Here is a 57,671-nt window from a genome sequence, read left to right on the forward strand (position 1 = left end):
CGGCCAGTAGCGACAGTGCCGCGGCCAGTAATCGTGAACACGTCTTCGATCGGCATGAGGAACGGCTTGTCGGTATCGCGCTGCGGGAGCGGGATGTAGGTGTCGCAAGCGTCCATGAGTTCCATGATCTTGTCCTGGTATTCCGGATCGCCTTCGAGAGCCTTGAGTGCGGAACCACGGATGATCGGGGTGTTGTCACCGTCATAGTCATACTTGGAGAGGAGTTCGCGAACTTCCATTTCGACGAGGTCGAGAATTTCAGCATCGTCAACCATGTCGCACTTGTTCATGAACACGACGATCTTCGGCACGCCAACCTGGTGAGCGAGAAGAATGTGTTCGCGAGTCTGCGGCATCGGACCATCAGTAGCGGCAACAACGAGGATAGCGCCGTCCATCTGAGCAGCACCAGTCACCATGTTCTTCACATAGTCAGCATGCCCCGGGCAGTCAACGTGTGCGTAGTGACGGTTAGCGGTGGTGTATTCGACGTGAGAAGTATTGATCGTGATACCACGAGCCTTTTCTTCCGGAGCGTTGTCGATTTCATCGAAACGCTTTGCAGCGGCGAGACCCTTAGCAGCGAGAGTCGTGCAGATTGCTGCAGTAAGAGTGGTTTTACCGTGGTCAACGTGACCGATGGTGCCGATGTTGCAATGCGGCTTACTTCTGTCAAAATGTTCTTTTGCCATTATTCTATCTCCATTTTAGTGAGAGCCCAGATCGGGAGTCGGACCCGAGACCTCTTCCTTACCAAGGAAGTGCTCTACCACTGAGCTACCTGGGCATAAGCCCTACGATGCCTTAGACACCGTAGGGCTGATTGTCGTGGGCCGTCGTGGTTTCGAACCACGGTAGGCGTAAGCCAACGGATTTACAGTCCGTCCCCTTTAACCACTCGGGCAACGACCCATTATGTAAAGCCAAAGATAGGAATCGAACCTACGACCGGCTGATTACAAATCAGCTGCTCTACCAGCTGAGCTACTTTGGCGCTTCTCGCCTCAGTTCACTTGAGGAACTAAAGCGTGGCAAATTTAATAAGATTTACCTGGTCTTGTCAACAAGAATTGCGTTTTTTCTTGAAAAAAATTGAAATTTTTCAAAATACACGTAAACAAACTAGCGTAAAGAGTGTTAGTTGAGTGTTGATAGATTTTTAAGTGAAAAAATGAGCACTATTTTTAGTAGTTTTTAGTCATTAGTTATTGGCCATTAGCTATATTTTGTTTAGTTATTAGTAGTAAGTCTTTAGTTATTAGAAGAGTTTATATCAAAATGCTTTAGCAACCATCGACCAACGACCATTGACTACTGACTACTGACTATTGACCAATGACCAAATTCTAATTAACTACTTTATACAACCGAACTTATACCCACCCTCTATATAATTACACATGGAAAATAATTTTTCTTTCAAAACCCGCATTCAAGTCCGCTACGCAGAAACTGACGCCATGGGCGTCGTACACCACGCCACCTACCCCATCTGGTTTGAACAGGCCCGTGTTGACTTTTTCCGCGCTGTAGGCGCCCCCTACGACGAAGTGGAACGCGAAGGGTTTGCAAGCCCAGTCCTCGAATTGAACGTGCAGTACAAGCGCCCGTGCCGTTTTGGCGATTTTGTCGATGTCGAAACAAAGCTCGTGCACGACGGACGCTGCAAATACAAGTTCCTTTATCAAGTCACCTTGAACGGCGAACTTTGCACCACAGGCTACTCCGTACACGTATTCACGAAAGGCGGAGTCCCGACACGCGACAAGCCCGAATGTATCAAGAAAGTCGAAGACAAAATCTTTAGCGACTAATTTTTATATAGTATAATCATGGACGCCCCCTTAGCAGAACGCCTCCGCCCGCAAAACTTGGACGAGTTTCTTGGCCAGAACAAGATTCTCGGCCAGCAGAGCTTGTTACGCAAGAGTCTCGAAAACGACTCGATCCCCAGCATGATTTTCTGGGGCCCTCCGGGTTGCGGAAAGACTAGCCTCGCACACGTCATCAAGCAACACACCAAGAAGCGTTTTGTTGCGCTTTCGGCAGTTGCAAGCGGAGTGAAAGAGGTCAAGGAAGTTCTCGCAGATGCTCGCCAGATGAAGCACGCGTTCATGGACACGATTCTCTTCATCGACGAAATCCACCGCTTCAACAAGGGGCAGCAAGACGCATTGCTCGGAGCTGTGGAAGATGGCACGGTGACGCTCATCGGTGCGACCACGGAAAACCCGGGTTTCGAAGTGAACGGAGCTTTGCTCAGCCGCTGCCAGCTGATTTTGTTCGCACCGCTCAGCAAAGAAGACTTGCGCACTTTAATTTTTAGCGCATTGCGGGACCATCCTCGCGGCCTCCAGCTCAAAGATGTAGAAGTCGAAGACGCCGTTGTCGACAAGCTCATTGCACAGTCCGAAGGCGATGCAAGATTTTTGCTGAACCAATTGGAATGGATTGGCAAGAACCTCGGTGACAACAAGAAAATCGACGAAAAGTTGCTCGAGGAATTCCAGTACAAGAAGCCGTTGCGCTACGACAAAAGCGGCGAAGAGCATTACAACCTGATTTCGGCATTGCACAAGTCCGTGCGCGGTTCCGACCCGGATGCGGCACTTTACTGGATGCACCGTATGCTGCAAGGCGGCGAAGACCCGCGATTCATTTTGCGCCGCCTGATGCGCATGAGCATGGAAGATGTGGGACTTGCAGACCCGAACGCGCTCTTGCTTGCAACAAGCGCCCGCGAAGCGTACGATTTTATGGGGATTCCGGAAGGCTTGATAGCACTCGACGAGCTCGCCGTTTATTTGGCGCTTGCACCCAAGAGCAACAGCCTCGAACTTGCCGGCATGAAGGCCGACGCCATCGTGAAGCAAACGGGAACGCTCCCCGTGCCACGCGCGTACCGCAATTCCGTGACCCGCGTCGGGAAGCAACTCGGCTACGGGAACGGCTACGAATACGACCACGACAGTCCGGGCGGCTACTCCGCGCAGGAACACCTGCCCACGCAACTTGTCGGTACAACGATTTACGAACCCAAGCCCTACGGGCGCGAAAAGGCACTCGGCGAACGCCTCGCGCAGTTGAAGCAACTTAAAAAGGAACGCAACGAGCGCGAAGGGAAGTAGTTCGCGGGAATCGCGGGCATGACAAAGAACTTGGAGGGATAAAATGGACTTAACAGCAATCAAGAAATACCCGAGCCAAATCTCGACGGCATTCAAGCGGTTTCCGCTCGCAGCGGCGTTTGCCATTTTCGCGACAATCGCATTCATCTACGTTTATGAAAGCGGTCACTCACCAACGGAATATAAATTTTCTCACTGGCTAATGATCTACCCGATTGCAGCTTCAATGATAGCACTTTCGGTTTCGCTCGTCCAGGAATCCCGAAAAAAATTCAGCTTCCTCCCCCATATCATCGCCGGAGCCCTTTGGCTTGCCATTTCCATCGCTCTCGTTCTTTACTTTCCGAAAAACTCTAACGATATCGGACGGACGTATGTCGGAATGACATATTCGTTTATCTACACAACCGCGTTCTTGAGCATTTTCGTAGCACCATTCTTCAAACAAAAAGACGAAAACGGATTCTGGGTATTCTTAATGAAGAATGCCAAAGCCGCTGTCGTCGCTACCGCCATTTCCGTAGTTCTGCTCATCGCTATTGACGGCCTCCTATTCGGATTCTTCAACCTATTCGACATTAAAGTGTCTGCAAGACCTTTCGTTTATTCGGCGATTATCAGTTCATGCACCATATTCCCCATCTTGTTCTTCTCCGGCATCCCTTCCATTGACGAGAGCCTGCAAGAAACACCCGCTTTGAACAAATTCCAGACTAGCACGAACAAGTTTATCTTTTTACCTGTCGTCTCACTCTATATTTTACTTCTTTACGCCTACATTGCAAAAATCATCATCCAATGGGAAATGCCCAAAGGAATGGTCTCCTATCTCGTTTCGGCATCCATGTTGCTCATGCTTCTGCGAGTCACTCTGATGCTCCCCGAACGCATCAATCCCAAGCAATCCTTTGAGAGCAAGCTCCTGAAAATTCTCCCCGCCGCCTGCATCCCCCTCGTCATCTTGATGTCCGTCGGCATTATACGCAGAATCTCCGATTACGGGATTTCAGAAGACCGCTATTACATTGCTGCCATCAACATCTTCTACTATGCCATTATCGCCATTTTGCTCATTGACAAAATCAAGTGCAAATCGAGATTCATCGTCATCGTCTTCTGCAGCATGTTCCTCATCGCCACAAACGGCCCGCTGAGCGCTATCAATGTCACGCACCGCATTTGGATGGGAAGCATCAAGGACGCTCTCGCCGAAGAAGGCTATAACAAGTTTCCGCTAAGCAAGGAAGAAACTGTAGAATTCGCAAGACGCGTCCAGGACAAGAGTGACCACAAAACAAACATCGCCACTTCACGATTGGAAATTCTCAATTCCAGACACGACAAAGAACTCGCACAGAACATTCCCAATGGAGAGCCTCTCATCCTGATTTCCAGAAAATCTTCAACAACAGAAGAAGTCAACGAGTTCCTTATCAGCGCCTATATAAACAATTCCAAAAACAGCTACTTTGAGATTCCTAAAAACGCAACCCAAGTAAACCACTTTTACAAGACCTTCAATAAAGAAGATTACAAATTCCAGAGCGACACGCTATTTTTCCAATTCAAACCTAAAAAGCTAGACAAGACCTTCCACTTCTTTGTCACGAAGCTGGCACTGGAGCAAAAAAGCGTGCGATTCCTCGAAACCGAAGGTGCCAAAATCGGCGTCGAAAATTTGGACTTGACTTTATACAAGAAAGAAGAAAAAGTCAAGCACAATTACTTTAGTATCCGTGGTATCCTTTTCCTGGAGTAAATCATGGTCTTAGCCGCAATCAAGAAATACCCGAGCCAAATCACGAGCGCGTTCAAACGTTTTCCAACCGCATCGGCGTTTACGTTTCTCATATTCATCACGCTCGTCATCGAAACGAACTTGTTTTCGCTATTTGACAAGGTCTTTGGCGATAACGCCATCAAGTTCTTTACATGGCTTGCCATCTACCCCATCGCCGCTTTAATCATCTCCCTCACGACATCGCTCGTGCAGGAATCCCGGAAAAGCACGGACTGGCGGCCCCAAGCCATCGCGAGCGGCTCATGGTTCGTACTTTCCTTAACGCTAGTATTTGCACTATTCGACAAAAGCGGCGATTACCTCATCTATTTCGGAAGCGCAATCACCCTCGTCTATATAATTGCATCCTTGGGATTTTTCTTTGCGCCATTCTGGAAGGAACGTAATGAAAACGGAGTTTGGAACTTTCTACAGAAGAGCTTCAAGGCGGCTGTCGTCGCCATACTCGTCTCGGCCATTTTGCTCGGCGCTATCGAAGGTTTTGTCTTTGGTTTCGAACAACTGTTCGATGCCGACTTTGACAGCGACTTCACCTATCTCAACATATTCTATTTCTGCGCAAGCGTAGTCGCTCCCATACTTTTCTTCACCAAAATCCCCTCCATCGAAGAATGTCTTGACGAATCCCCCACCTTGAGCAAGTTCGCATCGAGTACCATCCGCTTCTTGTTCATCCCGGTCATCACCATCGGCACACTCCTCTTCTACGCTTACATTCTCAAGTTTATCGCCTTATGGAACATGCCAGGCGAAACACCCTCTTACTTTGTCATTAGTTTCATGATTTACATGCTCGTGCTCGTGACCGTCATGTACCCAGTCCGTCTCACCGCCGAACAGACCTTTGAAAAACGCTTCATCAAAATAATCCCTGCCGCTTGCCTCCCCCTTGTCATCTTGATGTCCATCGACATCGACAACTCCATAAGCGCATTCGGCATCGACACAGAATATATCTACGCCATCGCACTCAACATTTATTTTTACGCCATCATCGCCATATTGCTCATCGAAAAAATCAGCCGCAAGATGCGATACATCGCCATCGTTTTCTGCGCCATGTTCTTTATCCTCACGCAACCACCGTTTAGCGCATCCAACATAAATGACCTCATCTGGGAAAGCCGTATCGAGAACGCGCTTGCCGCACAAGGCTACAGCAAGTTCCCGCTGAGCGAAGAAGACACCAAGAATTTTATTTTCAAGCTCAAGGAAAGCAAAGACCCCGAATCGCAAAGGACGCTTGCACGATTGATTTCGCTCGAAGAATCGAACAACATATTTGTCATCACGCATTTTTCCACAAGCAAAATGTCCCTGAGCGACCTCAAACGTTTGCACCGTGAAGCATTCGAAAAGAGCAATTGCTGCGACAAAGACTCCACAAAAAAATTTGAATCTTTCGAAGCCGACATAAGACACCCCAAGAACGAAGGCGTCGATATTCCCAAGGGAGCAAAGGAAGCCATCAACCTCGACCTCGATTTCAATAGGGACGATTTCAAGTTCGAAGGCGACACCCTCGTCTTCTGGCTATCGCTATTCGATAACGACTCCACCAAAACAGGGAAAGGCAACACAGCAAACAAAACAAGCAAGGCGGATTCCACAAAATCCGATAAAGATGCCAACGAGAAAGATTCAAAGTACAAGACTTACACTTTCAGAATCACTAAGCAAGAACTGATGCAGGACACGCTAAAAACCATCGTAAACGACAGGGTCACGCTCAGCATCAACAAACTGCACGCTGAACAATGGTCCGAAAAAGGGCGTTCGCTCCGCATCGAAGGGATACTGTTTATAAAGTAGAGCAAAAATGCAGAAAATACTAAAAGAATACCCAAGCCTCATTCTGAACGCATTCAAGCGGTTCCCGGTTGCGTCAGCATTTGCGATTGTCACATCCTTCGCACTTATCTTTAGCCTTGACTTCATCAATGGCAAGAATCCTTGGCTTCAGTTCTGGTTCATGGTTTATCCCGTCGTGGCGATGTTCATCTCGCTCACGACATCGCTCATCCAGGAATACAAGAAAAATAATAGTGATAAACCCCAGAGAATTACAGGCATCGCATGGCTAGTTATTTCAGTTGCACTATTGCCTATTATAAGCATATTTGCTAGCGACGGTTTCGCTCATGGGAAAAGTTTCATAGCATCAGCCCTTGCCCTATACATTACCGCATTCATGGGTCCATTCGTTATTCCATTTTTTAAACAAAAGAACGACAACGCTTTCTGGATATTCCTACACAAGAACATGGTGGCGTTATGTACCGCCGTGGTTGTCACCATTTTCTTGACTATCGCTATAGAAATCCTAATTGTCTTTTTTGTCATGCTACTCGGCATCAATACCTATGACCTAAATGTTTATGCATTCATCTTCTGCATAGCCACCGTATTGCCCATACTGTATTTTACCAATATTCCCACAATTGACGAATGCATAGAAAAGACACCCTTGGAAAGCGAATTTGCAACAAGCAAATTCAGATTCCTGTTCACACCGATTTTCACACTTTCCATCCTCCTCTTTTACATCTACATCGTCAAGTTCATCGTCCAATGGGAATTGCCCCACGGAATGATATCATACCTAGTTTCAGTATCCATGTTTTTCATGATCGCGACCATCACAGAAATGTACCCGGCGCATTTAAAAACAACCGCAACAATCGAAAAAAAGCTATTAAAAATATTCCCCATATTCTGCATACCCCTTGTGGTACTAATGTCCATCAGCATTCTCCGCAGAATCTCCGACTATGGGATTTCAGAAAACCGCATTTATGTGATCGTTCTCAATATTTACTTTTATATTGTTATCGCAATTCTTCTCATAGATAAGATAAAGTGCAAGTCCAGGTATCTCGCTTGCATTCTTGGCATCGGTTTCCTGATTCTCACTATAGGACCGCTAAGCGCATCGAATATTACATACCACGTCTGGTCCAACGGTATAAAAACCGCCATTGAAAAAGAAGGTTTCAGCAATCTGCCGTTGAGCAAAGAGGAAACAAAGATATTTCTCACGGCACTCCAGAAAAAAGACGACCACAAGTCCGCACTCACTCTATCACGCATTTCATTCTTCGAACAATATTCAACCAAAAATCTAGGGAAGTTTTTCTTTACAGATGATGTATTGGATTTCGACAAAATACGTGACGAAGCCAAAGGCAAGGTAAGACCAAAATCCCCGACTACACTACATAGCGTAAACATCTACGGACATGTTGACGACATTTTCGAAATACCGAAGAATACAAGCAAGGTTATCCCGCTAAACATGCATTTTGACAAAGATGATTTCAAGGTGCAAAACGATTCTCTCTTTTTCCAAGTAAAGGTAAAAAGACTCGACAAAACTTTTCAATTCGCCGAACCAATCACGGACAATCCCACATCCTTCAGCACCAATGGCGCGATACTCATTATTAAACAATTTTTTCTGCTCGTACGGGATACCAATGGTGAAATCTCCTCAGATTTTACGCTCAAAGGTTTCCTATTCATGGAATAGGAGCAATTCACAGCCTTCTCTGTCACCCCGCACTTGTTGCGGGGTCGCCTATATATCTGAGATTATAAAAGACTTTTCAGCACTTTCAGCGACATAATCGGCTTGACTTATTCTATGCATATAACTATATTTACGCATAAATAAGGGTGCGCGGATTCTCATCGCCATCTAAACGGCCGCAAAACCGCGCCAAAAGGAATAAACTATGGAATACAAAATTAAAGATATCAACCTTGCTATTGAAGGCCGCAAGGAACTCGATTTGGCCGAAACTGAAATGCCGGGCCTGATGGCTCTCCGCAAGGAATATGCTGGCAAGAAACCGCTCGCTGGCGCCCGCATCATGGGAAGCCTCCACATGACCGTGCAGACCGCTATCCTCATCGAAACGCTCGTGGATCTCGGCGCCGACGTGCGCTGGGTGAGCTGCAACATCTTCAGTACGCAGGACAACGCCGCCGCCGCCGTGGTGGTGGGCAAGAAGGGTACTGTGGAAAATCCGCAGGGCGTGCCTGTGTTCGCCTGGAAGGGTGAATCCTTGGAAGACTACTGGGAAAACACCGCCCGCGCCCTCGTGTGGCCCGACGGCAAGACCCCTGATCTGATCGTGGACGACGGTGGCGACGCTACCATGCTCGTGACCTGCGGTGCCGAATTCGAAGACGCGGGCAAGGTGCCTGAATTCAACCCGGCCACCGACAGCGAAGAATGGGGCGTGTTCCTCGCCACCTGCAAGAAGATTTTCGAAAAGGATCCGAAGCAGTGGACCCGCGCTCGCGAAGCTTTGAAGGGCGTTTCCGAAGAAACTACGACCGGCGTGCATCGCCTTTACCAGATGGCCCAGGCTGGCCGCCTGAAGTTCCCGGCCATCAACGTGAACGATTCCGTGACCAAGTCCAAGTTCGACAACCTCTACGGCTGCCGCCACTCCCTCATCGATGGTATCAACCGCGCCACTGACGTGATGATGGCTGGTAAGATCGCAGTCGTCTGCGGCTACGGCGACGTGGGTAAGGGCTGCGCCCAGTCCCTCCGCGGTCAGGGCGCCCGCGTGATCATCACCGAAATCGACCCGATTTGCGCTCTGCAGGCCGCTATGGAAGGCTACGAAGTCAAGACCCTCGACGAAGTCGTTAGCTACGCCGACATCTTCGTGACCACCACCGGTAACACCGGCATCATCAGCGCCGCTCAGATGGAAAAGATGAAGAACCGCGCTATCGTGGGTAACATCGGTCACTTCGACAACGAAATCGATATGGCCGGTCTCAAAAAGATTCCGGGCATCAAGCGCAACGAAATCAAGCCGCAGTACGACGAATGGATTTTCGCCGATGGTCACAGCATCCTTATCCTCGCTGAAGGCCGCCTGCTGAACCTCGGCTGCGCTACTGGTCACCCGAGCTTCGTGATGAGCGCAAGCTTCACGAACCAGACCATCGCTCAGATCGACCTCTGGCTCAACGCTCAGGGCAAGCAGACAGTCGCTGGTATCAAGTACGAAAGCGGCGTCGTGTACACGCTCCCGAAGATTCTCGACGAAAAGGTCGCACGCCTCCACCTCGAAAAACTCGGCGTTCACCTCACCCGCCTCACGCAGGCTCAGGCCGACTATATCGGCGTGCCGGTCGAAGGCCCGTACAAGGCTGATCACTACAGATACTAGACGAGAGAACGGCGCTAACGCGCCTACAGACGAAAGAAAATATCCCCGTGCAATTTAAAATGCGCGGGGATTTTTTTCCTATAGAATGGAAAATCCGAACGTAAGCGGAATCGTCACCTTCGCGTTCCCGGACTCCACCTCGCCAAACGTCATCTGGCCAACATAGTCCCTGATCGCATTATCGAATTCCTCGTAGCCGGTCGAGGAATAAGCGACGGTTGGACGGGCAACTTCACCGCTCGGGGCAATCTCAAATCTCAAGACAACGCGGCCTTTGAATCTGGGTTTCTTCTTCAAGAACTTGTTGTAAATGTGTTCCAATCCTGGCGACCGCTGGCGCATGGTTTCCGCAACATCTTCGGCGGAACGTGAACCGCGCACCTTAACATCTTTTGTCCACAGAAACTCGACCCAGCCGAAAGCCTTAGCTTTATAGTCCTTCATCCTGCCAGCCGACTCCGTAAAAAACTTATCGCTAAATTTTTTCGAAATTTTCTTCCTGACAGTCTCCTCCATTATACTCGGGCGTGTCTCAACAAGCCTTAAATCACCGCTAGGATTAATCTTTGGACGCTCTAAACCGGACAACCGGTAAATTTCTTGATGGGCCCATTCCATTGCACTAATGCGAAAAGCTTCATCCAGTTCATAAACATCGACCCAGACGTACTTGAATCCTATTTCCTTCAACGCAGTTATCAAGGGGGTCAATTCATGGAACCTATTCTGCCTAAAGAAACTGCCATCGATGCATAAAGTAATCCTGTCAGCGTCCCACCTGTCAGCATACGCCTCGCGAACACGAATCAATGTGCTGACAATAACATCAAACGCAGAAAGCGGAGCGATAGCGGCATCTCCCCGCCATATCCTTCGCATAGAATTCGGGGAAAGCGTAGCAAGCGAATCCCCTTCGGCAGGCAATTTCAAATCCCTCGGCGGAATCACGCCCAAGTCACCCTCCCCCTCCATGCTGAGAAAATCGCCTTTGCCATCAACATAGACGCTATCCGGCGTCGCGACCAGTGCCGAATACATATAACGGGGGAACGGATAATAGACCGCCCAAAGGAGACGCCCCGGATCCTCTTCGAAATCCTTCTCGATTGCCGCATAGCGATGTGCGTACGGATAATCAAGAACCTTATAATACACACTCGGGATAGGAAACCAGCCAAGGGCACCGACAACAAGATAGTCATCGCGCACGTTGACGTTAAGCATCAGGTCCTGCTCCCAGCAGTGGCCATAGCCAAAGCAAAGCGACACCACAACCGCAAGGGCAAAGAGGAGCCGACTCTTTTTGCTCAATCCGTTTTCGTTACAAGCAAATTTACTCATAGGACTTTATGCTAAATATAAAGCAAGCCATTACAAAAACCAAGCAAAAAAAAAACGTTTTCCTGCCAATTTTCAAAAACTAATCAGCGCGGGAATTTTTATTACCTATTCCATCCGGAATGCCCTTCGCCATAGGCAACGCCACCGCCATTGTCATCATAGCCGCCCAACGACGAAGTGCTTTTCACGCCGAGCCAACCGCGCATTCTCTTAATCCGTGCGGAATCTTTTGCGACTTCAGCACTCGCGTTCCCTTGCAAGTCGGAGTTCTTTTTATCAGGATTCTCAGCCATGTCATAAATCTCCTGCAAGAATTTTCACCCTTGTAAAAATATAGCTATTTACGAAAAAGCCAAAAACAGACAACATCTTAAAAATCAATGACCCGAGAACTGAGTCAACGATTCTACGCGATATCCCGAAAGAACATCACGTCCTTTAAGATCGGTAAGTTCTATAATAAAAGCACAACACTCCACTTTGCCGCCCACTTTTTCGATAAGATGTATCGCAGCCTGCGCGGTGCCGCCAGTAGCAAGCAAGTCATCGATAATCACAACGCGTTCACCCGGCTTAACGGCATCTTTGTGAATTTCAATGCAAGCCGTACCGTATTCCAAATCGTACGTGATACCAACAGTTTCACGCGGGAGTTTCCCTTTTTTGCGCACAGGCACAAACGGTTTGTGGAAATGTTCTGCTATTGAAACGCCGAAAAAAAAGCCACGCGCTTCAAGCCCAGCAACAACATCAAACTCAACCTTTTCGAGCCTTTCGTAAAGGCTATCGAGTGTCAACTTGAGCGCATCGGCATTTCCCAAAATTCCAGTAATATCGCGGAAAAGAACACCCTTCTTTGGAAAATCAGGAACAGAAATAATATAGTCTTCAATTTTCATGATGTACCCTCCAACTTTATATTTCAATAATAACATTTTTATAGAAGTAAGCACCAAACACCCTCAGTGTTATGCCTAGATTTTTTTCGCAATTTTATACAATTTTTTCAGAAAGTCCTTTTATAAAATACAGGTACAAACACGGCGCAGTTTCGACAAGCATCGCAAACTTTCAAAGTTGCGCTACACATTCGAATAAAAGGACAACTTCATGGAAAAAGAACTTTTTGAAAAATTCAACAACGGCGAACTCAGACTCCCCTGCAATACGAAAGCATTCAAGGATATCGCTTGGAGCAAGCACCCAACTTTTGAAGGCGTAGAACTTAAGCATATCATTACATCGAAAGAAACTGGCGGCACATTCAGCTATCACCTCGTACGCATTGCACCGAATAAAAGCATCAAGAATCACATTCACGAAACGCAACTCGAAACTCACGAAATCATCGCGGGGAGCGGCGTGTGCATAAATGACGGCATCAAACTCCATTACGTCCCAGGCGTGATTTCGATTATGCCAGCGAAAGTTCCGCACGAAGTAAATGCAGGCGACGAAGGACTTTATTTGTTCGCGAAGTTCATTCCCGCGCTATGTTAAAGATGGCGCCCCGGAACAAGTCCGGGGGTGACAAAGAGGCCGTCATGACGATTTAGGCATTATTTGATGCAGGTTTCACTGCCCGCTTATATTCTTTAGGCGAGAGCCCAACTAATTTTTTAAAGCAACGGTCCATGTGACTTTGGTCGTAAAATCCGGCATCGTAAGTCACTTCGGACGCGCTTCTTTCGGCAAGCAGTTTTTGCGCCTTGCGAACTTTGCATTGCATCTGGAACTGGTGCGGCGTAAGCCCGAATGCTTTCTTGAATTCACGAATCATGTGGAACGGGCTGATGCAAGAATCATGCGCCATCTGTTCAATCAAATAGACATTCTCGGGCTTTTCGAGAATACTTTTTCGCAACTCATTCAAGCGAGCAACAGCATTTTCATAATCGACCGCGCATTCCGATTCATCGACTTTTATGCACATCACCACCATCGAATAGCTTTGCCCATCGATTGCCTTAATTTCGTGCAAAACATCTGGCGGAATCTGGAACTTATCGCCGGCACTGTAAATTTCCGCAACCCCGTTCATCACCAAGCAAACCGATCCTTCTTCGATGTAGCCAACCGTCAAATGATCCGTATGCGTATGCGACAGATACGACTTGGTCCAATCCTTGTAACGGACACATTCAATTTCATCATTCTTTTTGCTGTACGTAATCTCAGACATACCGCGCAAATTATAGAAAATGCTCGCTTTCGCGAGCATAATACTTTTTATCCGTCTTAATTTATCTTTCATATATATCGTTCGTTAACCACCTCCTTATTTTACATATTTCTTGATAAGCCTAATCATGATATCCGTAAGGCTTTCCACATTGTAATTACCTACAGACGCCTTGATGTGGGAATTGCCGATACCACTGTCATCCGTGAGGAACACATAGGAGCCGCCCGTCGCAACATCAAAGAATCTCAGCATAAATTCCGTATCCTTATCCACACCGCTTGCAGCTACCGGAATCAACTTGATGCCATGTTTTGCATAGAGCATAATAGATTCCTGAAGGCTTTCAATGACACCCGTCTCATGGTGCGCAGGCGCATCGAGAATAAGGAATGCAATACGTGCGCGAGCCGATCTATTCCAAGAAAGATCCTGCAACGAGGCTTCAAGCGCAGAATGAACAGCTTCGGGATAATCACCACCGCCAGAAGCACTCTGCTCAGAAACAAAATCCTGTGTTTCAGAAGCATCATCAGTGAAGTCGCTAGCACGTGTCAGATAAGCATCACCTTCATCACGGTAAAACAGAGCTGCCGTGCGCAAAGCCACCTTACTTTCCGAACTTGCATGGTCAATAATGTAACTGAGATCGGACTTGAGGAATTTAATTTCATCGCTCATCGAACCCGTCGCATCTACGATGAATGCAACATCGGCTTTGGCTTTCGGATGTCTGATTTCATCATCGACAACAACGTTTACATTTAATTTTTTATCATCCATGGTAGTGAGCTTAATCGATTCCTTGACCCAATCACCATCGACTTTCAGCGAATAATCCTTGGCTTTAAGCTTTTTGGAGCTATCCTTGAACAAATTAATCCAGCAATATGCATACCCGGCATTATCCGTCTTGGTTGTAAACTCTATAGCATTACTGTTAAATAGTTCCACATCGACATTTGCGATACCGACTCTGTTACCATCAACCACTTTTACCACTACGAGGTTTTTCGGGAAAAAATCCCAGTAATCGGTTTTTCCACTGAAATCATCATCATCGAGAAGATTTGTCCAAAATTTCCAATTGTCCAAATCATTCCATTCGCCAGCCGTGAGAAGTCCCGCCCTTCGACTTTCATTCCTGCCGCTGCGCCTTCTTCTATAAGTCGGCTCATCGTCACGTTCAACGACTCGTTCATGGCGTTCAGAGACTCGGACCTTGCTTTTTCTTGAAGACGGTTCATCACGAGAAACCGACATATCATAAGATTTTAACGATCTTCCAGTTTTCGCTTTAGAAGTTTTTATACCTGAAGCGCTCCCTCCAAGCAGTCCCGCTAAACCATCGCCAATACCGCCTGAACCAGCAGCAACATAACCTTCGTTAAAACCGCCAGATCCACGTCTTCCGCCAAGCACTGTTTTTCCCGATGTAGAAAGACCGCTTACGCTTTTCATTACTTTATCTATATCTTTTGCAAATTTAGCTTCTCCAGAAACAGGTCTTGAAGCCATCAATTTTAGCACACCGCGATCGACAGGCGCCGCCTTTGGCATCCCTTTAGAGCCATGTTCCTCCGCTCGTTCCAACCTTGGGCCGTCATCTTTGACAGTGTACACAGTTGCAACTTCCACGCGTCCGTCATCGGACTCATCGACACTGGTGGCTTTATTGTCAGTTGTTTTTTCATGATCGCTACCACCGCAGAAAAATACACACAGCAATGTGCCAGTTACCGCAATCACAGCAATCAGAGCGAACAGTTTGTATTTCATGTTTTTCATGATGTCCTCCTTGTTTTTTCTTTCAAACTAGCACATTCGATTTTGCGAAACCAACGATTTTGCAAAGAAGGCAGATAAATGATTTTTACAATTTTCATTGTAATTTTTTTGTCATTTAATTACACAATTCCTTTACACAAACAACCCCCTAGCAAAGTGTCTCCAAATTATCTATTTTTGCTCGTTGTCCATTTTTCGCGGAGCCTATATGCCAGAAAAATTTTCGAAATGGGTTGCCTGCTGGGGTAATGCCACATCCATCACAGACCGCAAAGAAGCTACATACGCCAAGGATTTAACTCTCCGCTATCCGATTCGCGCCTGCTTTTCGGGGAGCAAATTGCGGTTCCATTTTTCGAATCTCACCGGCACTGAGCCCGTAACCATCAGCGAAGCGTACATCGCAAAATCTGCGCAATCCCAAACGGCAAACGCGCAGTCTTACATTCCAACTGCTATCACTTTTGGCGGCAAGAATTCTGCAAGCATCCCTGCAGGTGAAGAAATCTTGAGCGACGAAATTCCGTTTGACGTAACCGCAGGTGAGACATTCGATGTAAGCCTCTACTTTGCAGATTTCACACAAATGAACGCAGGTACAGCCATCACAGGGCCGCTTTCGGGCGGCAAGTATAGCTACGGCAATTTTGCAAAAAGCGAAACGCTTCCCGACGACCTCACACGTAAAACCAACTGGATTTATTTCCTCAATACCATCGACATTTTCACCGAAGAAAAGAACTTCGCACTTGTCTGCTTTGGCGATTCTATCACGGCACAGGACTGGCCCGATTACCTTGCACTCCGTTGCGCTCGCGAAGGTTTCAACAACGTATCCATCATCCGTCGCGCAGTCAGTGGCACACGCATCTTGCGCGAATACAGTTGCATCACCTACGCTGCATACGGCCTTAAAGGCGCGACGCGCTTCCCGATTGAAATGAACGTTGCAGGAGCCCGCACCGTCATCGTGCAGCATGGCATTAACGACATCATCCACCCCGTCGGTGTCGAAGTCAACAAGTTCCGCCCCTGGAGCGACATGCCTACAGCAGACGACCTCATCAACGGCGTCCGCTCACTTTACATCACGCATGCACGCAAGCTTGGTCTCAAGATTTACAGCGGCACGCTACTGCCGATTTACGGTTGGCGCACCTACAACGAAAAACGTGACATCATCCGCACCGCATTTAATGAATGGTTGAGAACCGCACCGGATTTTGACGGCTGCGTAGACTTCGACAAGGCTGTCCGCGGGCACGACGATCCGAAGGCTTTTGCGGCAGGCTTCGACTCGGGCGACCATCTGCACCCGAGTGCCAAGGCATACGAAGCTATGGCCGAATGTGTTCCCGAAGAATTGCTTAAATAATTTTCGCCAATCGAGACATTAAATATTTATTTTAAGTCTATGAGCTTGAAAGATTCCATTAAGCAACTTCAGAAACGGGAGCATATCACGCAAGACGAAATCATGCGTCGTCTTGGTTGTACCCGTAGTAGCATTATGGAAGGCAATTCTGCCGAAGTGGCAGCAACATTCGATTACGCATTCGGAAAAAATTCTATTCACGATTCCCACAACGATGACAAACTTCGCAAAGGCTCTCGTGAATCCAGGGAACTCGAAAAACTTCTCCCGTGGGCCCGCAAGTTCCCTATCCGCACTTTGCAAAGCATGGGGCTCATTCCCACGAACGTCAAGGACACCGACCTTGTACGCGCCATTTTCCGCTTTATGCAAATCGGAAGCATTGCAGGTTTCAAAAACTATTACAGCACCACGTTGCAATCCATGAACCCGCAAACGTACGCCGCCTGGATACGCCTTGGCGAATTGCGCATCGAGCGTTCAACAACTGAATACACTCCAGACTACGAAGCAATTCTTTCAAACTTGAAATTTTTGCGTACAAACGTTTATCTTTATGGTCAAAAACTACGCAACATCGCCCGTGAAGCACTGAACAATTGCGGAATCGAAATTATCGAAGTAGATCCGTTCCTCACGGCACCCACTCCGACATGCGCCTTTTACTGGAGAGGCTATCGTCCTGTCATTCAATTTCCGACAACTAAAATGGACGACGCCAAGTTCCTTGAAGCATTGTTCCATGCAGTAGCACATGTACTTTATCACCCCTTGCGTACCTCTTGCTTGCAACTGGGTAATCAAATGAACGCGCAGTGCACCCCTGCTACCGCCAAGAACATCCAAGAAATCGAAGCTGAAACATTTGCACAAAACATAATGCTTTCCGAAGCCGAAGAATGTGAACTCATCTGTTGCGGTCGCTTTAATGAACGCCGTTGCATCCAGCATTTTTCAGGGCTGTTCCATGTGCGCCCAGGAATTCTCGTTGAGCGCTTACAGCAACAAGGCAAAATCAAGCGCAACTCATTGCTGAACGATTTCAAAATCGCAGTATAAAGGAGAAGCCCGCTCGGAGGCGGGCTTTATAACATCAAATCGCTCGCGTCTTTTGAAACGCTCGCGACACCTTTTACAAATTAGTAGTTCACAGCGAAGAAGAGGTTCCAGCTCTTGAAGCCCTTGGTAAAGTCAACCTTCGTAGCAAGGATGTTGAAACCAAAACCGGCTTCGAGCTGAACGGCAGAATTGTGGAAGAAGTTCAAACCGACTTCACCTCCCAAGCACATACCGAAAGCACCAATCCAGTCGTCAAAGAAGGCGTCAACTTGGAAACCAAGACCAATACCGGCGCCGACAAACGGACTTACGATTTCATCAAGCGGAGAAAAACGACCACCGATAAGCATATTGCCTTCAAGTTCCCAGTCCGTGCCAAATTCGGCATGCCAGTTCGAAATCGCCGTAATAGCGCCGTGGGTCGTCATTTCCCAAATGTGACCGTAGCGGATAAGCGGGAATGCCGTGACGTGATCCTTTTCAGGATTCTTCACGTCATCCTTATAGTTACTCCAGAAAGAAAGGCCAAAACCAGCCGTCTGGAAACTATAAACCGGACGTTGGAGTTTTTTCTCCGGTTCAATAGTGTCGTAGTTCTGAGCAAATGCCGCAAGGGCGAGGAAAGTAATGAGTAAAAGAATCTTTTTCATATTTAGAAATATACAAAAAGATTACACAACTGGAGCAAAGAACTTTCAACCATTCTATATTTTACAGCACTCATGAATAAAGCCGCTATAATTGTTGCCGTTTCTATGCTTCTGAGCCGCGTGCTCGGGATTTTCCGTGAAATGCTACTTGCCCACGCCGCTGGCGTGTCGCTCGAAAAAAACGCTCTCGACCTCGCGTTCATGATTCCAGACATCCTGAACCACGTCGTAAGTACCGGTTTTTTGTCGATTATCTTCATTCCGATTTTCACGGGCTATAAAGTCGCAGGTGACGAAAAGGCCGGCTGGAAGTTCTTCAGCAACGTGCTCAACACGTTTGGGCTTGCGCTTTTGATTCTCGTGATTCCGGCGTTCATCTGGATGAAGGAACTCATCGCGCTCTTGACCGTCGATGGCGTGACGCCTGAGCTCTTGGAACGCGCAACTTACTATGGACGCATTATTCTTCCGGGGCAAATTTTCATTTTTGTCGGTAGCATTCTCGTCGCAGTACAGCACACTCGCAAGCAGTTCCTGATTCCCTCGCTCACGGGCCTCATCTACAACATCGCCATTGTGGGCGGCGGTGCCGCAGGCCTCGCACTCAGTAAATACACCGGCAACGATTACGGTCTCTCCGGATTCGCCTGGGGCGTTCCGGTCGGCGCATTCATTGGATTTTTCGCCCTCCAGATTTTTGGCGCCAAGCGCGGCGGCGTCCATTACGAACTGATTTGCGAACCCAAACACCCCGACATTATCCGTTACTTCAAGATGATGCTCCCGATGTCTCTTGGCGTGGGCTCCATGTTCGGCCTTGAATTTATCATCCGTAGCTTCGGTGCAAACTTTGGCACGAGCGGCATTTCGAGCCTCAACTACGCTTACCGCGTCATGTACACGCTCGTTGCAGTATTCGGATTCTCGGTCAGCGTCACGAGCTACCCCGACATGGCGCGTCTCGTCAAGGAAGGCGACTTCCCGCAGCTGAACCGTAAAATCTGGAAGAGCCTCTCGCGCATGTTCTGCATCTTGATTCCGGCTGTTGTCGCCGTGTGGGCATTGAGCTTCCCGGCAGTGCGCATTCTCTTTGAACGCGGCGCGTTCCACCGCGAAACAACCGAAGCGATTTCTGAAATTCTCCGTTGGTACTTGCCCGTGAGCCTTGGGCTTTGTTTGCAGGCCGTTCTCGTCCGCAGCTTCTACGCTTGCGAACGCATGTGGGTTCCGACACTTTTGAATACCGGTATCTTTGCAGCGACCATCCCCGCCTACATTTTGCTTGGCGCCCCCGAAGTGGGGCTCGGCATCAAGAGCGTTCCGATTATCGGCGCTACAGGCGCCATCCTGCAAGTGATTTCGATGATTTTCATGTGGGCTAAGAAGAACGGCACCGACGGCATGAAGGAAGCAATCTTCAACATGGCACGCGCCCTCGTCGCTTTCGGCATCATGATTGCAGCCGCCATCGGTCTCGATCACATCTCTGGAGATTTTGTCCGCAATGCGGGTTTTGTAACGCTCGTCGTTTACGCCTGCGCCGCTGGAATCGCGCTGTTTACGCTTACGCTCATTGTCCAGCGTTACCTCGGCAGTAAAGACGCCAAGGATATTTTGAACGAACTTTTAGGAAAGGTTCTTCGCAAGCTGCATTTGGCTCATTAACTCGCGCATTAAGATCATTCTTGTCAAGCCCGCCGACTACAACCGACCATGGTATTCATCATCCCGCGTCGGCGGTAAAATTTCTTCTGGCAACGTCCCATAATCAGAGACGTTATCTTTTTCAAATCCGTTGATCATCCATTTGAAAAAGCCTACAGTTCCGCCGAGCACAGCCCCGGTTGCAAAACCAACGCCAGCAGCACTAAGCGCAACAAGTTTGAGAGGAAACAGGCGCAAATCCATTACATCTACAGCATGGAACTTACCGCTACCATTCGTAGCCACGAACCACCCGGCAACGCCATAGTCGCAGCCGTATTTGCACCATAACGAATCATGGGATTTGGGTTCGTGCTCACAGAACAACCTACAAGGCTCAGCACAAGCAACATGCAAATGATTAGCTTCATAAAATTTATTTCGTCGGTGGTAAAATATCTTCCGGTAAATCGGAATATGCAGCATCATGGTCGTCTTCAAAACCGTTAATCATCCACTTGATAAATCCAACGGTTCCACCGATTAAACCACCAACAAGGCAACCTACACCTGCGACAGCAAGCGATACCCCAAACGCAGCAAAAAAGGCGTCATCGCGTTCTTTTTGTCTTTGTTTTTCACTATCGCTCATATAGCTTTTATCTTTATCATCTTCGTCTGCAGCGCCAGCCACCACAGCAACAACCGCAGCCCCAGCAAGCCCAGGCAACGCCATAGTCGCACCAGCATTAGCCCCATAACGAATCATGGGGTTCGGGTTCTTGCTGACGGCACAACCCACAAGGCTAAGTGCTAGCAACACACAAATAATCGGTTTCAAAAAGTTCATACCCGTAATATAAAGCGACGGCTGCAATTCACAAATAACGTCACTAAAAATTTTTGACAATGTAGCAAAAATTAACGATAAAACGCAAACAAAAAAGCCCGGCGATTCCACCGAGCTCCGTATATTTATCGTATAGAAATTCTTACCTTGTAAGAGGTCGTTGCCCCACGGACCTTTACAATGTAATTCCCGGCAGGTATCGCACTTAAAAGATGCGAGGATTCCAACGAGCCTTCAGTAGATTGCCCGACTCGACCATTCCACACGATATGGCCCGTCAAATCCACAATCGTCACTGTCACCGGTTCATTTACACGAGCAATCGAAATGGAACGACCATCGACCTTCACCTGCGGCATGGCAACATGCATTTTATGCATTTTCGGAGCCGTTATAGCAGTAGTTCCCGGTGCCTTTGAACCAATAACCGGTTCCGCCTTCTTGTTCTTGTATAACGGAGCCACGGCTTCGGCCCACAAGCGGTGCATCGCCTGACCACCCAACGGGTTCGCCGGATGTACACCGTCCTCGGAAATAAGTTCCGGATGAGCTAAGAAAAAGTTGTAGAAATCCGGACCCGGCATCAAGTTATTGTCTTTGACAAGCTTGTCAATCGCATCCAAGAATTCCTGAGGAACTTGCCAACCGGAATATGCCGGATTGGTAGCAATCATACGAGCAATAATCGGTGTAATACCATGAGCCTTTGCAGTATCGATAATCATCTGCATGTTCCTTGTGAACTGCTCGACAGTATAATCGTTACCGACCCAAGCATCGTTCGTACCCATTTCGATAGCCCAATACTTGACATTGCCAGCGTATTCGGCATAATACTTAAGTGCATCGGCAACGCCCTGGCTTGCAACACAGGCAATACCGCCACGAATCATTGCCGGATAATAATCTGGGTAACGTGCATGAATCAACTGCGAGAAGTTCGAATCCACAGCAAACTGCTTCATCCCCATCTGGGTAATACTTGTACCCATGAAGAACCACGTATCATCACCGCCATCGCTAATGTCATACGCACTGACTTCTTCCAAATAAATTGCCGGAGTCGAAGCCAAAATACGGAACCAAGACATTCCTTCAAAATCAATGGCAATACCACGGGATGCCGCACCACTCTCGCCAATTTCAGCAGCAATCTGCCAATCGCCGTCCACACCATTTGTTGAATTTGCAGACGTCATGATCTTGAAATTCTGCAATGTGGAACCAATCGAAACGTTATGCAAGCAGCCCTGCGCATACACGTAATCTTGGCTTGCCCATGCTTCGTCACCACGGGTATCCCACGTGACGAACAATTTTTTCGGGCCCACTCCCACATTCAATGCAAAATCATTCACAATGGTAATTTGGTTAGAATCCAATTTACCATCTGTATAGGCCAAAGGATTTAAATAATTGGCCACATCCCCCGCAACATAAAGGGGCTTACCTATGCTTACATTAGGATTCGCCGTAATAGCAAATGCACTACCACAAGCGACCGCGCAACCAAGCGCAGCACCTAAAAACATATGTGTAAATTTATCCAAGGACATACCACACCCCATATTTCACGCTAATAATTATAAAATAGGTTATTATGGGGTAAATTTAAAAAATGTATGAAATTTGACATATCAGAAAAGGTGACACACGTCACCTTTTGACATTTAAATCACTATAATTCGGCACAAAATAGAATACTCCAAACAGTAGTGTTAGCAATTTTTTACTTAATGGATATCTTTGTAGAGTAATTGCTATTTACACCGTGAATATTTACAAAGTAATTCCCTGCAGGCATTTTTGGAAATCCCGCTGAGCCGTTCCATACGACGTGTCCCATGACATCCATGATGGTCACGCGGTCATTCTCGCGCAAACCGGAAATTGAGATTTCACGATCGTTCACACTCACGCGCGGCAATGCAAAATTCACATTGTGCATTTTCGGGAGAGACGTTCCGCCACAGCCAACAACATCTGGCAAACCAGCGCAAGGATCGTCCTTGTACAAAGGCGCCACCGTCTCCGCCCACAAACGGTGCATCGACTGTCCGCCCTTAGGCTCTGCCGGGTGTACACCATCGCTTGCAGAAAGTTCTTCGGGATGTTTCAAAAAGTAATTGTAGAAATCAGGGCCATTCGGAAGCTCGTTATCAAACGTGAGTTTGTCAATGGCATCGAGGTAATCCTGATGCACCTGCCACTTTGCAATTTCAGGATTCGTCGCAATCATGCGAGCGATAATCGGAGTAATGCCATGAGCTTTCGCCGTATCGATAATCGTCTGCAAGTTCTTCGTGAACGTTTCGACATTCGCATTGCTGCCGCCCCATGCATCGTTTGTTCCCATTTCAATCGCCCAGAACTTTACGTTCCCTACGTATTCCACGTAATACTTGAGTGCATCGACAACGCCCTGACTCGTAACGCAACCAATGCCACCGCGTAACATCGCCGGGTAGTAATCCGAAAAACGTGCGTGCACCAACTGCGCAAAATTTGAATCAACGGTGAACTGCTTCATGCCCATCTGGCTGATGCTCGTGCCCATGAAGAACCACGTATCGTCCCCGCCATCGCTGATGTCGTAAGCACCGACTTCTTCAAGATTTTTCACCGGAGATTCAGCCACGATGCGGAACCAGGACTTGCCTGCAAAATCGATCGCAAGCCCACGGGACGTAACACCGCTCTCGCCCACTTCGGCAACTGTTTCCCAATCGCCATCTACGCCGTTCGTCGTATTCGCCGACGTCATCACCTTGAAGTTCTTTAAAGTTGCGCCTTCGGCAAAGGAATGTTGGCAACTCGCTGCATGCACAAACTCTTCGCTTGCCCAAGCCTCATCGCCACGAGTTTCCCATGTGATGAACAGTTTTGTCGGGCCCTCGCCCACATTCAGCGCAAAATCCGACACCGACGCGACCTGGTTAAAGTCAAGCGTTCCATCGGTATAAACTTCTGGTTTCCAGTTGGAATTGACAGCACCCGCCACGTAGAGGTTCTTGCCCAGACTCACGTTCGGATTCGCCGTAATTGCAAAAGCACTGCTGCAAAATGCGCAAGCTAGCGCAACACCTAGCACTTGCAAAACTCTTGTATTTTTCATTTTACACCCCAAAACTTTATATCCTGTTTATATAAGAAATTGCTCTTCAGAAAATAAACAATTATAACGTAAACAGGACCGAAAAAATCAAAAGGGTGTGGACAATTTACCTTCCGTTATCGCGCAGGCGGTAAAGTACACAGGCAATGTCAATTGGACGAGGCAAGCTCATTTCACGGCTTAAGCCTTGCGGCAAATTGCGGAATCCGACGTTCTTGATTTTTTCGCAGAGCGCATTGATGCGTTCCATAATCGTCGCCTTCGCAGATTCACCATTAGCATCATTATTGCTTGCGGCGTTCTGGCAGAGATTTAACAACATAAAGCCAGCACCGAATCGCTGTTGCTTATCCACAAGCGCACCTGCCTTGGACGTATCCGAGACAAGGAAACCAATTTGCAATAACGTATCGCCTGAGATTTTCACTTTCACTTGGCGTTCCACAGCAGATGCAGGGCGGAGTGACGGGAGCAAGGGCTTTACGTATTCCGCAAAATCGCGACACTGCGGTTCTACAAATGCAGGCAATCCCGGCACGATTTTTGCAACACCACCAGCAGCATCACCGAGTCCAGCCGCCACATTCTTTCCATTGATTCTTGCACATTCCGCCTTGTACGACGCCATCACGATGATGTTGTCCGCCAAGTCCAAAAAGTCTCCACAGGCGCCCGCCACCAGAATAAAGCTACGGCCCTTGATTTCACGGATGCGATCTGTGAGCGGGATAAGTGGTTCGCGGTCATCGCCCAAAAGCTTACGCACACGGACATCGCGAATGAGGAAGTTTACCGCAGAGGAGTCTTCGTCAATCAAGAAGACATCACTCCCCGCCTCCATCGCTTCCATCAAGTTTGCGGCCTCGCTCGTCGAGCCCGACGCACAGGCAGTCGTAAAGTTCTTTGTCGAAATTCCGCCCGGCAGGTCACGTACAAACTGCGAAAGGTCCGTGCCACGCACGCTGCGGCCATCTTCGACGCCCACGCGCACCGCCGATTCGCTCACGACAATGCCTTCGCGACCGTCTCCCGGGATATGCGGGTAAACCGATTTCGTCAAAGCCTGCAACAATGTCGATTTTCCATGGAAAGCCCCGCCCGAGATCACCGTGATTCCCTTCGGGATTCCCATGCCGCGAATTTCACGTCCATTTGCGACAAGCATCACCGCCATTTCTTCGGGAGCAGTAAACGGAACAGCCCCTTCCATCGGGAGTTCACTCAAACCCGATGCACGCGGGAGCACGGCACCATCTGGCACAAACGCACAAAGTCCACGTTCTTCGAGCTGCGACAAGATTTCCTTGCGCTCGGCAAGCACGCGGTAATGTTCAACAAGCTCGGGCTCCACGCCGTCCTTCTTCGATTCACCCGAATTGTAAAGCGCAGCCGACACCAAGTCCGGGAGCACCATCGTCAAAATTTCGGCAGCCGCTTCGGCCTGAATCTTGCGGCCATCGCCCGGCAAACGCACTTGCAAGCAGGCTCGCAATTCTCCGTTATCGACCCACAGTGCGTTTCGCACCAGCATTTCAGGTCCAGCGGTATCAAAAACAACCGCAGCATCCCTATCGGGGTACTTTTCACGAACAAGTGATGAAAGCCTGCGGTAAAGGTAATCACTCAGCGCAAGGCGGCGTTCAAAAGAGCCACCCCATTCGCTCGGGAAACCAAGCATAAGCAAGCTCGCCTTGATCATCACACGCGAAGCCGGTGCGTATGGGTCTCCCTGCACATGCAAGAATTCCAGCACAAAGTCACCAAAATCCCACGTCCTGTCGGCTAAGGATTTATAAAGCCCGTAATTTTTCCCTTGTAAACTGCGAATTTTTTGATAAAGCGCTTTCATATACACAAAAGTAGTTAAACTAGACCAATTATACACCTAATATTTACGCACATTTTACGGCACTTTAACATTTGTCCTGTAAAAAAAGAATTAAATTCTAGAGGTGAACTAACTCTTTTACATGCAAATCAGGAGTACAACCCATGAAAAAGCTGTATATTTTTGCCTTGATGATGGCATTCCTCTTTACGACCGTCGTCGCAGACGAAGAAGATCCACCTCCGCGTGGCAAGGCCGCAACCATCAACATCATTACCGAACCGCCTAACAGCGACGTGTTCCTTGGCGGTGAACCTCTCGGCAAGAGCCCGATTAAAGACATGCAAGTCAAGTCCGGTCGTCAGACGCTCGTCGTCATTGACCAGGGTTTTGAACTCGTGAACAAGCGCGTGAACATTTGGCCGGGCAAGGACAGCCGCAACAACTTCGACTTCAGCACCAAAATTCCGAAGGGCCACATCAAGGTTACGACGAATCCGCCGCGCTGCCTCATCTTCGTCGATGGCGAACAGGCTGACAAGACCGACGGTGCAGAACTCGTTGTCCACAACCTCGATGCCGGTGACCACGTTGTGCGCGCCCAGTGCAGCAACCGCAAGAGCGCCGAAGCCCTCGTGAAGGTCGTTGGCGAAGAAACCGTTGAAGTCAATCTTGACGCTACAACCGGTTCCAAGAAGAAGAAACGCTAATTCGCACGAAAACGCGACTTTTTTCAAAGAACTCCTCGTTTGGGGAGTTTTTTTTATGTTTTTTTTGTATGTTTATAACATAATGTTTCCAATCTAGGAGAAAAAAATGTCAAAAATTTGGATTTTCGCCCTCTGCGCAGGCCTTGCTTTCCTCTCTGGTTGCGCTAGTGACGGTGGCAAAAAAGTAACCCGCCTCGATGCAAACTCTGTTACCGACCTCTCTGGCAGCTGGAACGATACCGATTCTCGCCTTGTCGCCGAAGAAATGATCAACGACTGCCTCGGTCGTCCGTGGTACAGCCAGTTCTCCGCCCAGAAGGGTTCCGTACCGACTATCGTGATTGGCAAAGTCCGCAACAAGAGCCACGAACATATCCGTGTTGAAACGTTCATCAAGGATATCGAACGCGCCCTCATCAATTCCGGCAAGGCTGAATTCGTAGCAAACTCCAACGAACGCGCCGACCTCCGCGACGAACTTGCAGACCAGCAGGGCAACGTCACCGAAGAAACCCAGAAAGATGCCGGCATGGAAATCGGTGCTGACCTCATGCTTACCGGATCCATCAACTCCGTCATTGACCAGGAAGGCGGCGAACAGGTGGTCTTCTACCAGATCGACATGGAACTTACCGATATCCAGAGCCACCGCAAGGTTTGGCTTGGCGACAAGAAGATCAAGAAGTACGTAGCTAAAAGCAGCGTGAAGTTCTAGTCTGAATAGTTGGCAGAACTTAGTTAGCAAAGCTTAGATAAGAAAGTGCCCGACTTTGTCGGGCTTATTTTTTGGGGATTTCAGATTCTTCCCTTTTCAAAACCCCATTCTCATTTTTTAGCCCATAAAGTTTCATCACAGAAGAATCGGCTGCGATTAATTCATCTAAATAAAAAGAAGTCTTCTTAGGCGCATAAGTAGCAGCAAAACCCAATCTAGCTGTTTTCAAAGATTTCGCATAAAAACCAACAACTTCCTTATTCGAGGTGTTGTTAATTACACATTCTGATAAACGCAAAACTCTTTCGCTCTGTTTTATTGGTTCCATTTTTTTAAAGGATTCAGGTTCAGAGATATAACTCTTACAATTTTGCATTGCCATTGCAAGACTAGACTTTGCAAATGGACTTAGTTCCTGTTTCGTCAAATTGGAATCGGTCATACCTTCACGTATGGATTGGTACAAAGCATTCGCGACACCACGAGCCATATTATCGTATATGTTCTCTGTTTCTGAAGAATCTGCGGCACGCCCATCAATAAACATTTTTAAAGCCCAAAGGGAATCATTTGCAGGCAACAGGGCTTGAATTACAATATTAACCAAACTATCTCGAAAAAGAGCTTTCCCCGAAACATCGACAGAGTGAGAATCGTTGACAGTCCACACGGCATCCGTCACATACCACTCAACAGCATCTTTTAATAAAAATCCAGGCCATTCGGCCATTTTCATATATTCAATCTTGACTTTAGGTTTAATTTCTGAAGGCTTGCATGCAACAAAGGCCAACAGAAATACCGTAAGCAAACCGCTCAAAATAACTCGTTTATTCATCATATTGACGAAGATAGCAAAAAACTTTTTTTCTATAAAACCCCATTTCTTCATATAATCTTTAAAAAACAGAATACCATAATATTTTTTTTGTAGATTTAACAATAAACAACAAATTCGCATAAGATTATGAAAAGACTCCTACTAATCCTTTCGGCAGTTTTACTTTTTTCAGGCTGTGCAAACAAGTCCATGACCCGCTACGAAGCCCTTGCACCAGTCTTTGAACACAAAGGCTACGAAGCGACTATTAACGAAGTCAAGAAACAGCAAGAAGACCTTTACGGAGAAAAGACCGAATTCCTCTATTACTTTGACTTGGGAGTCCTTTACCACTACAACGGAAACTACAAGGAAAGTGCAGACAACTTTGCCAAGGCCGAAAAAATTTACGACGACCTCTACACGCGATCTGTAACAAACGAAGCTGCAGCCATTGTCACAAACGACAACATCCGCCCGTACAGGGCTCGCCCCTTCGAAGTGCTTGTGCTCCATGAATTGCAGATATTGAACTTCCTCGCACAAAAGAACGTCGATGGAGCCTTGGTCGAAGTCAACCGCGCCCAAAAGGCAATGACGGAACTCTACCAAAAAGATAACGGCAAGACAAACGACAACGGCTTTTTGCGCTACCTCACCGCCATCGTTTACGAAATGGCCGGTGAACCCGACGAAGCGGCCATCGCTTACTACAAGACGGTCAAGGCTTACAACGAAAACATCCTAAACCTCCCGAAAGAAGCTCGCCAGTTCATTATCGAAAGCTTAAAGCGCACAGACCGCGAAGACGACATCAGGACGCTCGGACTCGATATGGCGACCGAAACTTCCAAGGCCAAAGCCGCCTACGACCTCGGTCAAGAAATCATCGTTGTGGGTTACGCTGGACACGGCCCGATTCTAAACGAACTGCGCATGTCGGGAACTTATGTAAACGGCGGCCTTTTGAATCTTTCCTATAAAGATGGAAAGACTGGCCAAATGGTAAGCACTAACGTAGGCGCACCGCCCGTTGCAGGAGCAAGCAATGGCGAAACATTCCACATTTCATTAGCTCTCCCCGAAGCCCATTCTTTCAGAAGCCTAGTCCACCGCTTTAACGTATCCGTAGACAACCAGTCCGGAATCCGCCCCGAAAAGGTAATGGCTATCGACAAGGAACTCGAAATGAACCTCAAGGATGACTTTGCGAACACCATGACCCGTACAGCCATCCGCGTCGTCCTCCGCACAATCGCTTCACAGGCAGCCAAGAAAGCCATGAAGTCGGACAACGCCTTGTTAAACCTCTTTACAAGTATCGGTACGGATATTGCGCAAGACCAGCTCGAAAAGGCCGATTTGCGTATTGCACTCTTTTTGCCGAACTCCTTCCAGATGACGCGAATCCCGGTCGAACCCGGTTCACACGAAGTCACTGTGGCCGCCGAAGGAAGCGAAGGAAACACGGTCAACATTTTCAAATTCGGCAATGTTGACGTGAAAAAAGGCGAAAAGAAGTTCATCTTTGTACCTGCAATCAAGTAAAAAAAGACATAAAATAGGCGAAAAAGCACCATTTTCTAAATTGTAAACTCCATTTTTCTAAATAATTATTTAGTTTCAAGAAAAAACAATCCTAGGAGCAATAATCAATGAATTTCAAACTTATTTTCGCAGCAGCAGCTTTGCTTGCCACCCAGTCCTTTGCTATTGCAGGTATTGGCGCCCACTACACCCCGGCAGTTGGAACCACCCTTAAAGAAGCTCAAAGAGCAGACATCAAGGGAACCGACGGCAAAATCGGCTTTAGCCACGGTAGCTTTGACTACATCCAGGGTTTCGGTTTCAAGGCATGGGTCGATGTTCTCCCGTTCGTCGATATCGAAGCCACTTTCAACATCCAGTTTGCATCTTACAATGCAGCACTCTGGGTAGGTGAAGGCGAAGACGCACGCAAGATTCCTCTCGAAATTGAACTCGGCGGAACCCCGTTTGCCAAGGCAACTCCGAAGTACATCGCCATGAACGCAGACCTCTCCGTCACCAAGCCGTTCTCTATCCCGCTTTTCCCGATCCGTCCGTATGTCGGTGGCGGTCTCACCATCCACTGGAACACGTTCGTCTTGAACAAGGCATTTGTTGAAAACGTGATGGACAAGGCATTTGCAGATGGCAACTATCCTGCAGACGAAGACGAATTCGTAAAGGCACTTAAGGACAAGGTTGTCGACTACGCCAAGGACGAAGGCCTCACCAAGAGCATCGGTATCCACTTGCTCGCCGGTGTCCGCTTCAAGCTCCCGATTATCCCGATTGCAGCTTATGCAAACGTCAAGTGCTATCTCGGCGGTGACTACGATAGCGACATCGACGCCGGTAATTTTGCATTCGAAATCGGTGGCGGTTTTGCCCTTTAATTTTGTAGATTAAAAAAAGTTGGTTAGAAGAGAGTAGGTATCCAAGAATGACTCAAAATACAAGCAGCACGAACATCCTCATCATCGAAGATGAAATTGCCATTGCCGAAGGCCTCGTAGACCTCTGCGAGCTCAACGGTTACCGCGTCAAGCACGTTGTTGACGGCGAAAGCGGCCTTGCCGAAGCTCTTTCCGGACAGTACGGACTCGTACTTCTGGACCTCATGCTTCCGGGCATGGACGGCTTTACCGTTTGCGACAAGATCCGCGAAAAGGACAAGAGCCTCCCGATTATCATCCTTTCTGCAAAGAATTCCGATGACGATATCATCAACGGGCTCAAGTTCGGCGCCGACGACTACATCCCGAAGCCGTTCTCCGTTCCGATGCTCCTTGCACGTATCGAAGCAGTGCTTCGCCGTAGCCGCCAGACAATGGAAAATGAAGGCAAGCTTGTAGCAGGCAACCTCCGCGTGAACTTCCGTGAATACACGGGCGTACGCGGTACAGAAGAACTTGCATTCACCCGCAAGGAAATCGAAATTCTTGAATACCTCTGGAACAACCGCGACCATGCTATTCCGCGTTCTGAACTCCTCCGCAAGGTCTGGGGTTACGAAAATGCCGAATCCGTGGATACCCGTACAGTCGACATCCACATCACCAAGCTCCGCAAGAAGATCGAAGACGATCCGGCACATCCGAAGCTGCTCGTCACGTTCCGCGGTGAAGGTTACCAGATGCGTTCGGCACCAGAATGCGAGAAATCAGTATAAATAAATTCTCAACATACCTCTCTAGCAAGTACAAGGCTCTTCGGAGCCTTATTCTTGCCTCTAAAGATCGTCTCATTTTTGTGGCGATTTTTATCGTTATTGCGATTCCCGTAATAATGCTTTTAAGCCATTCTTACGCACAGTTGCAAACATCTTCGCTCTTTGGTTACAAGGAACATGCGTTCTCTGTGCTCCAGAATTTGAACAAGAACATTACAGCAGACCTAGCGATTGAAGACAGGCGCTCTTACGCCGACTACCGATTCATTCGCTCCGTTCCTGTATTTGGCGGTGAAGAAATCACCATGTCCGAACTTGCGGAATTTCCGCAGAGGAGCCACTACATCGGCCTCATCGGGCATTTCCAGATTGACCCGTCCGGCAACTTGAGTACGCCTGTGCTTCCCGATGGCGTCCTTGAAAAAATCCCTATGGTCGATAGGGAAAAACGCTTGGCGATTCGTAACAAAATAAGCAAGATTCTCAACACTTCGGGATTCTCTGCAATTTCTTCAACAACAAATGTAACGCCTTCGAGCAGCGCCGAAAAGAACATCGACTCGACGCAAAAGAACGATAGCAGGCTCATCGACCAGATTTACAAGCAAGACCTCGACATTGCAAGTACACGCAAGAAAAAGAAGACCAACAAGCCCCGCGTCGAACACATTACCGAAACTGGCGATTTCGCTTTCGGTGTCGAATCTACAAAGCTTGATACAACAGGCCTCCTCGTGCGTTTGATCAACAACGAAGCTACGCACTCCATGGAAGCAGAAATTGACTTTTTCCAGGCAATCGTCGATTCGAACTACATCATTTTCCACCGCACTGTTAGACGCGGCCCCGAAGTATTTATCCAAGGCTTTATCGTAGAAGCCCGCGCTTACCTCACGAACCTTGTCAAAAACGAAATCGAAAAATACAAGGGCGTCACAAAGGGTAACCAGCAAGATCCGCTCGTGCTCGCATTCTTCCACAAGAACAAGGCTTTCGTGGCCTTTGGCGAACGCAACAACATCACGACGGAACTTCTCTCTGAAACGTTGCAGGCACCGCTCTCGGATATTACCTTCAAGATGTACACGACGCAACGCGCCCCCGGCGGTGAATTCGTATTCTTCATCGGATTCTTGATGCTTGCCGTGCTCGCTATCGGTTTGATTTCGATTTACCATGTGACACAGAGCCGCGTGAAACTTGCTGCCAAGCGCCAAGACTTTGTCTCTGCCATTACGCACGAACTCAAGACGCCGCTGACCGCCATCAAGATGTATGCGGAACTGCTGCAGAATTCTTGGGTCGCGAGCGAAGAAAAGAAACAGAAGTATTACGGACAAATTGCAAGCGAAGCCGACCGACTTTCACGACTCATTCAAAACGTGCTGAACCTCTCGAAGCTCGATGGAAACCGCTGGAATGTACAGCTCCGCATGGACAAGCCAAAGCAAGTCCTGGATGACTTTATCTCCACTTACAGCAAGAACGTCGAAAAGCAAGGCTTTGAACTCACCGTTTCTTCGGATACGGATGCAGACAACATCAGTCTCATGATTGACCGCGATGCCATCATGCAGATTCTGATGAACCTTGTTGATAACTCGCTCAAGTTCTCCAAGAACGCCGATTACAAGATGATCAATGTGGAACTGAGAATCAAGGGTACCGACATGTACCTCGCCGTGCGCGACTACGGTCCGGGTATTCCGCCTTCCGAAATGAAGAAGGTATTCCAGGAATTCTACAGAGTCGAAAACGAAATGACCAGACAGACAAGCGGCACGGGTATTGGTCTTTCGATGGTCAAGAAACTTTGCACGCTTTGCAATATGACCATTGAATTGGAAAATGCAAATCCCGGCCTCCGTACAAAAATACACTTCCCGAGCTTGTCGATTTAATAGAGTTACTAGTTACTAGAATAGTTAAGATGTACTAGAGATTTTCAGAACATTCTAGTAGCTTTAATAACATCAACTCGCTTTTTTTCGTTTACTATATTTTTTGATGTATTCCGTTCACAAGGCGGAAACTCTAAAATTCAAAGAGGCGCGGTATGACTCAGGACGATATCATTAAGAATCCGTCGGATTATGATCTTTCCATTGAAACCGTTGGCAAGGGCACGCTCAAGTCCCCGATGAACGGCGTTCCTTTCGTTTCGGAAAACGACAAGGTCAGCCTTACCACTGACGTCAATCTCATCTCTGAATACTTGACGAAGGGTATCCCGGTACCGTCCCTCGAAGTGGCCGGCCCCCGACAGACAATTTTCCACGACCCCGCTTGGACGCGCGCAGGTATCGTCACTTGCGGCGGCCTCTGCCCCGGCCTTAACAACGTCATCAAGGGCCTTGTACAGGTGCTCTGGTTCGACTATGGCGTAAGGAACATTTTCGGCATCCCGTACGGCTACCGTGGCCTGAACCCGAATTACGGTTACTCCCCCATTGTGCTTGACCCGGACGTGGTCGATGCCATCCAGGAAGACGGCGGTACGATTCTCGGTAGCTCCCGCGGCATGCAGGACCCAGCTATCATGGTCGATACGCTTATGCGCTTAAACATCAACGTGTTGTTCTGCATCGGCGGCGACGGAACGCTCCGCGGCGCACACGCCATTGCAGAAGAAGTCAAGAAGCGTAAGCAGCCCATCTCGATTATCGGCATCCCGAAGACAATTGACAACGACTTGAACTTGATCGACAGGACGTTCGGTTTTGAAACCGCCGTGCTCAGCGCGACCGACGTAATTACTAGCGCCCATATAGAAGCAAACGGCGCGTTCAACGGCCTTGGCCTCGTGAAACTCATGGGCCGTGACTCCGGCTTTATCGCAGCGTATGCATCGCTTGCAACAACGGTCGTAAACATCTGCCTTGTCCCCGAAGTTCCCTTTACGCTGGACGGGCTTTTCAAGGCGCTCGAAAGCCGTTACGCCAGCGGCAAGACTCACGCCGTCATCGCCGTCGCCGAAGGCGCCGGACAAGAACTTTTCAAGAACCAGGAAGAACGCAGGGACGCTAGCGGCAATATCCTGAAGAACGATATCGGTGAATTCCTGACCCACAAGATTAAGGAACATTTCGATAGCGTCGGCAAGGAAATCAACATCAAGTACTTTGACCCGAGCTACACGGTGCGTAGCATCCCCGCCAAGGGCACAGACGCCATTTTCTGCTTCCAGCTCGCAGAAAACGCAGTACATGCAGGCATGGCAGGCAAGACGGACATGGTCGTTGGCAGCATGAACAACGTATTTTCGCACGTGCCTATAGAATACGCCGTCAGCGAACGCAAGAAAATCAACCCCAATGGCCCCCTGTGGCATGCCGTTCTCGGTATCACACGCCAGCAGGACTATTTCTCCGGCAAGGGCAAACGCAGCAAGTAATCCTTTAATTATTTTATCACCATGCTCAAAAAAGAAGAAAAAATCATCATCCGCACAGCCTTAATGGAATACCGTAATCTTTTGTTCAAGACATTCCACGGCACTGACGAAGAAAAAACTCGCATTGCCACGGTGAACAAGTTATTGCAGAACTGGAAAGTCTAAGCGTATTCATGAGAATTACGCGGAACATTATTTTTGCATTGCTACTTGCGATTTGTTTCGCAAGTGCAAACGAGTATTTGCACATAGCGGATTCCTGCTATGCAGCACGTGCTCTGCGCGCCAATGGCGATAAAGCCGACGCCAAGAATGCAAAATTGATGAAGGAGAATTACCGCAAGGCGATGGAAGATTCCACCGTTCTGGAGGCCGCGACCGAAGGCTATGTGAAGACGTTGTACTTCTGCTTCAGATTCGTGCAATTCGACGAAAAGAAGCGCCAACTCCATTTGGACACGCTGATGGATGCAAGCAAGAGCGCCTACGAGAAATTCCCTAAGAACAAAGAAATTGCACACGTCTACGCCTCTACACTCTCGATGTGGGGCTCCGAACGCAACGTATTTTCGTCAATCAAGGAAGGCATCGCAGGGAAAGTACGCGATGTCGCCACCAAGGCCGAAGACTGGCAGATTCTTGGGCGCGCGCACTTTGTACTGCCCTACGTGCCGCTGATTCTTTCATGGCCCGATGAAAAGCTTGCAGACAAATACTTGACAATGGCGCTTGAAAAGAACCGCAAGGATATTTACAACTATTACTTCCTTGCCGACTTGCGCTACGACCAGGACCGCTTTGATGACGCTGTGGAACTGATTGTGCAAGGCCTTGATGCAGGCGTGCGCCCCGGTTACATTCTTGAAGACAAGCGCGCCCGCTGGCATTTAAAAGAGCTGTGGAAAAAGATTGACTACAAACATAAGGACAAACTTTCGCCAAAGCATCTTGAAGATGGCGAAAACATCCGAAAAGCAATCGAAGCGCTGAGAGCGAAGAACAGGAAGAAATAATTTCTTATAAACAAAAAAACGGACTTTAAAAGTCCGTTTTTTTGTAATGGCGACCCCGGCACAGAGGCCGGGGTGACAAATGCAAAGCACGAACGGTCTTCCGTGAGCAACAAGCGCCTCGTATTAACGAGGCATGGTGGCGAGAGTGAGGCGAAGTCGGAGGCTCCGCCTTACAATAGAGCCGAACGGTCTTCCGTGAGCAACAAGCGCCTCGTATTAACGAGGCGCTTGTTGCGAGAGCGAGCGCTGCTCACATATTTCTACATGAATCTAAGCGCGAGCGGTCTTATTTCTGAGCCTGAACAGCGGTGAGAGCGATCGTGTAGACGATGTCTTCGACGAGGGCGCCGCGGGAAAGGTCGTTCACCGGCTTGGCGAGACCCTGGAGCATCGGGCCGATAGCGATCGTGCCATGGGCAGAGCGCTGTACAGCCTTGTAGCCGATGTTACCGGCAGAGAGGTCCGGGAACACGAACACGGTAGCCTTGCCAGCGACCGGGCTATTCGGGGCCTTGAGGGCACCAACACTCGGAACGGTAGCAGCATCGTACTGGAGCGGGCCATCGACGAGCATTTCCGGGCGGGCAGCCTTTGCAGCAGCAGTAGCAGCCACGACGAGGTCAGCATCCGGACCCTTGCCGGAATTGATGGTGCTGTAAGAAAGCATGGCAACGCGGCTCGGAAGGCCGAAAGCCTTTGCAGTGTCATCGCACTGGAGAGCGATATCGGCAAGTTCTTCGGCGAGCGGGTTCAGGTTGATAGCGCAGTCACCGTAAATGTATGTCTTGTCCTTCATGCACATGAAGAACACGGAGCTCACGGACTTCACGCCCGGAGCGGTACGGATAATCTGGAGAGCCGGGCGGAGCGTATCTGCCGTAGAATGGATGGCGCCAGAAACGAGGCCGTCCACTTCACCGAACTTAAGCATCATCGTGGCAAGCATTACGTTGTCCTTAAGAGCGGCACGTGCGGATTCCGGAGTCATGCCCTTTGCCTTGCGGAGTTCCACGAGAGTCGGCACGTACTTTTCGGCAAGTTCGGCACTCGGTTCGATGATTTCGATATTAGCCGGGAGTTTCACGCCTACAGACTTTGCTGTAGCTTCGATTTCGGCTTTCGAGCCAATAAGGACCGGCACAGCGATGTTACGTTCGACAGCGAGGCATGCAGCCTGCACGGTACGCGGTTCGGAACCTTCCGGGAGTACAATGCGCTTCACGCACTTGGAAGCCTTAGAGAGGAGGCTTGCGCGGAACATGGCCTGGCTAACGCGGCGTTCGGCAGCCGGAGCACCAAGGTCACCAGCGAGGCACTTTTCGCAACGGAGCAAGCGCTTCGGGCAGAAAAGTTCTGCATCTTCGCCATCGGCAAAAATCTTTGCATCTAGAGCAGAAGCAAGATCATCGTTATACTTGTGAGCAATGACATCGTTCATGCCCGTTGCACCTTCGACGACAACTGCGTCGACATCATCAAAATCCTGAGCAAGGAAATCAGCGCAAATCTTTTCCATAAGAACAGCAGACTTGCCTGCCTTGATTTCTTCCACGCTATCAGCGGCATTGATAACACTGAGCGGCTTGTAGACAGCGGCGATGAGGCCGGTCTTCGTTACAGCGTCGACAATTTCCTGGACTTTGGCTTCCATCTTGGAGGCAGCCGTGGCAACTAGGTAAACACGATTCATTTTTTTCTCCATTTTGAATTTACAAGTGTAAAAGTAGGATTTTAGACCCAATCTAGCACCCTTTTTATGAAAAAAACTTCATAATAAAACCTCGAATAGAAACTTTCATTTTTATTACGCAAAAACCGACTGCTTTTATATCCTTTAACCCTAGACCACAATACTTTATTACTATTTTTTACGCAAAGTGTATGGGAAAAAACTGTGGAATAGGAGGGGGGACTTAAATATTAGGAGTCACGGATGAGGATCAGTGGGCTAATTTCCAGGAGTTTGGTGTGTTTGGCGGTATTCTGTGCCTGTGCGCTTGCGCAGACGGTTGCAGTTGCACACATCATTTACGACGGCAATGTCTTATACTATGCCGACAACGAAAGCAATTTCGTGTACAAATCCCTTGAAAAGGGCGACGACGGCACGTTTACCATCGAATTCACCGACGAACGCCTGGCAAACGGCAAAAAAGACGTCCGCCACCTGCAATTCGGGGTAGGCTGTAACGGCAGCACATGCCATACAGACTTAAGTCCCGACAACAAGCCTCTCCTTGGACAACTATTCCCCCAGTACAGGGAAAACTCCATCCAGGACGGAAAATACATTTACAACAAGATGGAAATCTGGATTGTCATCAACGATGACAAAACGTTGACGATTTCCGACACTAAACCGGTGGTCGCGGTCAAGCCTAAGAAACACATCCGCTTTTTGACCCCGTGGACCAACACCAATGCCATCATGTTCCTGAACGGCATGGAAAACTACATGAGCGCAGTGGGTTCCCCGTATTGCGGTTGGTTCGAAAGCAAGGTTACAAAACCTGCCGACAGCGCATGGGTCTACTTCAAGCAGACCATCGGTACAACATACGTTGGAGCCGATGGCGCCATCGATAGCGACTCTGCCCTCGTCCCTCTATTGCTCGATTCCGCTCTCGCTGTTAGTGACACGATCTGGGTTGTCGCCTACCAGTACGGCGCACCTGAAGTCCATGTCCAATATCCGGGCGTTCTTGGCGAATGCCTCCCGAAAATCCTCCCCGTGATGATGTTCGACTGGTACGATGGTTCCGTGAATTCCGATGGTTCAAAGGACGGGCTCTACAACCACAAGTCCGGTGCAGGCCGCACAGGCTTTGACATGCGTGGCATGCCCATGTATGGTACCGGCACAAGCGAAGACTTTGGTCAAGGCGGTTGCGAAGGTTCCCCGATGACAGGCATGGTCGAAAAGCAACTCGGCATCAACGGCGTCCCTGTGATGGCAAAGAACTTCCCCAGCGGCTGCAAGAATTCCTCGCACCTCAACAACTGGTTTCTCCCCGAAGTTATCTACAATGACGGTGTGAACGCTTATACAAACGTCACATGCCGTGACCTTGAACTCACGCTCACGGATGACGGTTTCTGGCTTGGTCAAAAGGATGACGAAAGTCCCGAACACGGTCTTTTCTTGCTCGACGATTTCCGCTGGCTCGATGCAGCACAGACAATTGAAAACCCGTATTACGATTCTATCAGCGGCGGAAACGATGTTCCGGGCCATCACAACTATGGCTTTGCGATGAAGATCCAAGCGGAATTCGTTTATGTGAAAGGCCAATACTTTGAATTCAATGGCGACGATGACGTGTGGGTGTTCATCAACAACAAACTCGTTGTCGATATTGGCGGACAACATAGAAAAGTCAAGAAATCCGTTAACTTGGACGACCTCGGACTTACGCCGGGCGAAACCTATCCGTTCCACATTTTCTATGCCGAACGCAAGCGCACCCAGTCCAACTTCATGATGCGTACATCCATCGACTTGAAGGTCGAATCCAGCATGTTCCTCACGAACCTTTCTACGGATACGACGCTCATCAAGAAAGAAGTATGGCAGAACATCCGCGAAAAGACGCTCGCGTGCGACTTCTCCGCAAACTCGGAACAAAAACGTACGGAACGCGGCCCGTCTAACTTTACGTTGTTCGGAAAGAGCCTCCCGATGACGGGCGTTGCCTTAGGCAAGCTCGATACCGCATACTACGGTGGCATCACGATTACAAACGATTACACGATGCTCACCATCAACACGACGACAATTTCCCGCATGCAGACTCTTCCGCCGGGAACCTACTACGTCCGTGTATCGCTCAAGAACAACCCGAACGAATTCAAGGACGTTTACTTCACGATTCCGCCCACGGAACTTCCGAACCTCGCATTTGCTGATATCATCGACTCCAACTACTGCTTTATTGCCGACATCGTAAATCAAGACACGCTCTGCCTCGACAAGTACTGGAAACCGCTCGGAAACGAAGTCAGCCGCGACATCAGCAGCGACACGCTCCCCATCAACATGAACAAGAACGAAAAACTTTGGGCAGGCCGTATCTACCCCGTCAATGTTTCTTACGTTGAAGAATGGGCCCACAGCTACAGCGGTATGACTGTTCAAGTTTCGACAAGCGATCCGAAACTCATCGCCTGCGATTCAGTCGGTTCTCCGCTCCCGAATAACGAATTTGTACTTATCGAAGGCAAGAATACATTCTATGTGAAAGCGATAGGAGCCGTTATCAACGGAACTCTTACGATTTCTTCGACAGTCGCAAAGAACAAGAGCGTCAACTGGACAAACATCAACATCGCAGAACCGCCGGTCCCGCAAATCGAAACCGCATACATCTACGATAGAAACGGTGATGGTCGCGGCGACAGCGTCTGGATCAGCTTCAACAAGCCGCTTGGCGGCAACAGCGTGCTCAACGCCATCTCGTTCACGTTCGGACTAACGCATTACGAAACCGCAAGCATCAACTATGCCGAAGGCGCCCGCGAGCTTTCGCTCACCGCCGAAGGCGATGGATTTGGCCCTGCCATATCCACGGGCGGCGCACTTGAACCTTACGCCGGAAAAATCACTGCACTTTACACGTACACGAATCCTGAAGACCATACCATCTCGAACTTCTCTGTAGACGGAGCCCTCAACGATGCCATCGGCCCCATCATTATGGCCGCCGAAATCTCGTACACCGATGACGGAAAGACGACGCTTACACTGACCTTCAGCGAAGGCATTGTCGCTGCAACAGCTAGCTCCAGCTTGTTCGGCTACCGCAGCTACGGCAGCGGCACGCTTTCAACGATTGTTCAAGAAGCCGATTACGTAGCAACGACTCCGCCAAACCGCTGGAAGCTCATCTTCTCCAAAAAGAGTATTTCTGACATCGTTCCCATCGTCGGCGATTCCATACGCATCAAGTCCCCCATCGAAGGCGGACTCGTAGTCGATCTCGTTGGCACTCCGGCACATGTCAAGAACCCATGGGTACGCATCACGGGTGAACAGCGCATTACCGTGACAAGCCCGCCAGTCGTCACCATGGACAAGAACTCCCCCAACTTCGAAAAAACCAAGGAAATCGTCCGCAGCGATTCTGCAACGGTTCCTATCCTTGTTCAAAGCGAAAAGCCGCTTACGGCAACCCAGGTCGGCGAAATTTACGGCACCCAGGGTCACTACCTCGGCGACATGAACATGTCTGAGCTTGTCGAAAACGAAATCAGCGAAATTGCGAAAGTCGTAAAGACAAACACCATCTACGAAGATAAGAATGCCGTCAAGAACGGAAGCCCGTCGACCTCCGTCACGCTCGAAACAATTATCTCCATGATGGACCGCAAGGAGATCACCCCCAAAGAAGCCAAAGAAAGATTCGGCGTAAGCGATGTCATCATCAACGCCTACAAGAACGAGCTCTTGACCAAGGATAACCTGCAGAACTACACGCATGGCACTCCTGAAGACATCAAGACCATCGCCGAATCCATGGCCGACAAGACTGAACTCAGCTACAAGACGATCTACTACACCAGCCTGGGTCATTTCGTCAATAGCGACGAAGGTCGAATTGCCTGCAACGACGATATTTTCAAGAAGGACGGCGCCAAAAACTGCCTCGGAAACGAAGGGCACCTTTACCTCGCCTGGAACATGCGCTCGAAGAAAGGCCGCCTTGCCGGCACAGGTGTGTACATTGCACGCCTCGAAATCCGCCTCATCGTGAACGGAAAGAGAATCACCAAACGCACCCAGGACTTCCTCTGGGGATTCCGCCACGGCAAACTTGCAGTTATCGATTTTGACCTGAATCCATAATTCGCAACTAGGCAATCTATTTTAATAGGCTCCTTCGGGAGCCTTTTTTGCACCCCAAAACGCCATTCTTACGCAATTCGCCATTCTTACGCAATTTTACGCAAAAAACGGAACTTTTCGCCCTCCCTGGGGAATTTTCACCCCAGCGTTGCATTCTTCACAATTTATTTTACAATTTGGTAAATTTTTTTTGATTAATATCACAATATTGAGTGTATTTTCAATATTGATATAGGCTTATTGTACAGGGAGTCGTGGATGCGGTGTAAAAATATTTTCTTCAGCATAGTTTTGCTTCTGTTTACAGCTATTTCATCGATAGCTGGCGAGTATAATATTCTTGTCGTAAACGGGACGACGAAAAACAGTGGAGCGGACCTCTACGTTGTTTTGCAATACAAAAACGCAGCCGGGCGCACCCAAAGATCAAGCTGTACGGCTCTTCGAAGCTATGGCGACGACATGTTTTATGTCAAGGCGACAATCGACGCCGCCGATGAGCCCAAATTGACATTCTACACGAACCGTACTTGCAGCAACAACCGCTCCATCGGTTCAGTTTCCCCGTTGGCAGGTACAGAACCTGTTGCCGAAAACTTCATCCTCACGATTAGCGATGACGGAATAACACAGGTCAACAGCGCAGAACCGATTACCGCTCCAACGACTCCTGGCGACGGCCCCGGCACAAACCCACCACCGCAAGTCAAGAGAAAAGTCATACGCTTCTTCGCTCCGTGGACCAACACATCTGCAATTCTCTATGTCGCTGGCGGCGATTCCGCGAAGATGACCACAGTCAAAAATTACTGCGGATGGTTTGAAGCGAGGATTACCCCGCCCCAAGGCTCCTTGCAAGTCTACTTTAAGCAGACCATCGGCAACCAATACGTCACCGACATCCACAATTCCATCAAGATAACCCCAATTACGCAATCGACTTTGCTCTCGCTCGACGAAGCCGCTGCCGAAGCAGACACCATCTGGGTCAAGGCAGGCAAGGATATCGGAGCCGCAACGACCGTCTATACAAAATACCCCGGTGTTTTAGGCGACTGCCCCACCAAAACACTCCCCGTGATGATGTTTGACTGGTTGCATGGCACAAAGGGCGATGGCGACGCAGAAGGCAAAAACGGCGACCCTGCAAACGGAGTGAGCGCCGACTTCGGTTCTGGCGGATGCGCCCACCATACCAAGGGAATGGTCGAAGAATATCTTAGTCCAAACGGAGTCCCTGTACCGGCAGCAAACTTCCCCGAAAACTGCAAGATTACAACACATCTCGGACAATGGTTCTTGCCCGAAGTCATTGCCCAAAAGAATGGACAGCCCGTTACAAACGCCACTTGCCGTTCCATCGAACTCAATCTTGACAACGACGGTCTTTGGCTTGGACAAAAAGACAAGTCTAGCCCAGAAGGCGGCCTCTTCTTGCTCGATGACTTCCAATACCTCGATGCAGAAAGAACTATCCCCAACCCCTATTTCGACAATATCTCTAGCGGCAGCAAGAGACACAACTACGGCTTTACTATGAAGATCCAGGCCACGTTCGAATACGTTCCTGGCCAGTACTTCGAATTCTTTGGCGATGACGACGTGTGGGTGTTCATCAACAACCGCCTTGTCGTGGATATCGGTGGCCAGCACGCACAAGTTGCGGGAGCCGTTGATTTGGATACGCTCGGACTTCAAGAAGGTGTCAACTATCCGTTCCATATCTTCTATGCCGAACGCCATACTTCCGAATCGAACTTCAAGATGAAAACATCTATCGACTTGAAGACCGAAGCAAGCATTCTCGCAAAAGACCTCTCTGAGGCCGGGCTTATCAATTACGAGATTTACCAGCGCGTCAGCAAGCAGGCTCTTTCTTGCGACTTTTCTGGAGCAACGACTACAGATACAGTCGTGGCACCTTCGAACTTCACCTTGATTGGTAGCGGTGCATACGCCGAGGGTGTTCCTCTGGATAGCGTTGGCGTCTGGTACGGTGGCATTACCATCAAACCGGGCTACACAGGATTTACCATCAATACCGAGATGATTCGCCAAATGCGTACGCTCCCGCCGGGAACTTACCAATTGCGCTTCTCCTTGCAAACCGATGAAACCCAGTACAACGAAATTACATTTGTCATCGACAAGTACGACTCCCCCGAAATCTATTACGCTCGCGTCGATAACCAAAACAAATGGACTCCGCTCGGAACCAAGAATATGGCCACGGGCGCCAACGAAGTCGACGGAACCATTGATACGCTCGGCAAGTGGGTCAACACGCGCTACCCTGTAAACGTGATGTTCGAAGAATGGGCTACATTTGACGATGTCGTCTATGTCATCACAAACAATGTTGCAGTCACCCCCTGCGACGAAAACGGCAACCCCATTACCGCCATTACGCTCAAGAACGGCAAGGCGACATTCTACGTCAAGGCAACCGCTCCGGTTCAAGGAATCAAGCTCATTGTCTCTAGCGCAGACGAAACACAGCAAGCCATTTGGAAGAACATTTCGTTCAAGGAACCGCCTGTACCGCAGATTGTTTATGCAAGCATCTTCGACAGGGACGGTGACGGTCGCGGCGACAGCGTTTATGCAAAGCTCAACAAGCCCGTCGGCACTTTGAACAAAATGCTAGTCAGCATGGATTCCGTGCAGTTGGAATTTGGCGAAACGTTCCCGACCATTATCGATCCGACCAGCATTAAAACAAACGATTATGACAGCACCATGATAATCACGGCGCTCGGCGGCTTCGGAACCGTTCCGTTTACCGGCGGCGGAGAATCTGTCTATAGCGGCAAAATCACGCCGTTCTGGAAATATACGGAAGGAGCCACCCCGACAACAATAAGCCTCACAAGCGATGTTGCCGACTCCATTGGCCCTGTCATTACAGCTGCAGAAATTTCTTACAGCGATGACGGTTCGACAGTCCTTCAAGTCACATTCAGCGAAGGGCTTGACTGCGAAAACGATGTCGATGCAAGTTACTTCACGTACTTCTTCAAGCAAACAGGTCTCGAAAGACATGACATTGTCCCGGACATCATTGCAAAAGAAAAGAAGTACAGATGGAGACTCATCTTTAGGAGTTCCAGCAACGACAAGGAAAACATCCCGGTCATGGGCGATTCCATCAAGCTCGTTCCTGGTGTTCACACAGACCTTCTCCACAGAAGCACTCCGCTTAACAACCCGTTTGTCCGCATCTCCGGCGAACAGAAAGTTGTTGTTACAAGCGCTCCGGTCGTAACGATTGGCGAAACGGAAACTTCTAGAGAAATCATCACGAGCCCCACGACGACAGTCCCGAAGATTGTACCCGAAGACCAGCCCAAAACGGCAAAGGAAGTCGCAACCGAATACGGAGCGCAAGGGCATTATCTTGGCGACTTGAGTCTATCTAGCTTGGTGAAGGATGAAGTCACAAACCTTGAAGCTGCGGTCAAGAATTTCAACGCCTCGAGCGTCGAAAAGGGCGGCCCGCATCTCGAAGAAGTGCTCATTCAGGTGCAAGCAGGTGCAATGAGTATCGATCAGGCGAACAAGACATTCCATCTTGGCGACGAAATCGTGGATGCCTATAAGAACAACGTCATTAACGCGACCGATGTAACAGGCATTGCAAACGGCAATTCCTCTGTAATCGAAAAAATCAAGAATGATCTTGCAGCAAAGACCTCGCTTGAGTACCATACGCAGTACTTCACAAGCCTTGGTATATTCGTGAACAGCAATTCCGGTTCGCTGACATGTGCAGATACACTCTACAACGGGAACTGCCTCGATAGCAATAACGATGGCAAGATATTCCTCGCCTGGAACATGCGTTCCAAGAATGGAAGACTCGTTGGCACAGGCGTCTATATTGCAAGACTTACATATAAGATTAGAATCGGGAAAAGAGTCATTGTAGACCGTACGCAGGACTTCTTGTGGGGCGTGCGTCACGGAAAGACAAAAGGCTTTACTCTCGAGCTCTACTAGGACTTCCTCCTCTCTCTAAAGGCGCCTGCGATGGGCAGGCGTCTTTTTTTGTGCGTATTTTTTAGAATAAAAAAAATCCCGGCAGAGCCGGGACTTTTTGCGTTTAAAACGCTAATGCCTTCGCGAGAATCGCGGATGACAACTTATGCGAAGTTGTACAAATCCGTAATGTCTTCGTTGTTCTTGTCGTACATCCAGAACTGGTTGATGTGGGCATATTCATCTTCCACGAGGGAGATCTTGATGTTATGCTTGTATTCCAGATAGTTGAACATACGGTTCAAGTCCTTGCAAAGAACATCGATGACCGGAGCGCTGACCACGAGGGTAACCTCGCGGAGACGACCCTTGGTATGGGCACGTGCAAGCCAGCGGTCAATCATACCAAGCGTCGATTCCAGTGTGGCAATACGGCCACTGCCGTTGCACACTGGGCAGCACTCGGTCTTCTCGGTCATGAGGTTCACGCGGACGCGCTTACGGGTCACTTCCATGAGACCGAACTGGCTAATCGGAGCCGGGCTGATCGGGGCCTTGTCACGGCGGATCGCCTTGCGGAATTCCTGATAAACGGCTTCGCGGTCTTCGTCCGTTTCCATATCGATGAAGTCGATGATGATAAGACCACCCACATCGCGGAGACGGAGCTGCTTTGCAATTTCATGGCAAGCATCGAGGTTTGTCTCGAGAATGATCTTGCCCTGGTCCTTGCCATGAACCTTCGGACCGGTGTTCACGTCGATAGAGACGAGAGCTTCGGTCTGTTCAATGACGAGGTTTCCACCGCGCGGAAGCGGAACCTGGCGCTGCAAAGAGCGAGCGTAGTCGTTTTCAATCTTGAAGTATTCGAACAAGCTTTCGCTGGAACTCCAGAGCTTCACTTTGTCGAGCTTATCCGGAGAAAGAACCTTCAGGTAATCGCGGAGAGCGAAGTATTCGTCGCGGTTGTCGATGTACACGTAGTCCGTGTTGTCACCGAAGTATTCGCGAACAGTCTGTTCGATAGAATCGGATTCTTCGTAAATGCAGGTCTCGGGCGGCATGGTTTCGAAGTTGTACTTCGTCTGTTCCCACTTGCTTTCGAGTTCGCGCATCTGCTTGTTGATTTCGAATTCGGATTCGTTGAGGCCGTTAGTGCGGACAATGTAACCCACATCGCGGCCCTTAAGACGGCGGACAGCCTTCTTGAACTCGCGGCGCTTGACCGGATCACGTTCACGCTTGGAGACGCCCACAAAATTTGTACCGGGCATGCAAACCAAGAAACGGCCAGCAAAGCTCAAGTGTGTCGTCAAACGGGCACCCTTGGTGCTAATCGGTTCCTTGACCACCTGCACCATGATTTCTTGGCCTTCCTGGAGAATTTCGTCGATCGAAATTTCCTTAGAGGCATCGCCTTCGTCATCATCGTCACCATATTCGCGGCGCAACAGTTCGTTGCGGTCCATGGCGTCTTCCTGATGCAAAAAGCCAGCCTTCTCAAGACCAATGTCAATGAATGCCGCCTTGAGTGCGGGAAGCACCTTCTGAACGACACCCTTATAAATATTGCCCAGAACTCGATTAGACGAAACACCTTCAACAACCAATTCTGCGAGTTCACCATCTTCCATGATGGCGATACGCTTTTCGTACGGCGTTTTACTAATCAAGATTCCGCGCTTACACTTATTTGCCATTAAAACTCCTAAAGGGTAAAGCAAAACTTGATAGATATCCCCAAGACCAGTCCAAAAGTATGGACCGTGTCCGAGCTCCCTTTGTTTCTTGACGGAAAGTACCGCCCGCCTGCATAGCAAAGCCTGGGGACCATAAATATAACAAGTGGTTGGTGGTTAGTGGTTAATAGTTGGTAGATTTGTAGGGAGAATTAGGAATTGGAAGAAATTATATTTATCCGCGATGAAAAATTGTGCCGAAAATCAAGCAGAAGAATCTTTGGAAGCGTTCAAGAAGCGTATTCGCAAGCTCTCGTACGATGAACTTTATGACGAGCTAGACGCCGCCGAAAAAGCAGAGTCCGAGGAACGCATTGCAATCGTCGAAAAACGGATTGACGAACTTGAGCCGATTGAAAAAAAGAAAAAGGAACTCCAAGAAGAAGAGGAAAAACTCAAAAGAGCCATTGGATTGTGGCCGCTAGTCACTGTTTTTGGAGGCGCTTATGTGGCAAAACAAATTGCTTTTTTCTTGCAAAACAAACAGTTTGGTTCATCAGAAGCTCTCAAAACAATCAGCAACCTCGAAGTCTTGCCATACGTTCCTTACGCAAGCGCAGTCGTCGGCATTATTCTAGCTTATTTATGGAGCTATCTGCGCCAAAAGAACAGAACTTTCGACTTAGGCATCACCGGATTTTGTTTATCTAAAGCATCAGCAGGCTTGTTCTTGGGGAGCTATCCTGGATTTTTCATCACACCGGGAGCCACTCTTTCTCGAGTTATCGGCGGTATCGTTGCCACGTTTTCATTAGTATTTATGTACAACATATTCACCGGAAAACATACCGGGCGTTTTTTCGATAACGCATGGCCATTGCTGTTGATAACTATTGCAGTCGAACAAATCGGCTGGCTGGAATATTTGTAATTCGGGAAATAGTTAGCTCAAGTGCGTAGGTGGAGCGCCGGCACTGTTGCGGATAGCAGCCTGCTTGCGTTCCACGATGGAATCGGCAATGGCGCGAACCTTTTCGGTGAGCCAAAGCCATGACTGGCTTCCTGTTTCGTAATCGGCTTCGCCGAACATCTGCACGCGATTGTCACGACGGAGTGCATCGACTTGACGGAACGCTTTCACGTCGCCCTTGGGGTAAACGGCGAACGTGCTACCGCCATTGTAATTGAGGATGCTGAATGCGGGAACATCGCTCGGACCATCGGCAATATAAATCATGTTTTCGAAAGGCACGCGGCGGCTTTCGCGGGCAATCGAAGAGTTGACATCAATCGTATCAGGATACTTGTTGCTGCCCTTGTTGATTTCAAAGAGGTAGCGCGTCTTGGAAGTATTATCGAGCGCCGATGCAATCTGCGAAATTTCTCGAGATGCTTCGTGAATGTCCGCGGCATCCGAGACATCTGCGCTATTCAAGAATCCCGGCTGGGCCGGAGTTTCAATAAATTCGCAACCGTAAATACCATCAACAAACGGAGCAATTGCACTCCCGCGAATCGTTTCGGCAAATCCAGTGCTTACAACATAATGTTCCAAGCGGATATCGAACGCCTTGTATTTTTCGTCATCGTTGATGAGCGATTTTACCTCGCCAAAAAATTGCGGTAACCCCGGATAAAATTTGAGTTCCTTGCCAAACTCACGCAAAAGCGCATTGTTCAAGCCCTTGAAAAGCCCCGCTTTCACGTAAGTCAAGATATGGTTCAAATAGCTCGTATCGGAATTGACGGAAATTCCCTGCTTGCCATAATAAGCCTTGAGCGCATTCACCTCTTGCCAAAACTTGCCGCCATCGACATTGAAATGCCTGAAAAGCGGTTCCTGCATGTAAGAACTGATGAGGGTTTTGTCGCAATCCCACACCATAGCAATGATATTTTGTTCAAAAGGCGATTTCATATTTCCAATCGAAAAAAATTTATTTCGTTATAAAATAATCTTCGGGGTTGACGGGGACACCATTTACGCGAATTTCGTAATGCAAGCCAAGACTCGACTGGAGACCACTTTTTCCAATAATTGCAATCGGGTCACCACGACGAACTTTAGCGCCTTGTTTCAAAAGCGTTTCGCCAAGATGCGCATAAAACGTCTTCACATGTTCCATGTGCTCAATCTTCATGGTCAATCCGAAACCGCGATGTTTGCGAACTTCAACGACCGTCCCGCCGCCAGTTGCGTAAACCGTATCGCCTTCTGCAGCTAGAAAATCCACACCTCTATGCGGAAGTTCCTGGTCGGTAAACGCATCGAACACCATCTCGAAACGGCTCTTGATATCATGATGATTCTTGAGCGGATGAAGCACCGGAACGCGCGCCGCAAGCGCAGAATCTCTTTCCAAAATATTCAACGTTTTGCGAAGCGTCGCTCTCATTTCAGGCAAATTCTTTTTCGGAGAACCATCGTCTTCTGAGCCACCTTCAAGAGTGAACCCCAACCCGCCAAGTTTCATGGAACTATCGCGGACCATGCGCGTTTCTTCAATCTTCAAAATTGTCGTATCGACCACCGTTCGGATTTTCTTGATTTCATCCTTGATAACCGAATTTTGGTGATAGACGTCCATCAAGTTGCCGTTCGACAAGTTCTCCACAATCTGAAACGGCGAGAACATAATAAAACCCAAAATCGCACAAATAGTTAGAACAACATAAATTACAACTTTACGGACAGAGAACGTTATATCGCGCCCTTTGGTATCCTGGTTCGGATAAATGTGCACCTCAAGTTTTTTCACTAGGACCTTCGGCTTTGTTCAGTTTCTGTTCAAGTTCGGCGATCTGCTTTTTGATTTCGAAAATAGCCCCCACGGCCTCGACCGTAGACGGGTCATCCTTGATGGAATCGAGACGGCCTTCCTGAATGGCCTCGTAAACATGTTGTCCGAGCAACTGGAACTTGGCCTTGAGCTTAGACTCCACCATCGACAATTCAACACGCGAAAGTACGTTAGACGCACAGTCCTTAGCCGTATTTTTCAGCTTATTTAGAGTATTTTCATTTATCATATCATTCGACCTGCCTCTAAAATAGTAGATTTCTCGATATAAAACAACGGAGAATTTCCTATGAGTCGTAGCGATCGCAGAAGAGCAAAGCAAAACGTCAAAAAATTCGTACCAAAGAAGTCTAATGCGCTGGATAAACGAGTTATCGTGGCCCTCGCAATCATCGTCGTTGTATTTTTCGTAGGAACCATGATCATCCAGAGGGGCTAATTCATGAAGTTTACCATCCAAAAGAATGTATTGCAGGATGCCTTGCAGGCAGCGATTAGCGCCGTCCCGAACAAGTCCACCATTCAGATCCTCAACAACTTTTCACTCCGTCTCGAAGGCAACTTCCTCGAAGTGAGCGCCACCGACTTGGACCTCGGTATCAGGGTCAAGGTGGAAGTGCAGGGCGAACGTGATGGCGCAGTCGTCATCAACGCACGCAAGTTGTTCGACCAGGTGAAGAGCCTTGTGGACCCGAGCATCACGAACATTACTTTTGATGCACAGGATTACTTGGTCAAGATCCAGTGGAGCGAACGCGGTAAAGCAAGCATTATCGGTTTTGATGCAAACGACTTCCCGCCGTTCCCGGAAATCGAAAATGGCGAAACGCTCAACATCGCCGCAAGCGAACTTGCATTCCTCGCCGAAAAGACCTTGTTTGCTACCTCTACCGATTCTACCCGCTTGAGCTTGAACGGCGTGTTCCTCGAAGCAAAGGACGGCAAGATTTCCATGGTCGCTACCGACGGTCACCGTTTGGGCCGCGCAGCAATCGACCAAGAAGGCGCAGAACTTTCGAACGGCGTCATTATCCCGCACAAGGCTTTGCAGCACATTTTGCACATGGCCAAGGGCGATTCCACAGTCGAAGTCCGCACCTCTTCAACACACATCCTCTTTAACACCGGTTCTATCCAGGTGATTTCTAAGCTGTACGAAGGACCGTATCCGAGCTACCGCTCCGTGATCCCGACGCAGTTTGAACGCACCGCACAGGCCAACACTACGGAATTCCAGAACAAGATCCGCAGCGTGATTTCTATGGCTAACGCACGCACACGCAAGATCCGTTTGCAGTTCGACGGCAACATCCTCGAACTCAGCGCCACGGACCCGGATGTCGGCGGCGATTCTCGCGAAGCACTCGCCATTACGCACAACGGCGAAGGCAGCTTCTGCATTGGCTTTAACGGCCAGTTCCTCGCAGAAATCCTCGGCATGTGCAAGAGCGAAGAAGTCATCATGAAGATGAACAACCCGCTCGGCGCTTGCATCATCGAACCGGTTGGCGAAAACATGAACTTCTCGTTCTTGTTGATGCCGACGCACCTGACGGACAACTAACCGCAGTTCGGACAAATTTAAGGGCTCTCGAGAGAGAGCCTTTTTTGTTGAAATGTATCTGTAGATGGGAATGCGGCAAGTTCAAACGGAACTGCGATTGCAAGAGGAAATGCCGCGAGATTCAATCGGGAATCGCCGCGAAAAGTTAATTGGGAACGCGTGAGAAAAACGCGCACGTTTTGAACAAAGTAATTATGTCAAGTCAAATACGCAAGAGAGTCAATAAAAAAATCACGAAAGCTATTCACGACTTCAACTTGATTGAAGACGGAGACCGCGTGCTCATCGCCACAAGCGGCGGCAAGGATTCTAGCGTTCTCTTGATGGAACTCGCCGCAAGACTCGGCAAATTCGGGCCCAAGTGCGAACTTGCCGCCATCCACATCCAAAGCGATTTTGCAGACAAGGCGCCCCGCGAATTTTTGCAGCGCATGGCAGAAGAATATCCGCAAGTGCCGTTCTACTTTAAGGATGTCGCCGTAGAAGCACGCCTCAAAGAAGGCCGCAAGCTCAACTGTTATTGGTGCAGCACGCAGCGCCGCACGGAACTCATCAAATTCGCAAGCGAAAACAACTTCAACAAGATTGCGCTCGGCCACCACATGGATGACATCGTCGAGACGCTTTTGATGAACATGCTGTACAAAGGCGAATTCAGCGGCATGCCGCCAATGGTGCCGTACGAGAAGTATCCGTGCAGCATTATCCGCCCGCTCTGCTACTGCGAAGAAAGCGAAATCATCGCCTACGCCGAAGACGCGGACATTCGCAAGTTTACCTGCAACTGCGAATTCTCGAAAGCAAGCCACCGCAAAACCATCCGCGAAGAAATCAAAAGCCTAACGAAAGGAAGTTCCACGCTCAAAGCAAACTTGTTCGAAAGCATGAGAAATATCAGAATGGATTATTTGCTGTAAGACTGCAGGAAACGCAAAAGGAACCGCGCCGGGAATGTGAATGCTTTGAGAACTGCGCGAGAAATGCGCGCGCCCGACATTGTCATGCCCGCCTCCGAGCGGGCACCTCCTTTATGGCGTTACACATCTTACGGATCGATAGTCCGCCTTCGCGAACGCGTTCAAGCTCGCCGCATCACTGCTGAACGACAAGAACAAGTAATATGCATTCGATTCAGGATTTTCAGCATCTTCCGTCGCACTCCAAAAGTACGCATACCCACCAATACCATCGAACTTGCCTCCAGTAACTGTACCATCATCCGTTTTCAAAACTGCGCCGCGATAACCCGCCGGAAGCGCGTTGAATCCGAATTCATCCGTGCCGTTTCCTTTCTTGAACCAACCATCTTTAGCCTTCAAAGCCGCGCCCGCATCGCCTTTGGACGACGCCACGCCATCCTTGAACATCTCCGCAATAAGTTTTTCGAAATCCACTTTCGTCGGGAGGCGCCAACCCTCAGGGCAAACCGTTTTCGCCTCCGCCCATGTATAGAGCCTCCCCAGGCGCTTGCAATTTCGCGAGTCCCCATCCGGACAAACACTCGCCTCCGTTTTGTAATTCAGATTCTCCGCCATCCATGTGAGATCGCCAATCTTCACAACATCATAGCTCTGCCCGTCACGCGGATCCGTGAAAGACTCGGAACAAGCCGAGAGGAAGAAAGAAAGAGCGGCGATAGTGAAAGAGGTGTGGAATGGGATGCGCATAGGGAGAATTTAAAATATTTTAATTCACTATTTTTCTATCACCATATATTTTTGATTACTTGTAAAGTAGAATCCACCACCATTGGGATATGGATAAAAGAGAACATAGATTACATCAATAAGCTATTTCTTCTTCAACGCACAAATTTGTTTGACAATATTTTTTACAACTTCCATATCTGTATCTTCATTGAAACGAAGCGCGTATTGAGCAGACGGCCATTGTCTATTGGATATGTCATACACCAAGCCCGATTCGTCTTTGATAGAACCCAATTTAACATTCAAAACCATTTCAATCCACCCGCTTTTAGGCCAAAGGCAAACAATATTGCAATGTTTTCCTTCACCCTTTTTAAATGCAACATACCTTTGCAAGGGTTTCGGTTTAATGGCATTATCAATAGAAAGAATTACATTGCTTATTTTATTGAATAACAAAGCAATCTCTGTTTTAGGCGGGAATAAAGATTCAACAGAATATTCTTCATCAGCAGGCTCTGGTTTATCGGATTCGTTTACCTCATAGAGTTTTAGTTTGTCACTCCGACCATGCATTTGCGCTATTGCAGAAAGCATGTCATAGGCATCCCAAGGATCAATCTCAAAAAACTCCCTATTTGGAGAAATCCTTAAACCAGGGTTAAGCAACTGAATGAGATTATGAACCAACTTATCAGGATCTTTTGTTCCATTTATTCTGGGGATTTCATAGGTACAATAAACCTTGTACGGAAGAGGAACAGATGTTCCGGATAAATCCCTAACACGCCTTTCGACATCTTCGGCATACCCTATCTTTATCCAGTTTGCCTTATGGAAACTTTCATTGGTAAGGACATAAATAAAGCCAGTCTTTTCTTTCTGTTCCATTATTCACCTCTCTACAGAAACATAATATAATTCAGTGCAATTTTTTGCGTTTGCGCCCCCAAATTATTAAATTTTGATACTTTTTCTCATTTTTAAGTAATAAAACTTGCTCTTCACGCAAAAACAATGTAAATTTTGAGAAAATCTCTCAAAAAAAACATTCAAAGGCAGCAAATATGCTTGTATCGTTTACTGTAGGAAATTTCCGTTCGTTCAAAGAGAACAAGACCTTTTCCATGAAGGCCACCTCCATTCAGGAACTCAAGGAATTCATACGCGAAGATAACAACTTCAAACTGCTACCATCTATAGCCATTTACGGAGCGAATTCCAGCGGCAAAAGCAATTTGCTTTCGGCTATAGGAATGATGAAAAAGATTCTGCTTTCTTCCGTTAAGACAAATCCAACAGAAGAACTGAAAACAGACCCTTTTAAATTAGACGAACTTTATCCGCAAAAACCGACTTTTTTCGAAGTCGTATTCACATCGAGCGATGACACCTATAAGTATGGCTTTGAATATAGTCCAAGAAAAATTAATAGAGAATGGCTGTATACAATCAAAAACGATAAGGAAAAGCGTCTTTTTATTCGAAACAACGATGGTATAGGCGTTAGCAAAGATTTTCCTGAAGGAAAAGACAAAGAAGAATCTACAGCAGACAACCGCTTATTTTTGTCTCTTGTAGCACAGTTGAACGGGAAAACATCAAAATCTATAATGGGATGGTTTGAAGATTTGAGAGTCACTTCCGGCGTAAAGGACGACGATTTTAAGACCTTCTCAATCAAATATTTGTTTGCAGCCAATGAAAAATCGGAAAAAGCAAAAAGTTTTCTTAATGGAATGGATTTAGGATTTTCTAATATCAGAGAATCCGAAACAGGATTAAAAAAGTATGCCCGCGACAATATTACAGGGTTAGAAGCATTATTAAACTTCATTCCCGATGAACTAAACAATGCTCTAAAATTTCCAACACTCGAAACAGGGCACATTGTTCGAAAAAAAGATGGCTCATCAAGCGAAGCCTTCTTTTCCAATGATGAAATGGAATCTGAAGGAACGAAAAAAATCATCAATATGTCAGGGCCGATTATAGACACACTTGAAAAGGGCGGAATAATCGTTATTGATGAATTTGACGCCAAGCTCCACCCCCTACTCACCAAGAAAATCATTGAATTATTTAATTCTCCCGAGACAAATGCAAACAAGGCTCAACTGATATTCGCGACACATGACACAAACTTGCTCAGCAACAAGATTTTCCGCAGGGATCAAATCTGGTTTGCAGAAAAGAACCGCGAAGACGAATCGACCGACATCTATCCGCTTAGCGAAATCAAAGAACAAAACGGGGAAAAGATAAGATACGATCGAGTTTACGAGAAAGACTACATCAATGGCAGATATGGCGCAATTCCTTACTTGAGAGGTTAATATGAAAAAACTCTCGTTAGAAGAAATTGCACAAGAAGAAAAAATACACGCACAACGAATTGAGCAGGAATCGCAAGCCAAAGAGCGATTTGTAAAGCTCACATTTTTGATTGCAACCGAAGGCACACAGACTGAGCCGAATTATTTCAATGCACTCAAAGCGGAGCTCGAAAAATCGAACAGATTCAACATCGACATTTCCGTGCAAGGCAAAGGGAAATCGACAACAGCACTTGTCAGCAAAGTTCATCGCCAGATAAAATACAACCACCAAGAATACGACCGCGTCTGGGTCGTATTTGACCGGGATGAATTTCCCGATTTTGACGAAGCCATCCAACAAGCCGCAGAACACAAAATCAATTGCGCTTGGTCAAACGAAAGTTTTGAACTTTGGCTACTACTGCATTTCAAAGATGTTTCTGAACGCACAAGTCGCAAAGACCTTTGTGATTTGCTAGAAGAAGCCATCCGTAACGAATTGCATAAAACCGACCCGAACGCCCTCTACGACTACACCAAAGGCAACATCAAAATCTACGAGCATGCAACAACTCTCGGCAACGAAGCAAAAGCTTTCGCAAGAGCTGAAGCCCTTAGGAATAATTTTAAGGGTTCAGCAAATGCTCCAAGCATGCAAAATCCTTGCACACATGTAGATGAACTTGTATTTGAACTGAGAAATCCAGAACTGACGGCTGAGAAAGTTAGGGAAGAAGAAAAGAACGAAAACTCAAGCTACTAAAGGTTATTCCAAATGATTCTCGATAACGATCCACTCGGTTTATACAGCATCGACATCAAATATGAAGGTTCAACAAGTGCGACCCAATACTGTATTGATGACTTTATGAAGCATCTCTATGGAAGTCGCAAAATTGTGGACATGACAATCCTGACCTGCGAAAATTACCACGCGCTCATGTTATGCTTTGAAAATCAGGATTACATTGTCTTTATCAAAAGCGGATTGACTTCAGGTTATCTAGGCACAGGCCCCAATGGAACATCTCTTATTATCCGCCTTGCCGAAGAAGCAGGAATTACTATTAAAGAACTGAACGCAGCACCTTCGCTATTCAAGAGAATCAATTCTTCTCTCGCTACAGTAAAAGATGTAGAATTCATAAAAAAGAACAGCAAGGAAAGTCTTGATTACGACCGTCTTTGCCTAAAGAATGTCAATAAAGAATATGTCCAACAAGCAAAGGACTCCTTCAAGAAAAACAAGGACATCATTTTCGTTAGGGCTGAAGATGAAAAGACAAAAGACTCTGTTGAGATTAATCTAGAGAAAATAAACAAAAAAATAGACTTACTCATAAAGAAATTGGACAAAATCGAAATTAATACCAATAATTCCAGTCTTTCATCAACACTAAAAGAAATTCTGTCAATTGTATCGTCTATAAAAACAGTTTTCGGACAATAGAAAGAAAACATCTACCCCTTCGGCATCGCTTGGTAAATTTTCCCATTTAACAACTTTCCGTTTGCCTTTTTAGAACGGCGGACTCCGTCAGCACCCCATGTTCCCCACTGTTTAAAAAAGAAAGCGACTTTCTGTTCCGAAGCTTGCTTCTGGATTTTTTCCACCCATGCTTTTTGCATTGGCCTTGCCTTAGGGCCGCTTTCACCACCAACAATGACCCAATGTATTCCGTCAAGATTAGTCTTACCAAGATCACTTAGCAAAGGTTCACATGAGAGAAAGCGAACTTTAGCATCGATTTTACGCAATACTGCTATACGGTTTTTACGAGCAGAGTTCTCAACGGTTACTCCAATCCAAGCATTATCCGGCACGCTTCGCGTTCTGAAATATTCCTCCATTCGTTCCGCTCTTTTCGTGAGAATTTGAAAGCGATGATTCGTGGCCTTTTTGATTGTTTTGAAAACCTTATCAATAAAAGTAAAAGGAACTTTTTCATTGAACAGGTCACTCATGGAACATACAAAGATGTTGCTGGGAGATCGCCAATGAAGAGGTTCATCTAAAGATTCTTCATGTATTGTAA

At 48.0% G+C, this 57,671-nt stretch carries 49 protein-coding genes and 3 tRNA genes (2 of these 52 running past the window's edge); 27 read left to right on the top strand and 25 right to left on the bottom strand.

Annotation, left to right across the window (positions count from 1 at the left end; all coding sequences use genetic code 11):
• The 4 genes from tuf to BUQ91_RS11365 form a co-directional block, all read right to left on the bottom strand.
• Window positions 1-692, bottom strand: the 5' portion of a protein-coding gene (gene tuf, locus BUQ91_RS11350; protein ID WP_074209359.1) for an elongation factor Tu. Its footprint begins 493 nt before the window's first position; only the first 692 of its 1,185 coding nucleotides appear in the window; its start codon is at window positions 690-692; the stop codon falls past the left edge of the window.
• A gap of 23 nt (window positions 693-715) precedes the next feature.
• A tRNA-Thr gene (locus tag BUQ91_RS11355) sits at window positions 716-787 on the bottom strand.
• A gap of 42 nt (window positions 788-829) precedes the next feature.
• A tRNA-Tyr gene (locus BUQ91_RS11360) sits at window positions 830-912 on the bottom strand.
• A gap of 9 nt (window positions 913-921) precedes the next feature.
• Window positions 922-994: transfer RNA gene (locus BUQ91_RS11365), tRNA-Thr, on the bottom strand.
• 406 nt (window positions 995-1,400) lie between these two features.
• Here BUQ91_RS11365 and BUQ91_RS11370 point away from each other — a divergent pair.
• The 6 genes from BUQ91_RS11370 (at window position 1,401) to ahcY (ending at window position 10,124) form a co-directional block, all read left to right on the top strand.
• The gene (locus tag BUQ91_RS11370) at window positions 1,401-1,814 is read left to right on the top strand and encodes an acyl-CoA thioesterase (protein WP_074209360.1); all 414 of its coding nucleotides are present in this window, start codon (window positions 1,401-1,403) and stop codon (window positions 1,812-1,814) included.
• Between the two features lie 18 nt (window positions 1,815-1,832).
• Window positions 1,833-3,128 (top strand): replication-associated recombination protein A, encoded by a 1,296-nt coding sequence (locus BUQ91_RS11375; RefSeq protein WP_074209361.1) that lies wholly within the window; start codon window positions 1,833-1,835, stop codon window positions 3,126-3,128.
• Window positions 3,129-3,171: 43 nt separating this feature from the next.
• Window positions 3,172-4,887: a DUF4153 domain-containing protein gene (locus BUQ91_RS11380; RefSeq protein ID WP_074209362.1), complete on the top strand. Its 1,716-nt coding sequence runs from the start codon at window positions 3,172-3,174 to the stop codon at window positions 4,885-4,887.
• Between the two features lie 3 nt (window positions 4,888-4,890).
• On the top strand, window positions 4,891-6,741 hold the full coding sequence (locus BUQ91_RS11385; RefSeq protein ID WP_074209363.1) for a DUF4153 domain-containing protein: 1,851 nt from the start codon (window positions 4,891-4,893) through the stop codon (window positions 6,739-6,741).
• Window positions 6,742-6,748: 7 nt separating this feature from the next.
• Entirely contained in the window at window positions 6,749-8,458 is a 1,710-nt protein-coding gene (locus tag BUQ91_RS11390; RefSeq protein ID WP_074209364.1) for a DUF4153 domain-containing protein, read from the top strand.
• 205 nt (window positions 8,459-8,663) lie between these two features.
• Window positions 8,664-10,124, top strand: coding sequence for an adenosylhomocysteinase (gene ahcY, locus BUQ91_RS11395; protein WP_074209365.1), 1,461 nt, complete (start codon window positions 8,664-8,666; stop codon window positions 10,122-10,124).
• Window positions 10,125-10,202: 78 nt separating this feature from the next.
• On the opposite strand, the gene BUQ91_RS11400 is transcribed toward ahcY, so the two are convergent.
• From BUQ91_RS11400 to BUQ91_RS11410, 3 genes are all read right to left on the bottom strand, one after another.
• Window positions 10,203-11,465, bottom strand: a complete 1,263-nt coding sequence (locus BUQ91_RS11400) for a TonB family protein (RefSeq protein WP_074209366.1) — start codon at window positions 11,463-11,465, stop codon at window positions 10,203-10,205.
• Window positions 11,466-11,566: 101 nt separating this feature from the next.
• Window positions 11,567-11,758, bottom strand: a complete 192-nt coding sequence (locus BUQ91_RS11405) for a hypothetical protein (RefSeq protein WP_074209367.1) — start codon at window positions 11,756-11,758, stop codon at window positions 11,567-11,569.
• Window positions 11,759-11,842: 84 nt separating this feature from the next.
• Complete coding sequence (locus BUQ91_RS11410; RefSeq protein ID WP_083601265.1) at window positions 11,843-12,367, bottom strand: adenine phosphoribosyltransferase; 525 nt, start codon at window positions 12,365-12,367, stop codon at window positions 11,843-11,845.
• A gap of 208 nt (window positions 12,368-12,575) precedes the next feature.
• On the opposite strand from BUQ91_RS11410, the gene BUQ91_RS11415 reads away from it, so the two are divergent.
• Window positions 12,576-12,965 (top strand): cupin domain-containing protein, encoded by a 390-nt coding sequence (locus BUQ91_RS11415; RefSeq protein ID WP_074209369.1) that lies wholly within the window; start codon window positions 12,576-12,578, stop codon window positions 12,963-12,965.
• 52 nt (window positions 12,966-13,017) lie between these two features.
• Here BUQ91_RS11415 and BUQ91_RS11420 read toward each other — a convergent pair whose 3' ends face one another.
• Window positions 13,018-13,647: a helix-turn-helix domain-containing protein gene (locus BUQ91_RS11420; protein WP_175566630.1), complete on the bottom strand. Its 630-nt coding sequence runs from the start codon at window positions 13,645-13,647 to the stop codon at window positions 13,018-13,020.
• Between the two features lie 96 nt (window positions 13,648-13,743).
• A complete protein-coding gene (locus BUQ91_RS11425; RefSeq protein WP_254842339.1) occupies window positions 13,744-15,435 on the bottom strand; it encodes a vWA domain-containing protein in 1,692 nt (563 codons plus the stop codon).
• Window positions 15,436-15,643: 208 nt separating this feature from the next.
• Here BUQ91_RS11425 and BUQ91_RS11430 point away from each other — a divergent pair, with 208 nt between their 5' ends.
• Both BUQ91_RS11430 and BUQ91_RS11435 read left to right on the top strand, forming a co-directional pair.
• The gene (locus tag BUQ91_RS11430) at window positions 15,644-16,810 is read left to right on the top strand and encodes an SGNH/GDSL hydrolase family protein (protein WP_074209371.1); all 1,167 of its coding nucleotides are present in this window, start codon (window positions 15,644-15,646) and stop codon (window positions 16,808-16,810) included.
• Between the two features lie 45 nt (window positions 16,811-16,855).
• Window positions 16,856-17,869, top strand: a complete 1,014-nt coding sequence (locus tag BUQ91_RS11435) for a hypothetical protein (protein WP_175566631.1) — start codon at window positions 16,856-16,858, stop codon at window positions 17,867-17,869.
• A gap of 80 nt (window positions 17,870-17,949) precedes the next feature.
• On the opposite strand, the gene BUQ91_RS11440 is transcribed toward BUQ91_RS11435, so the two are convergent.
• Complete coding sequence (locus BUQ91_RS11440; protein WP_072830680.1) at window positions 17,950-18,519, bottom strand: hypothetical protein; 570 nt, start codon at window positions 18,517-18,519, stop codon at window positions 17,950-17,952.
• A 72-nt stretch (window positions 18,520-18,591) separates the two neighbouring features.
• Here BUQ91_RS11440 and murJ point away from each other — a divergent pair, with 72 nt between their 5' ends.
• On the top strand, window positions 18,592-20,184 hold the full coding sequence (gene murJ, locus BUQ91_RS11445; protein WP_074209373.1) for a murein biosynthesis integral membrane protein MurJ: 1,593 nt from the start codon (window positions 18,592-18,594) through the stop codon (window positions 20,182-20,184).
• Between the two features lie 36 nt (window positions 20,185-20,220).
• On the opposite strand, the gene BUQ91_RS11450 is transcribed toward murJ, so the two are convergent.
• The 6 genes from BUQ91_RS11450 to BUQ91_RS11470 all read right to left on the bottom strand — a co-directional run bounded on the left by BUQ91_RS11450 (window position 20,221) and on the right by BUQ91_RS11470 (window position 25,977).
• Window positions 20,221-20,469 (bottom strand): hypothetical protein, encoded by a 249-nt coding sequence (locus BUQ91_RS11450; protein WP_074209374.1) that lies wholly within the window; start codon window positions 20,467-20,469, stop codon window positions 20,221-20,223.
• Window positions 20,433-20,594, bottom strand: a complete 162-nt coding sequence (locus tag BUQ91_RS15730) for a hypothetical protein (protein ID WP_175566632.1) — start codon at window positions 20,592-20,594, stop codon at window positions 20,433-20,435. Before BUQ91_RS15730 ends, BUQ91_RS11450 begins: the two co-directional genes overlap by 37 nt.
• A 5-nt stretch (window positions 20,595-20,599) precedes the next feature.
• A complete protein-coding gene (locus tag BUQ91_RS11455) occupies window positions 20,600-21,013 on the bottom strand; it encodes a hypothetical protein (RefSeq protein ID WP_074209483.1) in 414 nt (137 codons plus the stop codon).
• Between the two features lie 125 nt (window positions 21,014-21,138).
• Complete coding sequence (locus BUQ91_RS11460) at window positions 21,139-22,569, bottom strand: T9SS type A sorting domain-containing protein (protein ID WP_074209375.1); 1,431 nt, start codon at window positions 22,567-22,569, stop codon at window positions 21,139-21,141.
• Between the two features lie 173 nt (window positions 22,570-22,742).
• Window positions 22,743-24,128 carry a hypothetical protein gene (locus tag BUQ91_RS11465; protein ID WP_074209376.1) on the bottom strand — a complete coding sequence of 462 codons (1,386 nt, stop codon included), beginning with the start codon at window positions 24,126-24,128 and terminating at the stop codon, window positions 22,743-22,745.
• Window positions 24,129-24,234: 106 nt separating this feature from the next.
• Window positions 24,235-25,977 (bottom strand): ABC-ATPase domain-containing protein, encoded by a 1,743-nt coding sequence (locus BUQ91_RS11470; RefSeq protein ID WP_254842340.1) that lies wholly within the window; start codon window positions 25,975-25,977, stop codon window positions 24,235-24,237.
• A gap of 143 nt (window positions 25,978-26,120) precedes the next feature.
• Between BUQ91_RS11470 and BUQ91_RS11475 the strand changes: the two genes are divergently transcribed.
• Both BUQ91_RS11475 and BUQ91_RS11480 read left to right on the top strand, forming a co-directional pair.
• Entirely contained in the window at window positions 26,121-26,666 is a 546-nt protein-coding gene (locus BUQ91_RS11475) for a PEGA domain-containing protein (RefSeq protein ID WP_074209378.1), read from the top strand.
• A 106-nt stretch (window positions 26,667-26,772) separates the two neighbouring features.
• The gene (locus BUQ91_RS11480) at window positions 26,773-27,381 is read left to right on the top strand and encodes a penicillin-binding protein activator LpoB (RefSeq protein WP_072830664.1); all 609 of its coding nucleotides are present in this window, start codon (window positions 26,773-26,775) and stop codon (window positions 27,379-27,381) included.
• A gap of 64 nt (window positions 27,382-27,445) precedes the next feature.
• Here the strand turns inward: BUQ91_RS11480 and BUQ91_RS11485 are convergent, their stop codons facing one another.
• Complete coding sequence (locus BUQ91_RS11485) at window positions 27,446-28,342, bottom strand: hypothetical protein (RefSeq protein ID WP_139299741.1); 897 nt, start codon at window positions 28,340-28,342, stop codon at window positions 27,446-27,448.
• Between the two features lie 6 nt (window positions 28,343-28,348).
• On the opposite strand from BUQ91_RS11485, the gene BUQ91_RS11490 reads away from it, so the two are divergent.
• The 7 genes from BUQ91_RS11490 to BUQ91_RS11515 all read left to right on the top strand — a co-directional run bounded on the left by BUQ91_RS11490 (window position 28,349) and on the right by BUQ91_RS11515 (window position 35,804).
• Window positions 28,349-29,749 (top strand): COG3014 family protein, encoded by a 1,401-nt coding sequence (locus BUQ91_RS11490; RefSeq protein WP_139299742.1) that lies wholly within the window; start codon window positions 28,349-28,351, stop codon window positions 29,747-29,749.
• A gap of 107 nt (window positions 29,750-29,856) precedes the next feature.
• Window positions 29,857-30,621 carry a hypothetical protein gene (locus tag BUQ91_RS11495; protein WP_072830658.1) on the top strand — a complete coding sequence of 255 codons (765 nt, stop codon included), beginning with the start codon at window positions 29,857-29,859 and terminating at the stop codon, window positions 30,619-30,621.
• A gap of 47 nt (window positions 30,622-30,668) precedes the next feature.
• Window positions 30,669-31,397, top strand: a complete 729-nt coding sequence (locus tag BUQ91_RS11500; protein ID WP_014546027.1) for a response regulator transcription factor — start codon at window positions 30,669-30,671, stop codon at window positions 31,395-31,397.
• Window positions 31,379-33,298, top strand: a complete 1,920-nt coding sequence (locus BUQ91_RS11505) for a sensor histidine kinase (protein WP_072830656.1) — start codon at window positions 31,379-31,381, stop codon at window positions 33,296-33,298. The genes BUQ91_RS11500 and BUQ91_RS11505 overlap by 19 nt, the downstream gene beginning before the upstream one ends.
• Before the next feature lie 155 nt (window positions 33,299-33,453).
• Window positions 33,454-34,791, top strand: a complete 1,338-nt coding sequence (locus tag BUQ91_RS11510) for an ATP-dependent 6-phosphofructokinase (protein ID WP_074209381.1) — start codon at window positions 33,454-33,456, stop codon at window positions 34,789-34,791.
• A gap of 21 nt (window positions 34,792-34,812) precedes the next feature.
• Entirely contained in the window at window positions 34,813-34,956 is a 144-nt protein-coding gene (locus tag BUQ91_RS15735; protein ID WP_175566633.1) for a hypothetical protein, read from the top strand.
• An 8-nt stretch (window positions 34,957-34,964) separates the two neighbouring features.
• Entirely contained in the window at window positions 34,965-35,804 is an 840-nt protein-coding gene (locus tag BUQ91_RS11515) for a hypothetical protein (protein WP_074209382.1), read from the top strand.
• A 286-nt stretch (window positions 35,805-36,090) separates the two neighbouring features.
• Here BUQ91_RS11515 and pta read toward each other — a convergent pair whose 3' ends face one another.
• Complete coding sequence (gene pta / locus BUQ91_RS11520) at window positions 36,091-37,494, bottom strand: phosphate acetyltransferase (RefSeq protein WP_083601250.1); 1,404 nt, start codon at window positions 37,492-37,494, stop codon at window positions 36,091-36,093.
• Between the two features lie 276 nt (window positions 37,495-37,770).
• On the opposite strand from pta, the gene BUQ91_RS11525 reads away from it, so the two are divergent.
• Complete coding sequence (locus BUQ91_RS11525; RefSeq protein ID WP_254842348.1) at window positions 37,771-41,646, top strand: fibro-slime domain-containing protein; 3,876 nt, start codon at window positions 37,771-37,773, stop codon at window positions 41,644-41,646.
• 258 nt (window positions 41,647-41,904) lie between these two features.
• Complete coding sequence (locus BUQ91_RS11530; RefSeq protein ID WP_074209385.1) at window positions 41,905-45,645, top strand: fibro-slime domain-containing protein; 3,741 nt, start codon at window positions 41,905-41,907, stop codon at window positions 45,643-45,645.
• 143 nt (window positions 45,646-45,788) lie between these two features.
• On the opposite strand, the gene BUQ91_RS11535 is transcribed toward BUQ91_RS11530, so the two are convergent.
• Window positions 45,789-47,324: an Rne/Rng family ribonuclease gene (locus tag BUQ91_RS11535; protein ID WP_072830644.1), complete on the bottom strand. Its 1,536-nt coding sequence runs from the start codon at window positions 47,322-47,324 to the stop codon at window positions 45,789-45,791.
• 223 nt (window positions 47,325-47,547) lie between these two features.
• Between BUQ91_RS11535 and BUQ91_RS11540 the strand changes: the two genes are divergently transcribed.
• Window positions 47,548-48,234: a hypothetical protein gene (locus BUQ91_RS11540; RefSeq protein WP_074209386.1), complete on the top strand. Its 687-nt coding sequence runs from the start codon at window positions 47,548-47,550 to the stop codon at window positions 48,232-48,234.
• Between the two features lie 12 nt (window positions 48,235-48,246).
• Here the strand turns inward: BUQ91_RS11540 and BUQ91_RS11545 are convergent, their stop codons facing one another.
• From BUQ91_RS11545 to BUQ91_RS11555, 3 genes are read right to left on the bottom strand one after another with little or no spacing between them, the layout of a single operon-like run.
• Window positions 48,247-49,221: a haloacid dehalogenase-like hydrolase gene (locus BUQ91_RS11545; RefSeq protein ID WP_074209387.1), complete on the bottom strand. Its 975-nt coding sequence runs from the start codon at window positions 49,219-49,221 to the stop codon at window positions 48,247-48,249.
• Between the two features lie 19 nt (window positions 49,222-49,240).
• Window positions 49,241-50,062, bottom strand: a complete 822-nt coding sequence (locus tag BUQ91_RS11550) for a M23 family metallopeptidase (protein WP_074209388.1) — start codon at window positions 50,060-50,062, stop codon at window positions 49,241-49,243.
• Window positions 50,049-50,333, bottom strand: coding sequence for a hypothetical protein (locus BUQ91_RS11555; protein WP_074209389.1), 285 nt, complete (start codon window positions 50,331-50,333; stop codon window positions 50,049-50,051). Before BUQ91_RS11555 ends, BUQ91_RS11550 begins: the two co-directional genes overlap by 14 nt.
• Before the next feature lie 213 nt (window positions 50,334-50,546).
• Here BUQ91_RS11555 and dnaN point away from each other — a divergent pair, with 213 nt between their 5' ends.
• Together dnaN and BUQ91_RS11565 are read left to right on the top strand one after the other, a co-directional pair.
• A complete protein-coding gene (gene dnaN / locus BUQ91_RS11560; RefSeq protein WP_074209390.1) occupies window positions 50,547-51,668 on the top strand; it encodes a DNA polymerase III subunit beta in 1,122 nt (373 codons plus the stop codon).
• 194 nt (window positions 51,669-51,862) lie between these two features.
• The gene (locus tag BUQ91_RS11565) at window positions 51,863-52,585 is read left to right on the top strand and encodes a tRNA 2-thiocytidine biosynthesis TtcA family protein (RefSeq protein WP_074209391.1); all 723 of its coding nucleotides are present in this window, start codon (window positions 51,863-51,865) and stop codon (window positions 52,583-52,585) included.
• Window positions 52,586-52,696: 111 nt separating this feature from the next.
• Here BUQ91_RS11565 and BUQ91_RS11570 read toward each other — a convergent pair whose 3' ends face one another.
• Both BUQ91_RS11570 and BUQ91_RS11575 read right to left on the bottom strand, forming a co-directional pair.
• Window positions 52,697-53,335: a fibrobacter succinogenes major paralogous domain-containing protein gene (locus BUQ91_RS11570; RefSeq protein WP_074209392.1), complete on the bottom strand. Its 639-nt coding sequence runs from the start codon at window positions 53,333-53,335 to the stop codon at window positions 52,697-52,699.
• 123 nt (window positions 53,336-53,458) lie between these two features.
• Window positions 53,459-54,208 carry a GIY-YIG nuclease family protein gene (locus BUQ91_RS11575; RefSeq protein ID WP_074209393.1) on the bottom strand — a complete coding sequence of 250 codons (750 nt, stop codon included), beginning with the start codon at window positions 54,206-54,208 and terminating at the stop codon, window positions 53,459-53,461.
• 176 nt (window positions 54,209-54,384) lie between these two features.
• On the opposite strand from BUQ91_RS11575, the gene BUQ91_RS11580 reads away from it, so the two are divergent.
• From BUQ91_RS11580 to BUQ91_RS11590, 3 genes are read left to right on the top strand one after another with little or no spacing between them, the layout of a single operon-like run.
• The gene (locus tag BUQ91_RS11580) at window positions 54,385-55,653 is read left to right on the top strand and encodes an AAA family ATPase (RefSeq protein WP_074209394.1); all 1,269 of its coding nucleotides are present in this window, start codon (window positions 54,385-54,387) and stop codon (window positions 55,651-55,653) included.
• 1 nt (window position 55,654) lies between these two features.
• A complete protein-coding gene (locus BUQ91_RS11585; protein WP_074209395.1) occupies window positions 55,655-56,398 on the top strand; it encodes an RloB family protein in 744 nt (247 codons plus the stop codon).
• Window positions 56,399-56,410: 12 nt separating this feature from the next.
• Complete coding sequence (locus BUQ91_RS11590; protein ID WP_074209396.1) at window positions 56,411-57,085, top strand: hypothetical protein; 675 nt, start codon at window positions 56,411-56,413, stop codon at window positions 57,083-57,085.
• A gap of 11 nt (window positions 57,086-57,096) precedes the next feature.
• Here the strand turns inward: BUQ91_RS11590 and BUQ91_RS11595 are convergent, their stop codons facing one another.
• On the bottom strand, window positions 57,097-57,671 hold the 3' portion of the coding sequence (locus tag BUQ91_RS11595) for a DUF5131 family protein (RefSeq protein ID WP_074209397.1). Its footprint extends 154 nt past the window's final position; only the last 575 of its 729 coding nucleotides appear in the window; its start codon lies off the right edge, out of view — the gene reads right to left on this strand; the stop codon is at window positions 57,097-57,099.

This window comes from Fibrobacter sp. UWB11 (genome assembly GCF_900143015.1).
Taxonomy (GTDB): Bacteria; Fibrobacterota; Fibrobacteria; order Fibrobacterales; family Fibrobacteraceae; genus Fibrobacter.

Coding starts and splice junctions, on each gene's coding strand:
- BUQ91_RS11370 (WP_074209360.1), top strand. CDS start 1,401: ATGGAAAATAATTTTTCTTTCAAAACCCGCATTCAAGTCCGCTACGCA.
- BUQ91_RS11375 (WP_074209361.1), top strand. CDS start 1,833: ATGGACGCCCCCTTAGCAGAACGCCTCCGCCCGCAAAACTTGGACGAG.
- BUQ91_RS11380 (WP_074209362.1), top strand. CDS start 3,172: ATGGACTTAACAGCAATCAAGAAATACCCGAGCCAAATCTCGACGGCA.
- BUQ91_RS11385 (WP_074209363.1), top strand. CDS start 4,891: ATGGTCTTAGCCGCAATCAAGAAATACCCGAGCCAAATCACGAGCGCG.
- BUQ91_RS11390 (WP_074209364.1), top strand. CDS start 6,749: ATGCAGAAAATACTAAAAGAATACCCAAGCCTCATTCTGAACGCATTC.
- ahcY (WP_074209365.1), top strand. CDS start 8,664: ATGGAATACAAAATTAAAGATATCAACCTTGCTATTGAAGGCCGCAAG.
- BUQ91_RS11400 (WP_074209366.1), bottom strand. CDS start 11,465: ATGAGTAAATTTGCTTGTAACGAAAACGGATTGAGCAAAAAGAGTCGG.
- BUQ91_RS11405 (WP_074209367.1), bottom strand. CDS start 11,758: ATGGCTGAGAATCCTGATAAAAAGAACTCCGACTTGCAAGGGAACGCG.
- BUQ91_RS11415 (WP_074209369.1), top strand. CDS start 12,576: ATGGAAAAAGAACTTTTTGAAAAATTCAACAACGGCGAACTCAGACTC.
- BUQ91_RS11420 (WP_175566630.1), bottom strand. CDS start 13,647: ATGTCTGAGATTACGTACAGCAAAAAGAATGATGAAATTGAATGTGTC.
- BUQ91_RS11425 (WP_254842339.1), bottom strand. CDS start 15,435: ATGAAAAACATGAAATACAAACTGTTCGCTCTGATTGCTGTGATTGCG.
- BUQ91_RS11430 (WP_074209371.1), top strand. CDS start 15,644: ATGCCAGAAAAATTTTCGAAATGGGTTGCCTGCTGGGGTAATGCCACA.
- BUQ91_RS11440 (WP_072830680.1), bottom strand. CDS start 18,519: ATGAAAAAGATTCTTTTACTCATTACTTTCCTCGCCCTTGCGGCATTT.
- murJ (WP_074209373.1), top strand. CDS start 18,592: ATGAATAAAGCCGCTATAATTGTTGCCGTTTCTATGCTTCTGAGCCGC.
- BUQ91_RS15730 (WP_175566632.1), bottom strand. CDS start 20,594: ATGAAGCTAATCATTTGCATGTTGCTTGTGCTGAGCCTTGTAGGTTGT.
- BUQ91_RS11455 (WP_074209483.1), bottom strand. CDS start 21,013: ATGAACTTTTTGAAACCGATTATTTGTGTGTTGCTAGCACTTAGCCTT.
- BUQ91_RS11460 (WP_074209375.1), bottom strand. CDS start 22,569: ATGTCCTTGGATAAATTTACACATATGTTTTTAGGTGCTGCGCTTGGT.
- BUQ91_RS11465 (WP_074209376.1), bottom strand. CDS start 24,128: ATGAAAAATACAAGAGTTTTGCAAGTGCTAGGTGTTGCGCTAGCTTGC.
- BUQ91_RS11470 (WP_254842340.1), bottom strand. CDS start 25,977: ATGAAAGCGCTTTATCAAAAAATTCGCAGTTTACAAGGGAAAAATTAC.
- BUQ91_RS11475 (WP_074209378.1), top strand. CDS start 26,121: ATGAAAAAGCTGTATATTTTTGCCTTGATGATGGCATTCCTCTTTACG.
- BUQ91_RS11480 (WP_072830664.1), top strand. CDS start 26,773: ATGTCAAAAATTTGGATTTTCGCCCTCTGCGCAGGCCTTGCTTTCCTC.
- BUQ91_RS11485 (WP_139299741.1), bottom strand. CDS start 28,342: ATGCGAATTTGTTGTTTATTGTTAAATCTACAAAAAAAATATTATGGT.
- BUQ91_RS11490 (WP_139299742.1), top strand. CDS start 28,349: ATGAAAAGACTCCTACTAATCCTTTCGGCAGTTTTACTTTTTTCAGGC.
- BUQ91_RS11495 (WP_072830658.1), top strand. CDS start 29,857: ATGAATTTCAAACTTATTTTCGCAGCAGCAGCTTTGCTTGCCACCCAG.
- BUQ91_RS11500 (WP_014546027.1), top strand. CDS start 30,669: ATGACTCAAAATACAAGCAGCACGAACATCCTCATCATCGAAGATGAA.
- BUQ91_RS11505 (WP_072830656.1), top strand. CDS start 31,379: ATGCGAGAAATCAGTATAAATAAATTCTCAACATACCTCTCTAGCAAG.
- BUQ91_RS11510 (WP_074209381.1), top strand. CDS start 33,454: ATGACTCAGGACGATATCATTAAGAATCCGTCGGATTATGATCTTTCC.
- BUQ91_RS15735 (WP_175566633.1), top strand. CDS start 34,813: ATGCTCAAAAAAGAAGAAAAAATCATCATCCGCACAGCCTTAATGGAA.
- BUQ91_RS11515 (WP_074209382.1), top strand. CDS start 34,965: ATGAGAATTACGCGGAACATTATTTTTGCATTGCTACTTGCGATTTGT.
- pta (WP_083601250.1), bottom strand. CDS start 37,494: ATGAATCGTGTTTACCTAGTTGCCACGGCTGCCTCCAAGATGGAAGCC.
- BUQ91_RS11530 (WP_074209385.1), top strand. CDS start 41,905: ATGCGGTGTAAAAATATTTTCTTCAGCATAGTTTTGCTTCTGTTTACA.
- BUQ91_RS11535 (WP_072830644.1), bottom strand. CDS start 47,324: ATGGCAAATAAGTGTAAGCGCGGAATCTTGATTAGTAAAACGCCGTAC.
- BUQ91_RS11540 (WP_074209386.1), top strand. CDS start 47,548: ATGAAAAATTGTGCCGAAAATCAAGCAGAAGAATCTTTGGAAGCGTTC.
- BUQ91_RS11545 (WP_074209387.1), bottom strand. CDS start 49,221: ATGAAATCGCCTTTTGAACAAAATATCATTGCTATGGTGTGGGATTGC.
- BUQ91_RS11555 (WP_074209389.1), bottom strand. CDS start 50,333: ATGATAAATGAAAATACTCTAAATAAGCTGAAAAATACGGCTAAGGAC.
- dnaN (WP_074209390.1), top strand. CDS start 50,547: ATGAAGTTTACCATCCAAAAGAATGTATTGCAGGATGCCTTGCAGGCA.
- BUQ91_RS11565 (WP_074209391.1), top strand. CDS start 51,863: ATGTCAAGTCAAATACGCAAGAGAGTCAATAAAAAAATCACGAAAGCT.
- BUQ91_RS11570 (WP_074209392.1), bottom strand. CDS start 53,335: ATGCGCATCCCATTCCACACCTCTTTCACTATCGCCGCTCTTTCTTTC.
- BUQ91_RS11575 (WP_074209393.1), bottom strand. CDS start 54,208: ATGGAACAGAAAGAAAAGACTGGCTTTATTTATGTCCTTACCAATGAA.
- BUQ91_RS11580 (WP_074209394.1), top strand. CDS start 54,385: ATGCTTGTATCGTTTACTGTAGGAAATTTCCGTTCGTTCAAAGAGAAC.
- BUQ91_RS11585 (WP_074209395.1), top strand. CDS start 55,655: ATGAAAAAACTCTCGTTAGAAGAAATTGCACAAGAAGAAAAAATACAC.
- BUQ91_RS11590 (WP_074209396.1), top strand. CDS start 56,411: ATGATTCTCGATAACGATCCACTCGGTTTATACAGCATCGACATCAAA.